At 47.0% G+C, this 50,933-nt stretch carries 38 protein-coding genes and 2 pseudogenes; 18 read left to right on the top strand and 22 right to left on the bottom strand.

Annotated features, from left to right (window positions below; genetic code table 11):
* Together AC5JLB_RS25515 and AC5JLB_RS25520 are read right to left on the bottom strand one after the other, a co-directional pair.
* Nucleotides 1–490 (bottom strand): hypothetical protein (locus AC5JLB_RS25515; RefSeq protein ID WP_495876639.1); only part of this gene is annotated, 490 nt, incomplete at its 3' end.
* Complete coding sequence (locus tag AC5JLB_RS25520) at nucleotides 490–1,281, bottom strand: DUF4058 family protein (RefSeq protein ID WP_495876640.1); 792 nt, start codon at nucleotides 1,279–1,281, stop codon at nucleotides 490–492. The genes AC5JLB_RS25515 and AC5JLB_RS25520, both read right to left, overlap by 1 nt.
* 126 nt (nucleotides 1,282–1,407) lie before the next feature.
* Between AC5JLB_RS25520 and AC5JLB_RS25525 the strand changes: the two genes are divergently transcribed.
* From AC5JLB_RS25525 to AC5JLB_RS25535, 3 genes are all read left to right on the top strand, one after another.
* Complete coding sequence (locus tag AC5JLB_RS25525; RefSeq protein WP_495876641.1) at nucleotides 1,408–2,451, top strand: tyrosine-type recombinase/integrase; 1,044 nt, start codon at nucleotides 1,408–1,410, stop codon at nucleotides 2,449–2,451.
* 11 nt (nucleotides 2,452–2,462) lie between these two features.
* Complete coding sequence (locus AC5JLB_RS25530) at nucleotides 2,463–2,597, top strand: hypothetical protein (RefSeq protein ID WP_495876642.1); 135 nt, start codon at nucleotides 2,463–2,465, stop codon at nucleotides 2,595–2,597.
* Nucleotides 2,598–2,975: 378 nt separating this feature from the next.
* Entirely contained in the window at nucleotides 2,976–3,122 is a 147-nt protein-coding gene (locus AC5JLB_RS25535; protein ID WP_495876643.1) for a hypothetical protein, read from the top strand.
* Here AC5JLB_RS25535 and AC5JLB_RS25540 read toward each other — a convergent pair.
* From AC5JLB_RS25540 to AC5JLB_RS25550, 3 genes are all read right to left on the bottom strand, one after another.
* Nucleotides 3,114–5,912, bottom strand: coding sequence for a pentapeptide repeat-containing protein (locus tag AC5JLB_RS25540; RefSeq protein ID WP_495876644.1), 2,799 nt, complete (start codon nucleotides 5,910–5,912; stop codon nucleotides 3,114–3,116). The two genes, AC5JLB_RS25535 and AC5JLB_RS25540, sit on opposite strands and share 9 nt — an antisense overlap.
* A 19-nt stretch (nucleotides 5,913–5,931) precedes the next feature.
* Nucleotides 5,932–7,326 (bottom strand): DUF1822 family protein, encoded by a 1,395-nt coding sequence (locus tag AC5JLB_RS25545; protein ID WP_495876645.1) that lies wholly within the window; start codon nucleotides 7,324–7,326, stop codon nucleotides 5,932–5,934.
* A gap of 94 nt (nucleotides 7,327–7,420) precedes the next feature.
* Complete coding sequence (locus AC5JLB_RS25550) at nucleotides 7,421–8,068, bottom strand: sigma-70 family RNA polymerase sigma factor (RefSeq protein ID WP_495876646.1); 648 nt, start codon at nucleotides 8,066–8,068, stop codon at nucleotides 7,421–7,423.
* A 391-nt stretch (nucleotides 8,069–8,459) separates the two neighbouring features.
* On the opposite strand from AC5JLB_RS25550, the gene AC5JLB_RS25555 reads away from it, so the two are divergent.
* The 6 genes from AC5JLB_RS25555 to AC5JLB_RS25580 all read left to right on the top strand — a co-directional run bounded on the left by AC5JLB_RS25555 (nucleotide 8,460) and on the right by AC5JLB_RS25580 (nucleotide 19,736).
* Entirely contained in the window at nucleotides 8,460–9,362 is a 903-nt protein-coding gene (locus AC5JLB_RS25555) for a helix-turn-helix domain-containing protein (protein WP_495876647.1), read from the top strand.
* A 249-nt stretch (nucleotides 9,363–9,611) separates the two neighbouring features.
* The gene (locus AC5JLB_RS25560) at nucleotides 9,612–10,463 is read left to right on the top strand and encodes a helix-turn-helix domain-containing protein (protein ID WP_495876648.1); all 852 of its coding nucleotides are present in this window, start codon (nucleotides 9,612–9,614) and stop codon (nucleotides 10,461–10,463) included.
* Nucleotides 10,464–10,736: 273 nt separating this feature from the next.
* A complete protein-coding gene (locus tag AC5JLB_RS25565) occupies nucleotides 10,737–11,561 on the top strand; it encodes a hypothetical protein (RefSeq protein WP_495876649.1) in 825 nt (274 codons plus the stop codon).
* A gap of 63 nt (nucleotides 11,562–11,624) precedes the next feature.
* Nucleotides 11,625–16,301 carry an SdrD B-like domain-containing protein gene (locus tag AC5JLB_RS25570; protein ID WP_495876650.1) on the top strand — a complete coding sequence of 1,559 codons (4,677 nt, stop codon included), beginning with the start codon at nucleotides 11,625–11,627 and terminating at the stop codon, nucleotides 16,299–16,301.
* Between the two features lie 105 nt (nucleotides 16,302–16,406).
* Entirely contained in the window at nucleotides 16,407–17,936 is a 1,530-nt protein-coding gene (locus tag AC5JLB_RS25575; RefSeq protein ID WP_495876651.1) for a choice-of-anchor L domain-containing protein, read from the top strand.
* Between the two features lie 33 nt (nucleotides 17,937–17,969).
* A complete protein-coding gene (locus tag AC5JLB_RS25580) occupies nucleotides 17,970–19,736 on the top strand; it encodes an iron uptake porin (protein ID WP_495876652.1) in 1,767 nt (588 codons plus the stop codon).
* A gap of 426 nt (nucleotides 19,737–20,162) precedes the next feature.
* Here the strand turns inward: AC5JLB_RS25580 and AC5JLB_RS25585 are convergent, their stop codons facing one another.
* Together AC5JLB_RS25585 and AC5JLB_RS25590 are read right to left on the bottom strand one after the other, a co-directional pair.
* Nucleotides 20,163–21,149: a ParB/RepB/Spo0J family partition protein gene (locus tag AC5JLB_RS25585; protein ID WP_495876653.1), complete on the bottom strand. Its 987-nt coding sequence runs from the start codon at nucleotides 21,147–21,149 to the stop codon at nucleotides 20,163–20,165.
* The gene (locus tag AC5JLB_RS25590) at nucleotides 21,142–21,834 is read right to left on the bottom strand and encodes a ParA family protein (RefSeq protein WP_495876654.1); all 693 of its coding nucleotides are present in this window, start codon (nucleotides 21,832–21,834) and stop codon (nucleotides 21,142–21,144) included. The genes AC5JLB_RS25585 and AC5JLB_RS25590 overlap by 8 nt, the downstream gene beginning before the upstream one ends.
* Before the next feature lie 298 nt (nucleotides 21,835–22,132).
* Between AC5JLB_RS25590 and AC5JLB_RS25595 the strand changes: the two genes are divergently transcribed.
* From AC5JLB_RS25595 to AC5JLB_RS25610, 4 genes and pseudogenes are all read left to right on the top strand, one after another.
* Complete coding sequence (locus tag AC5JLB_RS25595) at nucleotides 22,133–22,327, top strand: hypothetical protein (RefSeq protein ID WP_495876655.1); 195 nt, start codon at nucleotides 22,133–22,135, stop codon at nucleotides 22,325–22,327.
* Nucleotides 22,328–22,515: 188 nt separating this feature from the next.
* Nucleotides 22,516–23,409 (top strand): annotated as a pseudogene (locus tag AC5JLB_RS25600) (IS5 family transposase).
* Complete coding sequence (locus AC5JLB_RS25605) at nucleotides 23,406–24,026, top strand: IS6 family transposase (protein WP_495876656.1); 621 nt, start codon at nucleotides 23,406–23,408, stop codon at nucleotides 24,024–24,026. Before AC5JLB_RS25600 ends, AC5JLB_RS25605 begins: the two are co-directional and overlap by 4 nt.
* Before the next feature lie 334 nt (nucleotides 24,027–24,360).
* Nucleotides 24,361–25,599, top strand: coding sequence for an IS256 family transposase (locus AC5JLB_RS25610; RefSeq protein ID WP_495876657.1), 1,239 nt, complete (start codon nucleotides 24,361–24,363; stop codon nucleotides 25,597–25,599).
* A gap of 125 nt (nucleotides 25,600–25,724) precedes the next feature.
* Here the strand turns inward: AC5JLB_RS25610 and AC5JLB_RS25615 are convergent, their stop codons facing one another.
* The 6 genes from AC5JLB_RS25615 to AC5JLB_RS25640 form a co-directional block, all read right to left on the bottom strand.
* Entirely contained in the window at nucleotides 25,725–26,309 is a 585-nt protein-coding gene (locus tag AC5JLB_RS25615) for a hypothetical protein (protein ID WP_495876658.1), read from the bottom strand.
* 308 nt (nucleotides 26,310–26,617) lie between these two features.
* On the bottom strand, nucleotides 26,618–28,018 hold the full coding sequence (locus tag AC5JLB_RS25620; protein ID WP_495876659.1) for a glycosyltransferase: 1,401 nt from the start codon (nucleotides 28,016–28,018) through the stop codon (nucleotides 26,618–26,620).
* Between the two features lie 19 nt (nucleotides 28,019–28,037).
* Entirely contained in the window at nucleotides 28,038–29,114 is a 1,077-nt protein-coding gene (locus tag AC5JLB_RS25625; RefSeq protein WP_495876660.1) for a PEP-CTERM sorting domain-containing protein, read from the bottom strand.
* A gap of 75 nt (nucleotides 29,115–29,189) precedes the next feature.
* A complete protein-coding gene (locus AC5JLB_RS25630; protein ID WP_495876661.1) occupies nucleotides 29,190–29,765 on the bottom strand; it encodes a hypothetical protein in 576 nt (191 codons plus the stop codon).
* Nucleotides 29,766–29,947: 182 nt separating this feature from the next.
* Nucleotides 29,948–34,282, bottom strand: coding sequence for an ELWxxDGT repeat protein (locus AC5JLB_RS25635; protein WP_495876662.1), 4,335 nt, complete (start codon nucleotides 34,280–34,282; stop codon nucleotides 29,948–29,950).
* 793 nt (nucleotides 34,283–35,075) lie between these two features.
* A complete protein-coding gene (locus tag AC5JLB_RS25640) occupies nucleotides 35,076–35,438 on the bottom strand; it encodes a DUF6788 family protein (protein WP_495876663.1) in 363 nt (120 codons plus the stop codon).
* Nucleotides 35,439–35,749: 311 nt separating this feature from the next.
* Between AC5JLB_RS25640 and AC5JLB_RS25645 the strand changes: the two genes are divergently transcribed.
* A complete protein-coding gene (locus AC5JLB_RS25645; RefSeq protein ID WP_495692626.1) occupies nucleotides 35,750–35,974 on the top strand; it encodes a helix-turn-helix transcriptional regulator in 225 nt (74 codons plus the stop codon).
* Here the strand turns inward: AC5JLB_RS25645 and AC5JLB_RS25650 are convergent.
* Together AC5JLB_RS25650 and AC5JLB_RS25655 are read right to left on the bottom strand one after the other, a co-directional pair.
* The gene (locus tag AC5JLB_RS25650) at nucleotides 35,952–39,722 is read right to left on the bottom strand and encodes a PriCT-2 domain-containing protein (RefSeq protein ID WP_495876664.1); all 3,771 of its coding nucleotides are present in this window, start codon (nucleotides 39,720–39,722) and stop codon (nucleotides 35,952–35,954) included. The genes AC5JLB_RS25645 and AC5JLB_RS25650 overlap by 23 nt on opposite strands.
* A 356-nt stretch (nucleotides 39,723–40,078) precedes the next feature.
* Nucleotides 40,079–41,656, bottom strand: a complete 1,578-nt coding sequence (locus tag AC5JLB_RS25655; protein ID WP_495876665.1) for a helix-turn-helix domain-containing protein — start codon at nucleotides 41,654–41,656, stop codon at nucleotides 40,079–40,081.
* 373 nt (nucleotides 41,657–42,029) lie between these two features.
* On the opposite strand from AC5JLB_RS25655, the gene AC5JLB_RS25660 reads away from it, so the two are divergent.
* The gene (locus tag AC5JLB_RS25660) at nucleotides 42,030–42,104 is read left to right on the top strand and encodes a hypothetical protein (RefSeq protein ID WP_495876674.1); all 75 of its coding nucleotides are present in this window, start codon (nucleotides 42,030–42,032) and stop codon (nucleotides 42,102–42,104) included.
* 267 nt (nucleotides 42,105–42,371) lie between these two features.
* Here the strand turns inward: AC5JLB_RS25660 and AC5JLB_RS25665 are convergent, their stop codons facing one another.
* From AC5JLB_RS25665 to AC5JLB_RS25675, 3 genes and pseudogenes are all read right to left on the bottom strand, one after another.
* Complete coding sequence (locus tag AC5JLB_RS25665) at nucleotides 42,372–42,584, bottom strand: hypothetical protein (protein WP_495876666.1); 213 nt, start codon at nucleotides 42,582–42,584, stop codon at nucleotides 42,372–42,374.
* A gap of 274 nt (nucleotides 42,585–42,858) precedes the next feature.
* Nucleotides 42,859–43,155: a DDE-type integrase/transposase/recombinase gene (locus AC5JLB_RS25670; protein ID WP_495876675.1), complete on the bottom strand. Its 297-nt coding sequence runs from the start codon at nucleotides 43,153–43,155 to the stop codon at nucleotides 42,859–42,861.
* Between the two features lie 167 nt (nucleotides 43,156–43,322).
* Nucleotides 43,323–43,460: pseudogene (locus AC5JLB_RS25675) on the bottom strand (IS6 family transposase); the annotation flags it as partial.
* Nucleotides 43,461–43,781: 321 nt separating this feature from the next.
* On the opposite strand from AC5JLB_RS25675, the gene AC5JLB_RS25680 reads away from it, so the two are divergent.
* Both AC5JLB_RS25680 and AC5JLB_RS25685 read left to right on the top strand, forming a co-directional pair.
* The gene (locus AC5JLB_RS25680) at nucleotides 43,782–45,254 is read left to right on the top strand and encodes a recombinase family protein (protein WP_495876667.1); all 1,473 of its coding nucleotides are present in this window, start codon (nucleotides 43,782–43,784) and stop codon (nucleotides 45,252–45,254) included.
* Between the two features lie 33 nt (nucleotides 45,255–45,287).
* The gene (locus AC5JLB_RS25685; protein ID WP_495876668.1) at nucleotides 45,288–46,790 is read left to right on the top strand and encodes a transposase; all 1,503 of its coding nucleotides are present in this window, start codon (nucleotides 45,288–45,290) and stop codon (nucleotides 46,788–46,790) included.
* Between the two features lie 644 nt (nucleotides 46,791–47,434).
* Here AC5JLB_RS25685 and AC5JLB_RS25690 read toward each other — a convergent pair.
* Nucleotides 47,435–48,142 (bottom strand): hypothetical protein, encoded by a 708-nt coding sequence (locus AC5JLB_RS25690; RefSeq protein WP_495876669.1) that lies wholly within the window; start codon nucleotides 48,140–48,142, stop codon nucleotides 47,435–47,437.
* Between the two features lie 376 nt (nucleotides 48,143–48,518).
* Between AC5JLB_RS25690 and AC5JLB_RS25695 the strand changes: the two genes are divergently transcribed.
* Nucleotides 48,519–48,707 (top strand): hypothetical protein, encoded by a 189-nt coding sequence (locus AC5JLB_RS25695; protein WP_495876670.1) that lies wholly within the window; start codon nucleotides 48,519–48,521, stop codon nucleotides 48,705–48,707.
* A gap of 21 nt (nucleotides 48,708–48,728) precedes the next feature.
* Here the strand turns inward: AC5JLB_RS25695 and AC5JLB_RS25700 are convergent, their stop codons facing one another.
* The 3 genes from AC5JLB_RS25700 to AC5JLB_RS25710 all read right to left on the bottom strand — a co-directional run.
* Nucleotides 48,729–49,115, bottom strand: a complete 387-nt coding sequence (locus AC5JLB_RS25700; RefSeq protein WP_495876671.1) for a hypothetical protein — start codon at nucleotides 49,113–49,115, stop codon at nucleotides 48,729–48,731.
* A gap of 257 nt (nucleotides 49,116–49,372) precedes the next feature.
* Nucleotides 49,373–49,624 carry a hypothetical protein gene (locus tag AC5JLB_RS25705; RefSeq protein WP_495876672.1) on the bottom strand — a complete coding sequence of 84 codons (252 nt, stop codon included), beginning with the start codon at nucleotides 49,622–49,624 and terminating at the stop codon, nucleotides 49,373–49,375.
* 297 nt (nucleotides 49,625–49,921) lie between these two features.
* The coding region (locus AC5JLB_RS25710) for a WD40 repeat domain-containing protein (protein WP_495876673.1) at nucleotides 49,922–50,933 on the bottom strand (1,012 nt) is incomplete at its 5' end.

Genomic DNA, 50,933 nt, shown 5'->3' on the forward strand with positions numbered 1-50,933 from the left:
TTCCGTATACTTCGCTCAGTTTCTTTAGCAATCGCTCAACGTAGATTTCGACTTGACGAGGCGTTAACGTGGCACAAGCAATGGGTGCAATCTCGGCTTCCTTGGTTCGTCCGCACCACACTTCACCGGAGATCGCCACGAGGGGTGCATCCACCGCTCGACGATACACCTGCAAGACGGCAGAATAGCCTGCATGGGGCAACTCGGTTTCAAACTGAATCTGCTTCCTGCCTTCGTGCTGGCGAATCTGGGCAATTGTGTCTGCGGCTAAGGGGTCATCATCCATCTGAACCGTAATCCGTCCTTGTTCTGCCCAGCGTTTCTGATTGCGTTGTTGATTGCGCCGATCGCGGTGCCGCGCATAGGAGCGGCGATTCGGACAGACTCGTGAATCCCAGCAACCGTCGCCCTCCTCGCCGTGCCGTTGTTTCGCCTCCGTTGCAGGCAGTTTGGCACACAGGCGACACTTTTCCGGCAGGGCTTTCGGCATTACGGACTCCGCAGCGGGGCAAGTAACTCATCCACCCACTGTTGCTCCTCTGGCAAGAGTTTGGGCGGCGGAACAGGCTGATGGTAATCAATCCGCAGTTCATAGCTGGCTCGTTCGTAGACTCCGCCCAACACCGCTTGTAAATCCACCGCTAACTCTTCGTCATCTGATTTCAGGGGAAGGAGGAACTGGGGAATCGGTTCTTGTAAGGTGAAGCCGTACAAATCGGCAATCGGGCGACTCGATTCCCGGCTGACTAAAATTCGATAATCTGATTTCCCAACCGCACCTGTCATCGGCATCGGAGAGTTTCCTCGCAGTAGGTCAATTTCAACCAGATTAGAGAGACTTTTCAGCACCTTTTGTCGCTTTTTCTGGTACAGCGTTCGTCCTGCACCCGTGCGTTTGTTCTTGGGAGATAACACTTCGATGACAGTAATCACCGCATCCGTTCCTACTTCCCGGACTTCCAGATACCGTTCTCTGACTTCTTCAGGCATCGGCAAACGAACTTGCAGGGGACGAGTTTGAACTGCACTATGAGTGGGGTTGCGACCAGGAGTCAAGGGTGAAGTTTGAGTAGGAGAAAGCACCAGCGCATCTGGAATCCCTACCAGGAGTTCTTCATCGGTTTCATCAACATAAGTGCGCGTTTCGACATCCACATAGTATTTTGGACGCAGGTTAGGCGTAATCGCATCGGCGATCGCTACCATGAATCGGGTATGAAACGACGACCAAAACACAGGCTGTTCTAGATAGGGATTCATTCCCGGAAACGGCGACGGCATAGATGACTCTTAGCGCTGGAGGTGTTTTGATTTTACCGTACTTTTCATTTTGCTTCTTGGTGGATGTCGTATGCTAGTCATATTCCAGCTAATGATGATTATCTGTAATTAAAATCGGAGGCAATTTTGGAACCGAAGCTCAGAGTGATTCCAGAAATCCAAATTCTTCCCGTCCGTCGGGAGCCCCTCCACACTGAAAAATCGGTTTCAGAACCGAGTGATTTGCGGGAATTGCGGATTGAAGAGTTTTTGCAGGCGCGATCGCTAGCTCCCAGAACCCAAAACGCCTATCGCCAAGATTTGCAGCAGTTTCTCAATTGGAGCGATCGAAGCTGGGCAAGCGTAACGCCTCGCCAGGTCGCCCAATTCAAAGCGCATTTAATGCGAACGGATGGGGAGACAAATCAACGGGTCTTGTCAGATGCCACGGTGCGGCGGGTGTTGGGAACGGTCAAGAACTTTTTCGGTTGGATGATGCGATCTCGCTACCTTCCGTTTGATCCGACGACCGAAGTAGAGTTACCTAAACTGAGCGAACCTGAAGCTCAAAATCTGAATGAGACGGAAGTTGAACAAATCTATGGGGCGATCCGGCAAAGCTCGATGCCGGAGCGAAACCTAGCCTTGATTTCTATTTTGCTGCATGGCTTACGCGCCAACGAGGTTTCTGCTCTCAATTGCGAAGACTTCGATGGACGGCGGCTGAGAATTCGTCAAGCCAAAGCAGACAGCAAAGGATTCGTGCCTTTAACGGCAGCGGCGATCGAGAGACTAGAAACCTATTTGGCATGGCGACAACAGCAGGGAGAAGTGATTCAACCCGTCAGTCCCTTGTTCGTGTCACACTCGCGGCGCAATCGGGGACAGCGACTCAGTTATGAAGGCATTCGCAAAGTGGTGGATGCGCTTTCTGAGAAAACCGAAATCGATTTTTATGCTCATCGCTGCCGTCATACCTTCGCGACAAATTTGGTGCTGAAGGGCATGAATCCCTATCATGTGATGACGCTAACGCGCCACCGCTCGGTGCAAAGTTTTCGACGCTACACGAAAGCGGCAGACCAAGCGGCGGCGGAAGCGGCATTCTACGAAACAACAGGCACTTCGGCCCCGGAATGTGGGGAGAACGCTGGATTGAAAGGCAATATCTTGAACACCAACAACCGCTAAGAATAGCTTCATTGATTCGGAGGCTCCAAGTTCACCTGATCACCTCATGGCTGAATCCGACCACACCTATGCTGAAGCAGACGGTCATTGTGCGGCTGATTCCCACCCGTGACCTTGACCTCCGGGAACGATCGCGGCTGGGTTAGCCTGTGATAGACAGCCATCAAAGGGCGATGCGCCACTGCAATCATCGCTGGCGACCTCGACGAGCCGCTCATCGAGATCAACGGTTGATATATTCGAGGTTTTGCATCAAGCGGTGGCGGTGGCTGCCTGAACAGGAGTGTCCTAACCGACTCGAAGAGCACATTCATGTAAATCAGCGCTCGATGACCGTTGCTTAGATGCAGCAGCAACTTCATAAAGCATTGCTGTTCAACGATTCCTTGGTGCGATTGCTTAGTTCAATTTTCTTCAATTGTTGGGCAGGTGTTGCAGCCCTTCATACAAGCAGAGCAATTGTAAAAACCTGCCCTCGCAGAAAGATTCTTTTCTGGAAGCCGAAGGCAACGACGTTGTAGAAGTTGAGAGAAGCTTCCCATGACTCGCGATCGCAACCGGCTGATTCCGGTCTTCTAGCCAAGCAGTGTACTCGTCAGCGCGATCAACTTGAAACGGTGACGCTCAATCCCCTCAGCAAGCGGCTGCATTATCTCGTCGATTTAGTCTGAGCCCTTGACTTGGCTGATTTTGCCCTGATGCTTCAGATGCTGCCAAGTCGGGGGAATCTCAGCCGGATTTTGAACAATCATCGGTAGCCAAGCTGCACACGGATGCTGGTCTTCCAAATCCTGTAATTGCTCTCGTGCTTCGCGAACCGATTGATAAAAGGTTTGTCCTCGTGAAAATCGCTTTAAGAAGTGCATCAAAAACAGGTGAGCCACCGAATCAGGAACCGGTTCGCGCATAATGATCATCTGCGGAATTTGCAAGTCAGCGATCGCATTAGCAAGTCCTAAGCCATCGCACGAATTAAAGATTGCCAACTTTAATCCACGCGCGATCGCTTGGGTCAGTGCGGATTTGAGGTCAGCAATTTGTAGCCGCTGCTCTGAATTGATGCAGATATCCCCTGTTAATCGATCGGCTTGACTGCTACTGTGTCCTGCAAAAAACAAAATATCCCAGGACTGGTTCCAAAGGGTTTGACTCAACTCGTGTCGTCCGCGTTCTACTAGAAACGTCACGTCTGCCTCTAAAGTCGCTAGCGCCAATTGGTCTTGTTGCAAATCAATGCCACGACCGTCCCCGAAAATTGCCAGGATTCTCACTTGAGGATTGACATCGGTCTCTCTTGTGATCGGAACCGGTGACCGATAGACTATCTTGCTTAATGCAACCTCGGCTTGAGTATAGCGCTCGAAAAATTGCCAAGTCTGCCAAGGGAGTTGACGCAGTTGGGGCTGATCGGTTTGTAAAATGACCCGAATTGGTTGATGGCAGCTCAGCCGCATATGGAGTTCCTGCTCGATCGGGCGAAAGGAGTCAGAGGCAAGCCAGCGGTTCATTTCTCTAGTCAGACAATTTGCGGCTTCAAAACACTCTTCAAAGAACTCATCGCGGCTCACGTTTGTAACTTGGCTTGGAACTTCTAGGCGAGCGGCTTTCAAACTTCTGCGGTAGGCAGATTGCCACTCTCGATAGGAGTGGTCGATTCGTATGTTTGGAGGTAACTCACCAATACATTGCACCGATGGCAAAGCGGTTCCTTCTTGTAGAATTTGAAGTGTAACTGGAAATCCAGTCTCAAAATTTCCCTTGCCAATGTTAAGGATGACGACCATGCTGTGGTCAGTAGAGCGTGGAGCAAGGTCGTCGAGGACCGAGCGGATGGATTGAAGTTCCTGTTCATGTTGCTTCAATTCTTTGGCTTGCTGATTAAGCTGCGCGATCGCATCCCCGTAGAACTGAAGAAATTGACTGTGAATAGCGCTTTTGTCAATCTCTGGGTGCGCTCTTATTCTCACAACGACAATGCCATCACCTTTGTTTTCAATGCTCTGAATGTCTAGTTGGGACGATGGATGTTCAACTTGAACTCGTTGCAGGGATTGTGTCAAAGCTCTCCAGTCGATTCCGTTGCGAAAAATCAGATCAACAGTATCTAAAACTTCTCGAAATAGGTGAGTAAATTCTCCAGTTGCAAACTCGCCACTGCTGGGACGACGTTCGCGATCGTCCGTTCCAGGTTTTGGATGCTCTAGCAAGTAAACCCAACGACAATCCACCTGCTCAAGCTGAGTCGAACCATCAATATTCCAGGTTCCAAGACCACAAGCTCCAGTCATCTGAGCATAGCTAAAATCCGTTGCAATTGCCTGCGTTTGAGTGAGGTTTGCCCAGTCGAGACGGGCTGAGTGCAGGGTTGCATGGCTCAAATCTGCCTGTTGAAAATTGGCACAGCTTAAATCTGCTCCGATTAGGTTGGCACCACGCAAGGTTGCTTCAGCAAACGACTGACCGCGTCCATCACCACTTGTTAACAGATGACGCACCGCTGGCTGGCGCAAAATTGAGTTGCCCAGTCGCGCCAAGTCCAATTTTGCGTTTCGCCAGTGCGTGTGAGTCATCGTTGCCTGTCTAAAATCGCTGTTTTTTAGCGTCGCCCGACTGAAATTAGCGCGGGTAAGCGTGGTTGATCGAAAGCTCGTTCCACCCACAGCAGCAAGGGCAACTGCCGCATTAGTGATGCCGAGAAAGCGGGGATCTCTTGTCCAGCTTTTTGCCGCGATGTAGACACCCAGCAGGGCGACAGTCGCAGCAACAATTTCTGCCATCTTTGCCCCGACTAACGTTTGACTGATCACGCTCTGTGGGTTTGGATTGATGCCCAAGCTTATCAGCCCATCTCTGTGTCCAGACTGCTCTGCCACAATTGCTCCCGCGATCGACGCCGCGATGATGACTCCAGCGGGTGTATATCCGGCAATCATCTTGGCGCTGGTCGCTGCCAATGCCACCATCACAGCTCCGATTACGGCAACAGCGGCAATACCTGCGCCTGCGCTGCCTGCGGTTGGGTAGCCCGATCCAGGGGTCAGCACGATACCTGCAAGGGGGATGACAGCGGCAACCGTGATTGGAACGATAGCAGTGGCGCTGAACAAGCCTTTGTAGTGGTTAACGATGCCAAAAATCAGCAGCATCGCGACGTAGAACACGATCGAGACCCATAGCTTGGGAACGTCGAGCGTCAACTGATAGGCGATCCAAAATCCAGCTAAACTTGATAGAAATCCGGCAGCGCCTGTAAATCCTGACAGTCCCATGAGGAATAACAGCGCAGTCCTAAAGGGCAGTCCCGCTGTCGCGTTTGTGAAATCCGCGTCAGTTAAGTTTGCGCCTGTAAAATCGGCTCCTCGGATATCAGCATTCTGGAAATCTGCGCCTGTAAGATCCTGTCCTTTAAAGGATCGCCCTGAATACCGTTTGCTGCTCAAATGCCAATCGCTGGGTTGCATGGTTTGATCCTGAGATTGGCTAAAGCACAAAACTTTCCGTCACATTAGCTTCTTCAAGTGCGACGCGCACCCGGAAGCCTTCCCCGGCATCGGCACTAAATTTCCGTTGAATATATAAATCCTTGTGCCTTGCCGTGACTTCATAGCTTTGGTTGGCATCATCGATCAAAATCAACTTCAAGTCAGGAGGAAGATAGGGTTCATCACCTGTGGGATAAACTCGCAGCATCACGCCCATGCGCTGATCCGACTTTCGCACCAGCGCGATCGCAAGTGCCACAGTTTTCCCACTCACTTGCAGCCCTAAATCAATCAGCTTGACCCGTCGTGTGGATATAGCATTCCCTGGATCGATTTGCCAGAGGCTTTCTACAGCTGTCCAAAGTGTTTCATCATCCGTCGTCGATCGCAGCACCTCTAGTAGGGCTTGAATGGCAGCCTCATGCCCCTTAGCAATCGTGCCTAACTGCTTTGCGGCTCTGCGTTGTTCAATTGCATCGGGTGCAGAGGACACTTGCTTAATCAAGGCTGTAATCTCTGTTTCGCTCGTTCCGTCATTAGACTCTACAGATGCTCGCAACGGAATCGGATCTAAACGCAGCAATCTGGCTTGAGCTAAAGAGTTGATCGCCACCCATCCAGGTTCAAACTGATGCCGCAGCCAGTTCATCAAGGACACTCGTTGCAGAAGTGGCGTTACGGTCAACGCTTGCAATTCTTGTTCAATGTACAGTGCTTTCGCAATGCCTACATCAACTCGTCTGAGGGCATCTAAATAGGTGTGGTAGGTAGCAACCGGAACACTCAGGACATCACTCCATGCTTTTTCCTGTTGATGATAAGCTTGAATGTCTGCTCGCTGATGCGTCAGAGGTGGTGCGATCGCAAGTCCTAATGATCGAACCTCCTGCAACGGAGCCGTTTCAATTAGCCCCTCGTTGGCATCTCCTACACTCATCAAAGTGTCATAAATAGCTCTGGACAGGCGTTGACCTATCGGTTGCCGAAGATTGCACACCAACATCGGTAAAACGTGCCACGTCTCCGCCAGCAAATCTTGTTTAATGCCAGAAATTGTAGACGGAATTAACACATCGATATCACTCAAGAAATCTGTTTCTGGAGACAACACCATGACCGAAATTAGTTGCCACGGCTTTTCAGTCAGAAGATCGGGTTCTGACGATCGCACAATCATGACGTAACGGGGCGATGATGCTCCAGCTATAAATTGTTGGGCTGGCTCTGAATATAACCGTTGTTTGTCGAGTTCTGATAACGTTAGAGGACTTCGCACCATTCGTTGGAGTTGCCAGATTTCGCCCGCTTTGGGAGAGTCTAATGGAGGGGAAGCTGGATGCAGATTGCTAAAGTCGCTCACGATCAGGTACTTGCTTTGCGTGATGCTAAACATATTGCCTCTTTAGCGGATGGAGCGTCTACTTTACTTAAACGAATCAAGGGCTGAAAATTATAGAGATTCACCGAAACATATCCAGCCCACTTTTCTACCATTCTTCTGTGGAACGGCGACGAGTTCGCGGGCGTTGACCGTCTTGCTGCTGTTGTTGGGCAATGGTTTCACCCTCAAACTGACTGTAAGCAGTCACAATATGCTGCCGGACTTGTTTCCAGCGTCTACAAATCTCGGGTTGCTCGACTCCCAATTCACAGGCAATTTCAGATTGAGTTTTGCCCTGAACAAGTCCTTGCCAAATCTTTAGATAGCCACGTTTTGGATAGCGTTGATTCAGGTCAGTGATTATTTCCACGAATTTGAGAATCCAATCCGCCCGGTCGATCGCATCTAGTCCGTCGAACTCATCGATTAAAGTCTCTAATAGCGGAATATCTGTCCCTGGAAGCACTTGGTCTAAACTGTCATATCGGGAGTGGCTGTGCTGCTGACGGCAATAGTCAATGATGGCAAAGCAAGCGACCCGCATTGCCCAATGATAGAACTCGGTTTCACCTCCAGACCGAAAGCAGCCTTGCTGCGTGACGCGCCACAGTTTTTCATGGGCAGCTTGGACTGCATCTTCCCAAGCGATCGCGGTATTTCGAGTTTGCCTGCGAGCAATTGGATCGACACTCTTGCGCTCGATGAAGGTTTCGAGCCATTGCAGCACAGAAGCAGGCAAATCAGAGGAAATCATGGAGAATGCATCCTTACTGAGTAAAAACCACGCTATGTGTCGGTCAGAAAAATTGGCACAATCTGTTTTTGACTTTACTAGAAGTCTTTGCCGAGAGCATCCGTAGTCTAAAATCTTTAAACTCAGGGATGGCGTTACGGTTCAACGGACTGAGATGCGCTCGTCATCATTTAATTATCTACGCCAGACGTTCTTGAATCTGAACAACAGCGTGTTGGTGATGCTCAGTAGAATTTTTGGGAAAATGCAATATTTTGCGATCGCGGTTTCGTTAAAGAAAGCAGAGAGAAAAATTCCTCTCATTTGAAATGGCAGAGATCTCAGATTGCTTTCGATTGCGGCTATGAGTGAACAAAACCACCTTCTGATCCTCCCCTGAGAGATGAAAGTAATGTCAAATCTTCCTTTAAGCATCGACCAACTCAAAAAAGATGGAACGCTGCCAGCCATTCCAAATCCACCGATCTTAACCAGTCAAAAGTCAGGATGGAGTGACATTCATCTCGCCCATTTCCGTCAGCCTGCTTGGGAATTACCTGAGTTCTTCGTTTTGCAGCACTGCATTACGCTTGTCAGTTCAAGCCAACCTGTCGAGGTCGAGTTTGAGGTAGAAGGTCGGGCACGCAAGGCGCGGTATTGCCCAAGTGATCATAGTTGTATTGAATTATTTCCTGCTAATTTACCCTATAAAATTCGCTTGCTCAATGAGGTTACGTTCACGCATTTCTATCTCGACCCGACGTTTGTTTCTCAAGTGGCTTACGAGAAAATCGACCCTGATCGAGTGCACATCTTGTTTGAGCCGAAGAGAGCAGACCCTGTAATTTACAGTATTTGTCAAGCCCTCAGAGCGAACTTGGACTCAGACGGAGTCGGCGATGGTTTCTATGGCGACTCAATGGCGATCGCGCTGTCAGCCCATTTATTACGGCATTACGCAACTCGCAATCACCAACTTCGAGAGTATGAGGATGGCTTGTCTGCTTACAAGCTGAACCAAGCGATCGAGTACTTCCATGAGCATTTAGGCGAAAAACTATCGCTAAAAGCGATCTCGCGTGAGTTGAGAATGAGTCAATACTATTTCTGTCGTCTGTTCAAGCAGTCTACCGGAGTCAGTCCCCATCAATATCTGATTCAACAACGGGTAGAACGGGCAAAGCAGTTATTGAGACAACCGGAGCTAACAGTGACTCATATCGCAATCGAGTGTGGATTTGCAAACCAGAGTCACTTTGCCAAATACTTTCGCCAACACACAGGGCTTACACCTCAGCAGTTTCGCAAGATTTAGCAGGCAATCGAGAAAGTGCAATATTTTGCGGTTCCTGCGGAGTTGCGCTTTGTGCTAATCGCGGTTTCGCTAAAAAAGGCAGAGGAAGAAATTTCTCTTATCTGAAATGGCGGAAATCTCAGATTGATTTCGATCGCGGCTATGAGTGAACAAAACTAGCTTCTGATCATCCACCGAGAGACGAAAATAATGTCAAATCTTCAGCTTTTGAGCGTCGATCATTTCCAACAAAATGCGACATCATTAATCATGCCGAATCCACCTCTCATGACGAGTGAGCGGTCAGGGTGGAGCAGCATTCAGCTAGCGAATTTTATCCAGCCAGCTTGGGAGTTACCTGCATTTTATAGTCTTCAGCATATCATCATCATCGCAAAAAACCGTCAACCCGTTAATGCAGAACTTGTGATGGAAGGTCAGTTATGCAGAGTGCAATATCACCCAAATGACTATATAGACGGATATATTGAAGTGTTTCCGGCAGGTTTATGTTCTCAGATTTGTTGGGATCAAGAGATTGATTTTACTCACTTCTATCTTGACCCTGCGTTTGTTGCTCAAGTTGCTCATGAGACGGTTGACCCTGATCGAGTTGAAATCCAATTTGAACCGAAGAGATCGGACGCACTCGTTTATCAAATTTGCCAAGCACTGAGATCTGATCTAGATACTGGCGGGAGTGGAAATGGTTTCTATGGAGATTCGATGGCAACAGCCTTGGCAGCTCATCTACTGCGACGCTACTCAACTCGCAGACTCACCTTTCGAGAGTATGAAGACGGACTATCTAAATTCAAATTGAAGCAAGCGATCGAGTATATCCACGCTCATTTGGGTGAGAATTTGTCGCTGGCAGCGATCGCTGACGAGTTAGATATGAGTCAATACTATTTCTGCCGTTTGTTTAAGCGATCGACTGGAATATCTCCTCATCAGTATCTGATTCAACAACGGGTAGAACGGGCAAAGCAGTTGTTGAGGCAACCGGAGCGAACTATTACTGCAATCGCCCTAGAGTGCGGGTTCTCTAACCAGAGCCATTTTGCAAAACACTTTGGCAAGCTTGTGGAAATATCACCGAAACAATTTCGTAAGCAGTAGCAAGATCTTGTTCAAATTCGCAAGATCATGTCTGACTGTTGCGATCGCGTCTGGTAGGATTTGCCTAGAAATCTACATCCCTATTGTAAGAAAACTGCTCGTTAGCAACAAACATCTTTGAAGAACAGCCCAATCGCAATTAGTAACTCAGGTTGACCATTCGATAACTCTCTTCAATAAGCATCTACAGCCAACGCTGAGGGATGCGATTGCGCTTAGTTAGCTTGGTCTGACAATGAACTTTTCGATCATTACATTCCCAGAAAAGAAGCTATGAACTTTAGAGTACAGAAACTTGCCTTTAAACACGGTAGAAATACTTTCAAAAACTTTGTAGTTACTTTTACTATTACTATAGTTCTACTGTTACTTGGTTACCTGTTCACAGCCAAGTTGGTCCTGGCATTCAAACCCGACGAAGCAGGACATCTCGGTATTACGTCAGCAGCAATGCTCAGTATTGCAGAACCTGTAGGAGGTGTGAAGTTAAAATTTTCTCGTCAAGCTCGCGCAGAAATTCGCGATGCTAATATTTCTACCGACTCTCTAACTGGTGATGCCTGGGTCGCGGAGAAGCACTTTGATAATGAAGAATTTCCTGCTGCGACAACACGCTTACTGAATCTCAAAAGCTATATCATTGGTCAAATCACAAGTCCTTCACCCAACGGCAGAAATGCACGAATTGCTTTGGGAGGAACGCTACATACCATCCAAGATTTTTATACTCATACTAATTGGGTAGAGATGGGAAATACAGGGATTGACATTCGGCTTGGTCGCACCACAATTCCAAAACCACCTGTATCCCTGCAATCCTCCCCGATAAATGACCCAGGTGTGCTGCTCGCTAGAGTGCCTCATCTAACTTCTGGATACTTTCTTCCACCAACTTTTTGCAGTGCTCCTCCTGGTAAAACTCGGCATGGTTGGGATATTTGTCCCAATGGTCTAAATAAAGATGACTCCAGCAGACCTAGATATATGCAAGCGCGAACTCTTGCCGTCTATGCAAGTCAAGATTTTATCAATCAAATTCTCAAAGCTCCCGGTGTAGCTGGTAATGCCAGAGCAATCAGAGCTTTGATGGGACTTTGATTCAGTTCACAAGCAATTTGCCGACTTAGCTCTTTCCACTTCTAATTCACCTGTGTATTACTTATGGCAACTCCAACTGAGAAGAATTTGGGTCTGATTCCGCAGTCGATTAAGCCCATCCTAGAAGCAATCAAATCCACTATTAGCACTCAGGTTTTAGATAACTTGCCCTTGTTAGGTGGATTGAGTCTCAAGCCGTATGCAGAGCAATTAATTACGGAACAAGTTGCGGAACAAGTTGAGCAACGCATTCTTGATGAACTCAACAAAACTCAAGATAAAAGCACCGCAGTAATTCAAGAGGCTCTCTATAATGCGCTTGGACCTGGGGGCTTAAATTTACTCGTTAAGCTCAACGGAGATGCCCAGCCTGAAGCAGGTAATGGAGATGCCCAGTCTGAAGCAGGTAATTATGTTTCAGTCCCGTTTCCACCTGACAGCAGTAAAATCGAGTTCACATTTAAGCTGGGTAAAATTTTTAATAATAGTGTCCCCCTCGGAGCTAGTTCGGGCTTGCCTAGCGTAGGGCTGTCGCTCAATGGTAGTGTCACTCCGACGTTGGACTTGGGCGTGAAGGTTATTTTAGGTGTAGATGCAAGTGGAGTGTTTATTGATGTTGGAAATCAAAATGAAATCGAAGCTACACTTACAACAACCTTAAAAGATGCCAACAACAAACCCTTGGAACTAGGGGGAAGTTTAGGTCTGTTTAAAGTGACGGCAAAGGACAATGACAGTAAGATAACCAGTAAATTTGCTGCGGACATTACAGGTAGCACAAAACAAGTCAGAGTCACTGACATCAAGAATGATATTAAGGTCGCGAGTGATCCAACGCTAACTGCAAGTGGAGACTTAAAGCTAACAATTGAGGCAAAAGCCGTTGATTTTCTTCCCTCCTTAACGACTGATTTCAGTATCTCTGGATTGCAATTCGATCGTAAGACCGGACTTACACCCCCCACAACTGAATTGAAGAATGTTTCAGTTAATTGGAGAACATTTGCTGATGAAACCCTTGGAGAGCTACGAAATTATACCAAGGTGTTTACAGATGGTCCCTTAAAACAGATCAAAGACACTGAACTGCCAATACCACCCAAAACTAAGCTTATTGATCTTGCTAGAGAATTCGATCTAACCAAAGGCTCAACGATCACACCTTTTCTTGACGCGATCGATATCCTCGATCAAACTACTAGCTTCATTAATGCCCTAGGTAAGCCGCTAGATCTCGGAGATTTTAAGATTAATGGTCTAACCCCTGAACAGACGCGCTCCCCATCCATCCTCGACCAAATCAAAGCCCCTAGTCCGGCTGCTCTGGCATTTGCAGACCCGAATCAAAGACTTGCGGCTGCGATCGCTCCAGATGAAGCAATCAGTAAAATCTTAAAGTTTTTCCCAGTTCTTGAAAACCCATCGCCTTTTGTTCAATTATTACTGGCAGAACAACCAAAAGAGCCGATTAACTTACTTGATTATCAGACTCCACTTCTATCACTTGATGCAGGGTTAGCCCTTCCACCAATTTCAATCTTTGGACCGATAGTTCTTCTAATCGGTGGGAATGTCGGAGTAGGTGCTCAACTTAGATTCGGTTACGATAGTAAAGGGTTGCAAGAATACAAAGCAAATGACTTCAAAGATCCAACACGACTGCTTGACGGATTCTTTCTAGGTAAACCGAACACTGATTTAGACAAAAAAAAGGATAAAGAGTTCGCGCCAAACTTTCTCTTATCAGGAGAAGTCGATGTCTCTGCTGGCGTGAGTGTTGGGATCGTGACGGTTGCCGCAGGAGGTGGTGTTTTTCTAAATGCTGGAGTCGGACTGAAGGAGCCAAAGACATATTTAGAACAGGTTGCAGATCCGTTATGTGCTTTAGAAGCTTCTGGCGAACTTGGAGTTATCGCTTTTGCCTCTTTTAAGCTAGGTTTCGGCTTCTTTAGCGTCACTAAGCGCGTTGATTTAGCAAGAGTGCGTCTGATTGACTACTCATCAGGCAATTCATTATGCGATGGAAAGTATAACTTCCAGAATCCGCCCTTGAGCAAAGAAGCGCGAGATAAATTAGCTGGACAAGGAGTGATCGAGCGAGATGGTACTAACGGTGTCGATATCATCAAACTGACAGCAACAGAGCCATATTCTGTTGATGACCCTGTTAAGGACGAAGGAGGTACACCCCTCAATAGAGAAGTGCTTCTATCAGGTTTAGACCCTGCGGATAAACCCTATAAAGATGTCAAATTAATTGTAATCAACGCGGGGGCAGCAGACGATCTCGTTGAGTTCGTTGATCAACCTGAGCTATCACTGTTAGGTGTTTTGACTAGTAGTAAAGATATTGTCGCCAGCGGTCAACTCAACGGAGATAGTGGAAACGATACTCTAATTGGCGGTTCTGGATTCGACTTCTTCAATGGTGGTCAAGGAAACGATATTCTAGATGGTAGAGGCGGAATTAACACAGCAGTTTATGCGGAAGACCCCAGTCTTAAAAATGATACCCAAACAGGCGTTGAAGTCAATCTAGAAACTGGCTTTGCTAGAGATGGTTATGGCACTCAAGATACTCTAATCAACATCCAGAATGTCGAAGGCTCTCGATATAATGACATCCTGACCGCTAAATCCTCTGGCAGCGTTCTAGATGCTGGTGCTGGAAAAGATGTACTTCAAGGCGGAATCGGAAATGATGTATTGCTGGGTGGAGAGGGAGCCGACACTATTGACGGCAAAGAAGGCATAGATGCAGTTAGCTATCTCTATTCCAACGCCTCAGTTTACATCAATCTATCCAATCAAAATACTGCACCTCGTTCTCCTAGCTTTGGAGTTGTGATTCCTCCTTTACTGGCGAATCGTGGGTCAGGTGGTGAGGCAGAGGGTGATAGCATCTTTAATGTTGAAAATGTTCAAGGTTCCGTTTTTAACGATGTATTAGTTTCTGGGGAGCAGGGTGGGAACGTCGATGGCTACTTGGGCGATGACGTAATCTATGCTGGGCGTGGAGCCGATATCTTGGATGGCGGTATGGATGATTTGAGCAATGGAGTCGATAAAAATTGGTTGTCTTATCAGCTAGCTGATGATGGAGCAGGAGTTCAAGTTAACTTAATGACTGGCGGATCGGGTGGGTTTGCCAAAGGCGATCAGATTAAGAGAAAGCAAGACCCTAGCAAGAGCAAGCCAGACCCCGACAATCCGACGGAAGTAATTCGGTTGGATTACAGTTCATTCCTCAATCTAGAAGGTTCTAAATATAGCGATCAGTTAGATGGAGACAAACAAGATAATATCTTGCGCGGATTAGCTGAAGATGACGTTCTCAATGGGCAGGATGGCGATGATCTGCTCATTGGAGGAGAAGGAGCAGACAAGTTAGATGGAGGAAACAATAGCAGCAGAGAATTGCAATCACTCACAAATGATCTAACAGGCGGAGGCGATACTGTTAGTTATGCTGAGGCAACTAGCGGTGTCACTGTTAATTTGAGCAATGTTGGTAGCCGGGGAGAAGCAACGGACGATACCTTTAACAACATTGAAAATATACTGGGTTCTGCCTATGGCGACGTGTTAATTGGCGATAGCAAGGGTAATGATATCAATCCTGGTTTCAGTAATGGCGAAATTGACTATGTGTCTGGTGGTGATGGAACCGATCGACTGACGGTTAACTACTCGCTCAATGATTATGGCACTGCTGGTGTATCTGGCGGATTTAATACTGGTATCCTGCTCCGAAATGATCCAAACCAAACCCTACGCTCTCAAATCAATTTCAACACTGCCGACATCGAACGGCTTTTGATTATTGGTACGAGTCAAGACGATAACTTGTTTGGTGGCGACTTTAACCAAAAAGGCTTAGGTGATGTCTTTTTTACTGGAGCCGGAAATGACACGATCAACAGCGGTTTAGGGGATGACATCATCGATGCTGATGATGGCAACGATACTCTCATTGGTACCAGTCAGATTCCATTCAAAATTGACCTAGCCATGCGACCATCTCAATTTATTTTCAACGATAGAAATGGGAATGGTGAGGCTGAACCCAATGAACCAGGCATTCCAGGAATTACTATTACACTCCAGAAAGATGGGCAACCCATTCAAGTCGTCACATCAGATGAATTCGGTGCTTTCTCTTTCGGTTCACTGCAAGACGGGAACTATAGCATCACTGCAACCTTACCCAAAGAATTTAACTTCACTACTAAACCGCTTCGGTTTAAGGTTCCCGCTGAGGGAATTAGAAGCAGTTTTTCAATTGGATTGCGAGAGATTTCAGGTGATAAGGACAGCCTAACGGGTGGTCGAGATGCAGATACGTTTGTGCTTGGAGATGAGAATAGTACCTTTTACGTCAATTCAGGCAATAGTGATTATGCTTGGATTAAAGATTTCAATTCCACTGAGGGAGATAAAATTCAATTGCACCGCTGCATTGACGATTTAGTAGAGGGCAGAAATTATTATCTCAGGGAAGCGCCAGAAGAATTCTCAGCGAAAGTTAGAAATAGTGGAAATCCTGAAATAGTTGCTCTCTACGCTGGAAATCCCGATGTCTTAGCAGGCGCAGGCACTCTACCTGCCGATCTGATCGCGGTTATCCAGGGTCAAGGATTGGAACGGCTCGGTTCTTATGGTTTCATCGATCCCTCAAAGAATTCACTGTTTACGCTTGTGGGATTGCCCTGCCCTACTCCTCCTCCTGTTCCACGTTGATTAACTTCAAACTATAGAGCAGACTAATCAGCAATGTGCTGTCAATAGATCGTCTACTTTTTCATCAGATCTAACGTTCACCTCATTCGTGTTGTAGAGAGCTTCATGGTTTTTCAAGTCACGCAAAACAGCGATCGCACTCAACTCCTAAGTGCTATCCAAAACGACACAACTGGTCTAGAAGGACTGAGCCGATTCAATGTCAGCCTGATCGGTGATGGTCGCGCCTTTGGCTCCTTCAGCAGCGATCCTTTTAAACTCGGCACTGGAATTGCTCTTAGTACTGGGCGGGTCAGTGATCTACCCGGTATTAATACTGCCGATGGTAGAAACATTTACGCAGGTGGTCCAGTTGCAGACTTCATGAAAGACTTAAGTACAGACTTTCCTCCGATTGCTCCAGAAGGAGATCCACGAGGAGAGGAGGGAGACAAGATTCAACTCAAAATTGATTTTTTCGCGGATGACCGTAAAGATACTTTATATTTTCAATATGTTTTCGGATCTGAAGAATTCAAAGAATTTGCGGGAAGGTCATTCAACGATCAATTCTCACTCTCATTGAATGGAACTAACTTTGCTACTCTTCCGGGTGGTGACCCAAATGACAAATTAGTCACTATCAACAATCTCCTCAATTCTCCTGCCGCCAGTGGCAAGCCCTATTACATTGATAATCCCGTCAATACTGGACCTGCTAGCGACCAAACCCGTTTAGATGGTTATACCGTTCCTCTTACTTTTCAAGCTCCCCTACAGAAAAACAAAATGAACACTCTGATCATTGAGGTCAAGGATGTAGGTGATGGGCGGTATGATTCTGCTGTATTTATCAAAGCAGGCACTTTGGGAACTCGTCGCCCTCCGGATATTGACGGTTCAGGAGTACTCGTCGTTGCTAAGGAAGATATTTACAGCACAGTCCAAAGTACGCCTCTTGTCATTGATGCAAGTAGAGGAGTCTTAGCAAATGACGCGAATCCAACTTCTGCTACTCTCAATGCAACCTTAGTTACTTCCCCACAAAATGGCTCTTTAGCTTTGAACACAGACGGTTCCTTTCGCTATACTCCAACACCCAATTTTATTGGCACTGATCGCTTTACATATAAAGACACTACCTCACTTGGAGAATCCCTACCCGCAACAGTCACAATTGAGGTGATTCCAACTCCCACTCCAACCCCAACCCCCACTCCAATCCCAACTCCCACTCCAACCCCAACCCCCACTCCAATAACAGACATCATTGGCACACCGGGGCGGGATGTCTTGGTTGGAACAAACCTTGCCGAGCGAATCATTGGACTTCAAGCTGGTGACATTCTTACAGGTGGCGGTGGCAAAGACCAGTTCATTTACCAAAACATCAACGAGGCGGGCGATCGCATTACTGATTTCACCATTGGTGAAGACAAAATTGTTCTCTCTGGTGTCTTTCAAAGCATCAACTATTACGGCTCAAATCCGATTACTGATGGCATTATCAGCTTCCGTCAAGCCAACGTCAACTTAGCCATACTTCAGATCGACCCAGACGGTCCTAACAATGCTGCATTTAGACCCGTCCCCTTCATTTTGTTTGACAACATCTCTGTGGATGATTTGAGCAATCCTAGCAACTTCATCGTTTGAATCCGACAGCAACCTTTAAGGAGTGATGAGAAAATGAACAAAGTTCATTTATGCATTGTTGGCAGTTTGTGTACATTGAGCATTGTCACTCAGCATCGTCAGGCTTCAGCAGGAGAACTTGGACCCATTCTGGATAATAGTTCTGAGAGCGAACCTCAAGTCACATCGGTTTCTCAACTCTCAGACGTACAGCCAACAGATTGGGCATTTCAGGCACTGCAATCTTTGGTCGAACGCTACGGCACGATCGCAGGCTATCCTGACAAAACCTTTCGCGGCAATCGCGCCATGACCCGCTACGAGTTCGCGGCAGGACTTAATGCAGCCCTCGATCGCGTAAACGAACTGATTCAAGCAGGGTTAGCCGATAAAGTTCGTCAAGAAGATTTAGCCACACTGCAACGCTTACAGGAAGAATTCAAGACAGAATTAGCCGCGCTGAAAGGTCGAGTAGACGCTTTAGAATCTGGAACCGCGAAACTAGAATCTCAGCAGTTTTCCACCACGACGAAGTTGCGCGGACAAGTGATCTTTTCAGTCAATGGCGGAACTCAAGCAGGTGACTCTGCAAACCCAGTTTTCTTACAGCGATCGCGCCTCAATCTAGAAACCAGCTTCAGTGGCAAAGATTTGCTCCTCACTCAACTGCAAGCAGGCACACCGAACGCCGACGCCGCAGGATTTCTACAGCAAGAAAATCGGGCCTTTAACGATCGCTTTGTGCAACTTAGAGAAGCTGAGATTCAACGACGATTTGAGCGCATTTTTTTTCCTCTAAGTTCTTTAGGCGTGACATTGGATGATTTAGGAATTGGACTCGCGAGATTCCAGACCGTCGATGAAGTTCGAGATGCCTATGCTGGAATTATTGCAACGCTTAGTCTCGAAGAAGGGGCCTCCCCATCAGAAGCCTTGAGCCTTCGTCAGACTTTGCTCCAAGGCATCGAATCGAGTCGAAGGGTCAGCCGCTTTTTGCAAACCAATAGCGCCCTCGATTACTCGAATAACGTAACTTCTGGCTTAAGCGTCAATCGCCTCAGTTACACCGTTCCCATCTCTCAAGATTTACAAGTCTCATTCTTTCCTCAAGGTTACATTTCCGATTATGTAGATTTCAATCGGTACGCCAACAACCGCGCCACCAATTTCTCAACCTACGGACTGGTCAACAATCAACTTCTCCTTGCCAATGATGCACCAGGTGCAGGAGCCGCACTTCACTGGAATCCTGGTCAAAGCTGGTTCACCTTCAATGCCGCTTACCGAGCAGAGCAGTCAACCCTGACAACGTCCACTTCGGTATTTGATAGTAACACTGAGCGGGGCGGCATTTTTGATGCTCCAAATCTGGGTATCGTTGAATTAGGATTTGCACCCTCTAAAGCCGTTGCCATTCGGCTTCAATATAGTGGTGGCACTCAAGCAGGCAGCCGATATGAGGTTTTAGGAGCCAACCTGGAACTGGCGTTAGGCAAACATTTAGGATTATTTGGTCGATTTGGGTATGCGTTTAACTTTCCTGGCGATGTTCAAGCGATCGCTTGGTCAGCAGGACTTGCGTTCCCAGATACTTTTAGAACAGGCGATTTAGCTGGAATTTCTGTCGGTCAGCCCCTCAGTTTACAAGATGACTTACTTGGCTTCTTTAACGCAAAGCAGACAAACTACGAAGCGTTTTACCGCTTTCGAGTGAATGACAGTGTATCTATTTCTCCAGCCTTTCAAGTCATCACCAATCCTAGCAACCTCAAGGGTGACACCATTTTTACAGCAACTCTCCGAACCGTCTTTTCCTTCTAGCGTTTTCTGACGTGTCTCTACCAAAAAACTCCCTTTGCGAGAATCTGGATGGAGAGATCGCTCTGTCACGAAAGAATTGGCACTCCAGACTTTAGGGAGCGACAACGGGGCTATGATGCTTGCTGAAGAGGTATATTGCTCTGGAAAGTGTCAGAATTAAGACTTGAATGTTGAGCGAGTGCAGCCGTTAGAAGTCATGTTTCAATCTGCTGAGTCGAAATGATTCAGAAAGCTTTCTTATTCTTGTCATTCAAGCCTTGTTTCTCAGGTTGTTAAGGATTCAATTTTGACACTTTCTCTGGAAGATGCATTGTTCGCCCTGAAGATCGAGCTCAGTGAAGAGGAGTGCAAACAGCTAGAGGAACCGTATCAGCCGCATTCGGTATTAGGACATAGTAGCTAGCCTCAGGATTTTAATCCACCATCCTAAGCGTCCAGCAAGGCCTCTAACTCCTTCAGCAATCGTTCTGCTTTTGTGCGCGATCGCCCGGTTAAAGAGGCTTTAGAAAGACGCTGCATCACGGATTTAACGCGGCTCGAAAACGGCTCAGCTTGATCCGCGGATTCTGGACTTTGTTCTTCACGCCAAGTCTTAACCGCTTCTGTGATTTGATCACGGGACCAACCTCCTGCGATCGCTTGCTCGAGCAACGCCTCGCGGGCTTCCTCATCTGTGATTCGAGCGAGCAAACGCGCTTTTGATCCTTCTAAGTGGCCTTGCATAATCGCAGTTTGAATGGACTGCGGAAGATTGAGCAGTGGCAAAAAGTTGACCCGAAATCCTTCAGGCCGGTAGCGTCCGAGTCGTTCAAATTTACGCTCGACAATGGCCCAATACGCTTCAAGCTGTTCGAGGGGAATCGTCGCTAGGAGGCTATCTTTGCGGGGAGGGCGGTGCGTTCCATCGGACTGACGATTGCGGGAGTTCCAGCTAAAGAGGGCGATGACTTGCTCACGAGACAGCGATAATTCAAGCTCTAGCGATCGGAGAATGCCGTGAACGGTTTCTAAATCGTTAAAGTCCCGTCGCTTCAGGTTTTCTTCAAGCTCAAGATCAAGCGCTTCAGCCGCATCGACCTCAAACACGAGTGCATCTACCCATTCAATCTTTGCTTGTTGACACGCAAGATAGCGAGTTCCGCCGGCAATCAGCTTATATTTTCCTGATGCGGTAGGGCGGACCCAGAGAACCCCTCGAAATCCAGAGGAGCGAAATGTTTCTACAAAAGAACGGACTAATACTTCATCATGGGACTGTCGGACTCGATCGCTAATTTCAATGTCTGATAAGCGTAATCGGATGACGGCTTCACTGCCGTTTTTCTCAGTCTTTGGCGCGGGCAGGTTATCGAGATCTGCGGTGGGCATCATGGACCCAATGTTTTGCAAAGCTGCTGCAAGCCGATTAGCCATTGAGAATCTCCTCAAGTAATTGCTGAATATCTGACCATGCTTTTTCGACTGTCTTACCCCGCAGTTGTCCAATCGAGATTCCTCGACCAAAGGCTTCATCGTAAGCAGCATAATCACGGATTACGGATTCAAAAACGGGAATGCCTTGTGCTCTTAATCCGGCTTTGAAGGTGGTCAGGGTTTCTTCTCGGGTGTTTGGATGGACGCGATTGAGCACGATTCGGTGCTTTTGACTGCCAACAGAATCTAAGAGTTTCACTGTGGAACCTGTGACGCGCAGTTCATCTTGCTTGGTTGAACTGGGAATCAGAATTAATGTCGAGCGCTGCACAATTTCTTCGAGGTCAAGTGGTTCGGGTCGAGCTTTGGTATCGACGAAAAAGTGGCGGCAGTTTCCAGTTTGTCCGACTGAGGCGGTTTCGCTCATGACCCGCAGCGGAACACTTTCGCTGTAAACAATCGATCGCGCTCCCACTAGCGTGCTGCGGTTTGGGTCGCCATCGATCAGAATGGTTTCGATGCCACGTTGTGCTAGGGCATAAGAGAGATTGACGGCGATCGTGGTTTTTCCGACTCCGCCTTTTTGATTCAGGATTGAAACCAAAAGAGGCTGGATGATGGGTTGCGAAGTGGAAGATTTGGCTGAGGGTTTGGCTTTCTTTTTAGAGGTCGATAGGGCAGGCATAGCAGTATTGAAGGAACGTGAATTCTAAACTTTTGTGGTTTTGGTGCTGGGATAAATCCGATGATTTCTGTCGCTGACTTAGAGGGCAAATGATCTTAGAAGGCTCTCTCAAAAGTCGATGAAATGATAATACTGGTAAATCGCAAGGTTTGAGTGCTTTCTTTAGCTAATTCAAATCCAAAAGCGTGAATACCGGTATTCGCACTTCATATTTCTCAAATTCAGAAGCGTGAATACCGGTATTCACGCTTTGTAATGGGAGTGCTTGAGCCAGACCTGCTGAATCGAGGTAAAGTCTGTGACTGATGCTCGAGGAATTTCTGATTCGCGATCGCACTTCTTTAGACTGAAACTGTCAGAACTGAATACTCAACTTGAGGGCAGAAGCCCCTACTTGATAAATTGGCTACACCCTCAATCTCCCGCCCAGCTAACTCATGGATTGCCCGCATTGCTGCTCGGCTCACACCGCTCGATTGCAACGCACCGCTGACTTGGGCTATGCAACGTTTCACTGCAAGAATTGTTGTCGTACCTTTAATGAACGCACAGCTATACCTTTCAACTTGATCGAGGTGCCTACCGATATTAGACCTCTTGCAGATTGGCTTGAGACAGGTTGGACGAAGCACCGACAATGAGAAGAACATCAGGACATTGCAATTGATAAGCGTCCTGATGATGAACTATACAATAGCTCAAACTTTCTCTGCTGCCCACTTCAAGCGTCGCTTTGGTATCTATCGAGATACCTTCAAAGAGATGGTCAAAGCCCTTAAACTAACCTGGAGAACAAGTCCTAAACCTGGTGCTAAACCCAAATTAGGACTGGAAGATCGGGTGTTGGTGGCGTTGGAATACTGGCGAGAGTATCGCACCTACTTTCACATTGGCAGTAGCTGGGGGATTAGCGAGTCCACGGTCTGCCGAATCGTCCACTCGATAGAAGACGCCCTGATGCGCTCACGCCGGTTTCGCTTACCTGGCAAGCGTCAGCTAGTCTGAGGCTTTGGCACGCCAAGCGTGGTCGTTGTAGATGTGACTGAAACTCCGATTGAGCGTCCCAAGCACCATCAACGCTGGTTTTACACTGGCAAGAAGAAACATACCCTCAAGTGCCAATTAGTAATTGAGCAAACCACCGGACAGATTATCTGCACTTTCTTTGGCAAAGGACGACGGCATGACTTCAAGCTGTTCCAGGCCTCCGGTGTCCACTTTCATCCTGAGTGCGAAAGCTTGCAGGATAAGGGCTATCAGGGGATACAAAAGCTCCATACCAATAGTCGTTTGCCCAAGAAGAAACCCCGTAGGGGACAGCTCACAGCAGCAGAGAGAGTGTATAACCGTCAGCTTGCTCGGGAGTGGGTGGTGATTGAGCAGGTCAATCGCTGCTTGAAGATCTTCCGAATTTTGGCAGAACGTTACCGCAATCGCCGCAGATGCTTCGGGTTGCGCTGCAATCTGACTGCGGCTTTGTATAACTTTGAGCGGTCGCAGTTCGCTTCAGTAGGTCAATTTGTAAGAGGTCTGTTGTCTTTCAAGTCTTGCTGTGTCGATTCCGCTACAAGATGAGCTTTCGCGATATTGCCGAATTCTTTCTGTTGCGTGGGTTTGAGTTTACCCATGAAACGGTTCGGGATTGGGAAGAACGCTTTGCTTCCATTTTTGCCCAGCAGTTGCGTGCCAAACGCAAGGGAAAGGTGGGCAAGATCTGGTTTGTGGATGAGACGTACATCCGAGTCAAGGCAAGATGGTGTTATTTGTATCGAGGCATCGATGAGGATGGGAATCTAGTCGATGTGCAGTTGAGCGAGAAACGAGACATGGCAGCGGCAAAGACCTTCTTTGCTGAGGCACATGAGGTCGCACAACAACCGCCTCAACGAGTAGTGACATATAGTCTGGCTTCGTACCCAAGAGCAATTGACGAGGAATTGGGAATGAATGTTGAGCATGAAGTGAGGGGATGTCTGGGAAATTCGATCGAACCGAGCCATCGAGAGGTCAAGCAACGTTACTATTCAATGCTTGGTTTTGGAGCGATTGAGAGTGCGAAACGATTTTGTCAAGTGTTTGATGAAGTGAAGCAATTTTTGCGACCCAGAGCAAGAATGACAGAATTAGTGTCTCTATCGAGGCAGCGAGAAGGCTTTATTGAACGAGTGCATGAATTGCAGAGGTTATTTTAAGCTACCTGATTGAAGATAGAAAAGAGAAAGTTTGCAATGATGAAAGACGTCAAAGGAAACCGCGACTTGAGTACTCAGATCTGACAGTTTCCATTTGAGTTCGAGGTTGAATACCCTCGAACCAACGTGAATTTTTATAGAGGCGCGGTCGTGACCGATAGGGTAGTTAGTCGGGTTGTCGCAAAAGTTTTGAGGTATGGTACTTCCAGTAGAAGAATCTCAAGCTTTAAGGTTTATCTTTTATTAGTGGAACAACTATAGGGTTTGTACACTATTTTGTGTCAAAGGTTCAAAAGTTTGATCTAATAACCACTGAACCAAAAACACAACGATTATGACCTTTCGACCTGAATTACTCGATGAATTGCTCAAGAACTATCAAAGTCCTGAAGATTTAGTGGGAGAGGGCGGCATTTTGAAGCAATTGACGGCGGCGTTAGTCGAGCGCTGTCTGAATGCGGAAATCGAACATCACTTGGAGGAAGAACGGCAAGAGCCAGTCACAGATGACACGCCGCGCAATCGCCGCAATGGGCACAGCAAAAAGACGATTAAGGGCGAGTTTGGCGAAGCGGAAATTGCGGTTCCACGCGACCGGAACGGAGCATTTGAGCCAATCATCGTTGCTAAAGGACAAACACGCTTTGACGGATTTGATGGCAAGATTCTGTCGCTGTATTCGAGAGGCATGAGTGTGCGCGATATTCAAGCGCAACTGCAAGACTTGTATGGAGTCGAAGTGTCGGCTGGCTTAATTTCTAAAGTCACTGATGCCGTTGAGGAAGAACGTAAACTGTGGCAAAGTCGCGGACTTGACCGAGTTTACCCAATTGTCTATTTTGATGCGATTGTGGTCAAAGTGCGGCACGAGGGGCGTGTGATGAATAAAGCCATTCACCTTGCCCTGGGTGTGACTCTCTCTGGCAACAAAGAGCTTTTAGGGATGTGGATGACGCAGAATGAATCCGCAAAATTCTGGCTTTCGATTCTAACTGAACTCCAGAATCGCGGCTTGAAGGATATTTTCATTGCCTGCTGTGATGGACTGACCGGATTTGCTGATGCCATCGAAGCGGTGTTTCCTAAAACTCAAGTTCAACTGTGCATCGTTCACATGGTACGAAACTCGCTCTCGTATGTGTCGTACAAAGACCGTAAAGCGGTTGCAGCTGACTTGCGGCTGATTTACACCTCAGCTACCGAAGCTGAGGCAGAACAGCAATTAGTCGCCTTTGCCGAAAAGTGGGACAAACAATACCCGATTATCAGTCGCTCCTGGATGAACCACTGGGCAAGAGTGATTCCGTTCTTTGCTTTTCCCGATGACATTCGACGCGCCATCTACACCACCAATGCGATTGAATCACTCAACATGACGTTGAGAAAAGTGATCAAAAATCATCGAGCTTTTCCGACTGATGAATCAGCACTCAAAGTCATTTATCTAGCGATGCAGAACGTAGCAAAAAAGTGGACAATGCCGATTACAAACTGGAAGCCTGCTTTAAACCGATTTGCAATTGAATTTGGCGCGCTCTTCGAGATACCCGCAAGGGGTCGTATGCCAGTGTAATTTTGATCCTTGACACAAAGCTATTGACATACCCCAACTATAGTTTTCTGCGACATAACTCAACTAATTACACCAATCAGGGACACTTGCTCACCATTTCAAAGCCGATGAAAAGAAAAAGAGGATTATTTCTCTTCTTCTAAACCTAACTCCTCCTTGTAGTTAAAATCACGCTTAATTCTTCTGTTGGTAATAGGCGTGAGGTCATATTTGGCGTTGTGCTCATTGATTTCTAGTTCATGTTGAGCAAACCACACCTTCACCTCAGCGGCAGACTGACCGCTAATCTTCTGGAGAATGCCTTGCGAGATATAAATCGGCGGTTCTTGCTTCGATTTGTTGTACGCGACGATTGCTGCAAAGACCTTCTCAATCGTGATGCCATCCGCTTCTTCTAATTCTGATTCTAGCTCCTCTTGCTGCACTTCGCTTGTCGGAGAAGAGCTAAGAAGCATGTTCAACGCCTGATCGAGCGTCTGATCGTTAACGGAAGTGGCACTGGTGGAAGCAGCGGGTGTAGAGGGATTAAAGCCCTGTTGCAGGATGTCCAAGGCTTGATGCTTCAGAGTTGTCACAGCGCGAGTCGAAAGGTCATATTTTTGAGCGACCGTCTTACTTGCATTAGTATCACCGAGCAGTTCACGATGTAAACAATCTAAAGCAACTTTAACTTTTTCGGTCGAAGATAAGGTGTTCGAGTTTCGCGGCATAAGAGAACCAATTAAGATTGGCAGGTAGACTAACGCTCAGTCAGAATACAGCAAAAGAGAATAACCCGATCATAGAATTCTCAACTCATCCCATTAGAAGTTTTAGCCATTGGAGCTTATTTAAGAACGCCCGCTTTGAAACTACTGTTAATCGACAGGTCATGTAAAACCTTAAATGGTTTATCGCTTCAATACCTGTTGATTGAATCATAGCCAGAGTATAAACAGTTCAATGATCTTGCCCGGACAAATCAAAGTCGTTAAAATGACAGAGACTCGTTATTTGAAGATCGCTATCAGCCTCAACCTTAGCTGAACTGAAGAATGGCTAATCCGGTGTTGATCGCCATCACTTCAACCAGCCGAAGCGTTGGAAAGTCAGTCAACCATCGTTTCACCGTTTCTCGCTCTGCGTCGCGGTGATAGTCATCCAAAATCAACCAAGTGCCAGGGCGAATAAAGCTGTGAAGCAAATGCGGAGCCGGATACCTAGCAAATGGCTGGATCGTATGGGGAGGACCATCCACCAAAATTAAATCAGCTGCAAGGGGTGTAATTTCAGAAAGGTTGTACCACAAGCTTGGGTCGCCGTTAATTGATTGAACGTGTAAAGGACAATGCACGACCTCGGCACGGTCGAGTAAGTTCTTTTGCTGCAAGCGCTGCACAGTATCTTGATACCAATAGGCATCATGTTCAAGGGTGATCGATCGATCGATCGTGCCCTCTTGCTTTAGTTCTGCCAGCACTACCGTTGAAGCTCCACTGCCTACTTCGACGACCGTGCGAAGCTGATGCGATTCAATAAACTGTGTGATGCACTTTAGCGCTTCAGCAGAAAGTGCCCACAGATTTAATTTACTTGAATGAGTAGTCGCCGCGATCCTTTGGATCTTGGCAGAGTCGATTTCAACAGGTTGAGCAAAATCGAGAGAGGGAGCGCCAGCTCCTGATTGAGGCAGCAAATTAAAATGTGCCTGAACTCGCATTTGTAGCTCGTACTGTTGGGCTAATCCTCGCCGCTGCATCGCATTCTCGATCGCCTGCTTGGAACACAGAATCTGTTCAATACTCTTTTGCGAAGACACGCAGTCATCATGCACTCGGTAGTAATAGAGGGGGCGCTGTAGATGTGAGACTTCGGTGATTTCTGATAGTTTTAGGCATAAGTCATAATCTTGCGCCAATGGAAAGCGATCGTCGAATCCACCCACTTGCTTGTAAACACTGCGTCGCATCAAGCGAAAATGAAAGACCATGAACGACAGTAGCAAGGCTTCTTTTGAGTAGGGGATTTGACAACGTTTGCCATAACCTAAAATTTGATTTCGCTCATTGATAGTTTGGTAGTCGGTATACACTAAGCCAATGCGAACATTCGTCTCTAGTACGGCAACGGTTTCTTCGAGTGCGGTGATCGCGAGGAGATCATCGCTATCGACTAATCCGATGTATTGCCCTGTGGTTTGTAAGATTCCACCAATTAACGCGCGCACTCGCCCGTGATGAGTTGCTGCAACAACTCGGATGCGTTTATCCTGTGCCGCATAGTGGCGAGCAATTTCAATGGAGTCATCTGTTGAGCCATCATCCCAAATCAGCAACTCAAAATTACTATAGCTTTGACTAAGGACGCTTTCGATCGTCTCACTTAAGTACTGCTCCCGGTTGCGGACTGTGGTAATGATTGAGACAAGCGGCTGAGACATGGAAGGTTTGCTCCGGAATTTAGACACGAGATGTTGACTCAGAGTCCCTCTGCTTGCGTTTGCGCCAGGATACTCCCCCCCACACTCCTACTGCAAGTAGCGTTCCCATTGCGCTTGGCTCTGGCACTGAAGCCGCATTTCTAAAGTCTTTCGTGCTAACCGAATCACTGTCTGGTTCAGTCAAGCTCATCTGACTCATTCGAGCCGAGTTGTCGCTATAGCTGGGTCTCCAGTCACAGCCATAGCCAAATTGCCCCCACCATGAACTGTCATAAATCGGGTATTCTTTTTGGGTGGTTGAATGAATGCAGAACTCTCCCCAGCTAACTGGAGGGACACAGTCCTTCCCAACTAAAACGTAGTTAGCAGCACAAAGTTGCTGTTTTTTCACCCTTGTTACAGAGTTTTTCCATCCCCAGCTCATGCCATCATAAATTTCAACCCTTGTAGCAGTACGAGGAACCACTAAAAATAATTCAGCATTCCACCAGTGGGACTGATCGTTGTCCTCACGACCGGGTGTATCATTAAAATAACTTGGGTCATTAAAGTCGAGTGGCGCATAGAAGGGAAACTCAGGTCCTTCGCTGTCGATCCTGTCTTCTTCGACGCCATGCACGTCCAAGACGGAGCCGTGATTACTCCATACACGTTGAATCCAGTTCACCAAATTGGTTGAAGGCTCATCAGGACTAGCGGGTTGATACTTTACTTCAATAGTAGCACCAACATCAGAGTCATAAAAGTCAAACCCAGCACATTGTTTATCTGGAACGCAAGGGTAATAGTCGCCAATTGAAAACACTGCGTTTAGATACTGTCCAGGAATAAACGTCCATCCCCCAAGATTTCTATTGTCCTTGAGCAAACGTGTTAGATTTGGTGTCCCTCCTGGTGATAGCATCTGCAAGGGATTCACAGATACAGTACCAACAGCTACAGTCTTACCTCTGCTACTACGGGGGACAATATAGCCTGCATCGCCATACCTTATTCCACTGCCATAGTCAATGTATGCGGCATGCCCTGGGCGAGAAAACAAGATGTTGCAGAATGTGATCAATAGTGTCGCTAGGACAGATGATTGATGGCGCATTGAATATCTCCTAATTCCTTTATTCTTTGAAAGCATTGCTCGGCATCAGCAGAAGCTCACGCTTGAACAGTTTGACTAGGTTACATCGGTAACTATGCGGAACTGAATTGGGGAAGTCGTAACTTCTCCAGTCCACACAGCTGCGGCTTGACCAAGTGAAGTACGATCCTCTATTGAGAGAAATTTCCAAAACCACTCCTGTTGACGAAGAGTACTGTTGTAAACAAACTGAATTGAGTACAGGTCAGGATTAAGATCTGCATATGCCCAAATGTTTCCGCTCTTTTCGGTAAAAGCACATCTCACCAAGTTGTTCCACCATAGAAACGTGCACTGGCAGATAAATAAAGCAGATTCTCCAGACTGGAGAATTTTAAGATTAGATAAGTTAGGCTTTACTCTCCTATCTGCACCGACCATTCTCCCTGGTACAAGTTGATTAGTAGCATCTCGAAACTCAGGGTGCATTGAATAGAGCCATACGGATTGAGCCGTTTCTGCCATGTTGGTCAGTCGGATACCACAGCCGACTTGGACTTCAGCCCTCGGTTCATATGGAGGCATGACAACAGTACGATCGTTGATCACCGTTTCAAACCGAATTCCATTCACTTCGATTGCATTGCTTTCGTTCGAGTGCGAAGACATCATGATGATTTTCCACTACTAGAAGGATGGACAACTGGTTTTTCGTGCTTGTCGCAAGTCAAGTCGAACTTCTTCGTTAATGTTTGAACATAAAAACCCTATGCACTCTTCTGTCTTAAATGGTTCAGGCTAAGAATGTGAGTTGACTGGTATTTTTGCGTCTAGCGTGAGACGCTACTTGAATGTTACAAGACCCACAACCCCTCACCATGGACGGGATCATAAGCCGTAAAGTAGAGCTTCGAGCCAAACACGCTTAAGTTGACGGGCATTGAATCTTCAATACCTGGGTTAATATCCATTACAAGCGTAGTACCAGTCTCAGTTCCATCAGTCCGCCAGAGTTCACTACCAGAAAGGGGATCATAGGCTGTGAAGTAAATGTAATTTCCGAACTTCACCAATTGCAGAATGCTAGGCTCAGACTCCTTAAAGGCAAAGTTTCTAATTCTGACGGTTCCTGTAGCTGTTCCATCGCTTTTCCACAGTCCATAACCGTCAGACGTGATTGCAACGAACAGTAGATTTGAGTTTAGTGATGTGATGTAGTACGGTGCAGATCCAGATGTACCTAGAATAATGTCTTTTACTAGCACCGTGCCACTAGCTGTTCCATTACTTTTCCATAATTCATAACCACTCTCTGGCTGTTGAGCAGTGAAGTAAAGCGAGGAACCGTGTGCAGCTAAACTGAGTGGACCAGAACTATCAAAATCAGGAACAATGTCTTTTACCAGCATTGTTCCATTTGAAGTACCATCACTCTTCCACAACTCCACTCCAGTGGTTTCATTAGCTGCGACGAAGTAAAGCGTTTGCCCCACCACAGTCAATTGACGAGGACTAGAGTTACCGTAGCCATCATAGATGTCTTTCACTAGAACTGTACCGTTTGTCGTTCCATCAGTTCGCCATAGCTCTCTTCCCGATGTATTAGACAAGGCAGTGAAGTAAACAGCGTTATTCATTGCAACAAAATCAGCAGGATCAGAGCTAAATTGATCAGAAGAAGAGCCATCACTGAAGACACCGGAATTAATGTCTTTCACTAAGACTGTTCCAACTGCAGTACCATCACTCTTCCACAGTTCTCGCCCATAGGATGAATCTGTGGCAGTGAAGTACAAAGTGTTGCCAACCACAAATAGATTTGCTGGCTCAGAGCTTGCTGTACCAGGATTGATATCTTTGACTAGAGTAGTCCCTGCTTGTGTTCCATCAGTTCTCCACAGCTCAACACCCAAAGTGGCGTCAGCAACAGTGAAATACAAGTAATTTTGACTCGCTATTAACTGACTAATCGAGCCGCTCTCACTGCCCGGATTTATTGCCTTAACTAACGTAGTTCCTAGCTGTGTTCCATCCGTTTTATATAACTCATCTCCTGTTACCGGATTGTGCATTGTGAAGTAGACCGTATTGCCAACGTTCTGCATCTCAATGATTTGCGCTTCGTCAGATTGAGGATTGATGTCCCGCAGCATCGTTGTTCCGGATGCCGTACCATCACTCTTCCATAACTCAATTCCTAGATTCACATCGGCAGCAGCAAAGAATAGGTTGCCGTTCATGACAATCAGATTACTGGGATCAGAACTACCTGAGCCTAGATAGCTGTCTTTTACCATCACAGTCCCATTGGTGGTGCCGTCAGTTTTCCACAATTCATAACCAGTATCAGCGGTTTGAGCGCCGAAGTAGAGCGTACTGCCTATAGCTGCAAAACTCCAGGGATTTGAGTTTTTCTCGCCCATATAGATATCTTTGACCAAGATGGTTCCAGCACTGGTGCCATCCGTTTTCCACAATTCATAGCCAAGGCTAGGAATGTAGGATGTGAAATAGAGCGCATTGTTGAAGGTAAAGAAATCCGAAGGGTTAGAGTTTCCTGAACCCGAATTGATATCTTTAATTAGCACTGTTCCTCCAGCAGTGCCATCGCTTCTCCAAAGCTCTGTACCATCTTCTGGAGTGAATGCAGCAAAATACAGCGTGTTGTTCATGGCTGCAAAATTAAAGGGAAATGCAGCCTCAATCCCTTGTGCAATGTCTTTGACAAGTGCTGTTCCTTGGGCGGTCCCATCACTCTTCCATAACTCGTTCCCGTGTGCCTGAGTATAAGCAGTGAAATACAGCGTGTTATTCACAACTGTCAGTTGGTAGGGCTTTGAACCTGAACTCCCTGCATTGATATCAGATACGAGAACGGTACCTCCAGCAGTCCCATCACTTTTCCATAACTCAAGCCCTTGTACTCCATTGCTTGCAACAAAGTAAAGCAGATTGTTCATGACAACGAGATCAGACGGGAAAGAACTCGGAGTTCCCGGATTAATATCTTTCACAAGAACGGTGCCTAAGCCAGTCCCATCTGTTCTCCATAACTCTACCCCCCCAGACTCAGTGGACGCAGCAAAATAGAGAACTCCATTAAGAGCAGCAAAATGAGCAGGATTTGAGCTAGATGTTCCAGTATGAATGTCCGAAACTAATTCAGTTCCGGCAGTTGTATGTTTCCATACTTCCCGTCCATATTGAGCCGTTTCAGCAGTAAAGTAAAGGGTATTACCAACCACCATCAGATTCTTAGGATTGGAACTGGCGATTCCTGGATTGATATCTTTCGCTAACACTGTTCCTGCTGCGGTGCCATCGCTCTTCCATAATTCGATTCCACTACTAGATGTGGCAGTGAAATAGAGCATGTTGTTCAGCACGATAAAATCATTAGGAGCTGCGTCTTCACTTGTAGAATAAAGATTCCTTAGGTGATGTGGTAAGAATTCGGAGAAGTCAATACTGAAGCGGGTATTGATGCCTGTACCAGAGTACACTCGCACGAAATAAGTACCCGCAGATAAGGCAGATGTTATTCGCTCTTCTAAATTTCCCGAATTTGTGGAATTTGTGATAACGTTGCCATCGCTGTTTAGTAGTTGAAGATCAGCATTAGCAGTTAATCCAGTCAGAGAAATGCTGTAAGTTGCATTTCTATTCACTGTAATCCTGTAATAATCTTCTCGATCAGTGTTGCTTAAAGATCCTATGTAAATTCCAGTTCCATTTAATAAACCTACATCAAAGGCATTAGCGATCGTATTTCCTGCTTCATCGATCGCGTTCAAAACTTCCGTGCCATTGCGTCGCACTCCGCTCTGCCAACTCGTACCCACGGCCGCTGGAACTCCGGACGTAGCAATCGCCGTCCCATTCATCAGCCACACGGCAGTTTCGCCCGTATTAGTCTGCCGCCACACCAAATCCGATTTGCCATCGCCATTGAAGTCCTTGACGCCTTCAATTCGCCACTCGTTTGCCACAGTGTAGACTTGTCCAGTGGTGTAACTGATCTCATTCATCAGCCACACTGCCGTTTCGCCTGTATTAGTTTGCCGCCACACCAAATCCGATTTGCCATCGCCATTGAAGTCGCCCACGTCCTGAATCTGCCAAGCGAGAGAAACCCCAACTGCCCCGGTCGTCGTTGCTGTCATGCCATCCATGAGCCAGAATCCGACCTCACCAAGAGCCGTATTGCGCCAAATCAAGTCGATGCGGTTGTCGGCGTTCAAGTCCCCTAAGCGTTGAAGCTGCCACTCCAAGCCAATGGGTCCCGTTGCTCTTGCCTCAATCCGAGTCGTGCCGTTCATCAGCCAAAAGCCCACTTCTCCCGTGGTCGTTTTTCGCCATACTAAATCGGCTTTGCCATCCCCATTCAGATCTCCCACCCCTTGCACCTGCCAGGCTAACTCCACGGCAAACGAGCCGAACTGATTCGTCGTTTTGCCATTCATCAGCCACAGCCCCAGCTCGCCCGTCTGGCTATTGCGCCAAAGAACGTCGGTTTTGCCATCGCCGTTGAAATCCGCAAACTGCGTCGATTGCCACGCGTTGGCAACGCCCGCTACCACCATGCCGCTATCGGCGATCGTCGTGCCGTTCATCAGCCACACATGGGTATTGCCCGTGGTCGTCTCCCGCCAGAGGATGTCGCTGGTGCCGTTATTGTCGAAATCCCCTCGCCCCAAGATTTGCCATGTCATGGGCGTAGGCAGCGTGGCGGTGTCCGCAATCGTCGTGCCATTCATCAGCCATACCGAGAGATCACCTGTTGACGGGTTCCGCCAATCGATCGCGGCGGGAGCGGGTAGCGCAGGCTGAGCCGTGCTACTGAGGATATAGTTGACCGTCGTACCTGATTCAAATGACACTTCGAGGTAGTAGTCCCCAGCGGCAAGCGGTGTCCTATTAATCAGTTCTGCCAATGACCCCGTGTTTGTGGATTGTGCTATCACTTCCCCAGAGTCGATCGCACCATTGGCATTAGCGTCCCGTATGAGTGCGAGATTCGCATCCCCGTTAAGTCCGCTCAGCACAGCATTCAAACTACTACTGTGACCGAGCGTAAAGCGAAAATAGTCGAGGCGATCGCTTGTAGCATTCACGCTGTCATTGAGCGGTTGCGAATTAGCAAGACTGAATGGGGTTGCAGTGTTGAGGGTGTTTCCAGGATCAGGCATAGAATTAGCTAGGGGTGCTTCCGTAAGCAACGTAATTTTTTACACTTGTTCTGCTTAGCTAGAAATAAAATTTTTGTCAGCTAGAGTACTAGTGCAAGATAAATTTTCCCTAAACTTAAACAACACGCATCAGTAAATACCGAGGAAAATCAAGTGTTGCTCAATACAGTTGGCCTCGTTAATCTATTCAATTTGTGCTTCAAGTCGAGTAGAAATCGTGTAAGCCAAAGTGAGCAAAGCGGCACAAGAACCGCTCGAGTTTGTGGTATGAGCAACTGCGTAGGAGCGGCGGATCAGGGTAAAGCGACGTGAGCACTTTTTATCTTCCAGCCGCGAAATCGACCTCATTACTCCGTCCGTTTCTAAGTCACTCGCCTTCGTCCGTTTCTCCCGCTTAAAAGACTGATTCCTACCAGCCGCACTTGATGAAACAGATCGACCACTTCACGCAGCAATACGCGCTTGTTCCTCAGTCGCCGCAATGGATCTGCTTTGGATTCCTGAGCTGAGACAAATAGCCCTAATGTGCAACTCCTCGATAACCGTGTCCCCACTCGCTGGAGAAATCAGTTGAATAGAAATCTGCTGCCTGCGCTGATGGTTGTAGGCGCTTGGCCGATGGTTCATCAGTGAGCAGCTTTTATCACCGTTGCTAAATCGAATTCTAAAATCTAGCTATAATGCGAGTTTTCCATTCTTAGCTATAGCGTGAGTCTTTCATTCTGCCGAAGGCAAAATGTTGTTATCTTGTGTGACTTAATCTCTAAAGTTACACAAGATAAAATTGATTAACTTATTTTAGAGGGTCTGACCAAGGCGATTGTCTTCCTATATATCGACTCTTGAGTTTGCCTGACTCCTTCCAATAGGCGTACCAATAAGGTCCATGTCCTGTTTCCTGCAAATCCCCAATGGCACATTTACAGGAGCCTTTGCCACATCGCCGTTTCTCTAATTGGTATGTTTTTCCATCTTGTGTGCGGCTTTCAACGATCGCTGAGGCAGACCCTTCAGAATCAGCGGTTGAGCCATCCTCTAGCTGCGATCGCTCAACGTCAATTTGTGTGCCCAACCACTCATAAACAGCTTGTTTTTCTTGCAGGCTGAGTTTCGCTAGAGTGAGACGAAGACGAGCAGGGAAAGGCTTAGAAGACATTTCTAAAATCTTGTGTAACTTTATAGAATTGAAGCTCGGTTACACAAGAAAAAGGCTGTGTGAACGAGGGACAGAGTTCAGCCCCAAAGCCACCACCTTAAATTTCTTGTGTAACTTAACAGGAAGCTTTGGTCTCAGTACTTGTGATAGTGGATGAAAGTTTCAGAGATAAGACCGATAGTTTTCTGTAGAAAATTTTTGGGAAGGTTAAAATTGACATCGCGCGATCCTTTACCGCGACACCTTTGACGCGCTACTTTGTTTTCTGTAGCTTCTTACGATCCACCGCTAGATCTTATCGATAAATTATTATGACACAGGGAGCGGATCAAAACTGGGTGAGGAAATTGCGAATCAGAGCAAACCTGACGCAAGAAGAATTATCAGTTCGCCTGAAAATCTCTTCAGCAACCCTGCGAAAGTGGGAACACGGTGCCATTGAACCATCTATGACCTGGAAGCAGTGGACTGTTTTTTGCGAGGTGGTCGGCGTTCCGTTTGAGCAACTTCCGATCAACCTGTCTCGAACTGCTTAGGTTTTCCTGTTACCCCCAAGATCTCTCGGGACAAAGCAGCCGCGATCGCTAAACGAGTTGAATAGGCAGTTTGAGACATAATTTGTCGCCAGCCCGCCCAGCCAATCAATTTGATCAAGAGATTTAGGGCCTCCGCCACTGGTAATTCCGAAGACGGTTTTGAAAGTGTGGGCAAGGCGGCCTGTGCGATCGCTATCAATTCATCTGAAAGTGGAGTAAAAATATTCCACTCTCTAGGAGGATCAATTAGAGATAAGAATATTTCTTTAAGTCGCCTCCACCCACCCACAAACTGGTGGGCTAACTTGGAGACAGATGATTGTGAAATTCTACTTTCAACCGCAATTTCTTGCTGCGTCGGCAAAGTACCGTTTTCTGACCACCACCGCTTAAGAATCTCAGAGACTGCAATCCAAGCCAGTTCAGTGGGTGTCGCTGCATCGAGAGTGATTTCCCTTGCTTGTGTGATGATCGGTCTGAGAGCTGTAGGAAGCTGATAGCTTGCACTTCTTGAATGCTCCGTGTCGCCGATTAGGAAAAAGGTGAGCTTTTCACTGGGTCGCCGGACTGCTCTCAACCGCCCGATCGCTTGAATAATTTCAGTATCAATTTGGTAATGGTAAAACTCCTCAAAAGAAAGGCTCTCTAATTCAGAGTATTTTGTGAGAGTGAACCAGAGATCGTGAAAAACCCCTGCGTTTGGTAAGGGTAATCCGATCGCTATGATTGCCTTTCGGTCAGAAAACTCGTTTGTGCCTCTCGTAAAGTCGCTAAACCAGTGCCCATCCGCATTTGTGTCATTCTTTTTGCGTTGCCAGTCAAACACTACGAGATCTGAAAACTGCCCTTTGAGTTCTGTGAGGATTGCATTGATTCGATCGTCGCAGTGCTGCGATCGATTCTTACCTGCAAGTCCAAGACCCTGTATCCAGATTAAAGTAAGGTTGTCGGGTGATGGTAGATCCTGTGCAATCCAAAGAATTTTGCTGACGGATATCTGACGATAGAGACTTAAAACTTCCGGTATAGCAGTGGCATCTAGATAAATTCGAGTTTTGAGACTGTTGAGAATCTCGTTGTGTCGATCGTCTTGAACTGTAACCACTAAGCCCCCAAATGCACCAATTCGCAGCGTTCCTGGCATCTCTTCGCTCCAAACTTCTAAAAATGGGATGAGCCATTGAGTTGGTAGGTTATCTAGCACTGAACCTACTCGTACTTTCGCATCTCGAAACTGTGAGCGGTTGAAGCTCTTGTACAGGCTCCGCTCCTGCAACAAGTTTTCTAGCGTCGTTTGAAAATTGTCCAGTTCGCTTTGAAGCATGGCAATGTCTTCAGGTAGTTTAGCCAGACGATCTAGTCTTGCTTGCCGCTCTTTTGCCGACCAACGATACCCATCAAATAAGCTCCCCTGCCCTTTGTTCAATTCTTCTTCGAGTGCCTGGAGGTTGCTCCACTCTGCTTGAAGGGTTTCTAGCTTCTGACTTCGGCGATAAATCTTGCCTTTGAGATGAGCGATCGCTTCAGTTTCTTCTTTAGTTTCAATCTGGTCGGGGTCTTGAGTCAAATCAGACGTTTTGAGGCCCATGATTTGTCGGATAGACTCTAGCGTTTGGACAAATTTTTCTGGTACTTCTGGCAGTTGAGAGCGCAACGCTTCATTGTCAAAGCCGTAGTGCTGTTTTGATTCGCCAGCCACAAGCGGTCTGAGCGCCTGACGTAATGGATTCAACCGTCTGTAAACTTCTGGTAGGTTGGCTTCCATCTCTGCCCATTGAGTGTCAAAGTCACCTAAGTTCGCGGAGATCGTCCGAACTGGCTTGAGTTGAATGAGCGCCTCATCTAGGATTGCTACGTCTCCGCTGTAGGCAGCATAGTTTTCCGAGTTGGGGAGGGAGTCGATCGAGGCGCGCACTTGAACCGAAGAACTAAAGACTTCTGCCCGCTCGAATCGAAATCCGAACCCGTTGCCGAGCGACTCCTTGCAATAGTCTTTGTGTCGGCACATGGCACAAACAGGGTTTAGTTCTGCTGTGTCGTTGGCGATCGATACGCTTTTGTTTGCTGCCTTGTGAATCACGTCTGTAAGATGGCAGTTTCCTTCAGTGTCTGGCTGCTCTCCCGATTTTGCCCAGCGTAGGAGGTCTCTACCGAGAGGGGTTCGTCTAGTTGCATCTTTAACAAATCCAGCATTTCTGACGGGTAAGTCCGTATAATTCCGTTCTGCTGTCTCAGTGGAAGGATTTCGATGGCTCTGGCTCAACCACCAGACGCGATGCAGTTGCTTTTTTTGCTCGTCTTCGACTTGATGAACCCCCAGTTGAAGCGGAGAAAGTGAAGCGTAGTTGTACGATTTGCCTCCCCCAGTTTGAGTACTATCAAGGATATCCTGCCATCCCTTAGCGGCTGCTTCCCAGAGGAGTTGGGGTAGTTGCTCGTTTGTGTAGAGGAGCTTGGGTGGTTTCTCATAGCTTCCGATTCCAAACAGTTTGCCGGGAAGGTATTTGAGCGTTTCCACCTGCACTTTGGCCTCTGCTTTGTGGGGTTTGCCAAATCCTCTCGCTTTAAACCGTTGCTGAATCCCCTTCAACCAGGATTTAAGCCGGCTGTACTGGTGGTGTTCGATCTCAATGTGTTCGAGGCGCGATCGTTCTTCTTGCTTAGAGACAATCGCATCATAGGCGTTGCAGTCTAGTTCTTGAGGATCATTCCACTCTCGGTATGGAAACTTGAATCCGTAGTTTCGAGCGATATGGAATAATGTGCCGATCGTGATTCCCTTGCGGCGAAACGATCGAATCTTCTGGCGAATATTCCAGGTATTCCCTTTAATTGAAGGACTCCATTGTTCAGCGATTGCTTCTGCTTCAACCGCGCCATAATGATCAACCAACGCCATGAGAACTTTGCAAGATTCCTGATAATTGCTGCTTCCAGGCGTGCGCGGGGGGATGTGGCTCAGTGCCTGCTGAATTAATTTCTCGGTATCCCACCCTTGAGCTTGGGCCAGTCGATAGAACTGTTCACGTTTGAGTGATAAGACTTCTGCTTGTTTTGCTCGTTCTTGCTTAACTTGTTGAGCTCTAGCGTTCGCCTGGTTCACCCACTCCTTTGGCAAGCAAACGTCAGGATTAATGAGTGGAAATTCGGCTTTGGTATTACCGTAGAACACTCGAACTCCATCTTTACAGGCCGGATCGTGGGGAAGATGGTTCAGGAGAAACTGAACGATCGATTCGTAGGTATCAATATCAGAGATGAACTCTGGCAGACGAAAAATTACGCGGAAGCGGTGCCAATTATGGCTGTGGCTGGGAGTCGTGTAGATCAGGGTGCAGAATTGTTGGATGAATGGATGAACGATAGCCTCATCCAACGTCAGCTGATGCTCGTAAGTCTTGATCCCTTTGCCATCTGCATCCTTGATGAGATTGCCTTGACCATCTTTCAATAACCCTGCGTTATCGATTTCGGCTAAGACCCAGTTAGAACCTGCGAAGTTAGATTTGGAGCGCCACTGACTGTTGAGTAGTCCTGCACAAATAGCGTGTCCCTGCTTGATATGGGCGATCGCGTCGTCGATCGTTCCTTCGACATCTTGAAATTTGCCACTAAGTACCCTAAAGTTCCAATCCTTGTTACAGCCGTGTACATTGGTGGCGAACTTGAAGATTTGGGGCAGAGTGTGATGCTGGTCAGCAGAGTAAAGCTGTTCATACCCTACGGGGCTTGAGTTTGAAAGCTGCATCCAAGGTTTACCTTTTATGGCGAAATAGGGATGCTAGATTCTGTCAAACTCTCAAATTTGTGTTTTGCTAAGGATCAGTTTTATCAAACTAATCAGAGTGTAGTAAGAATGCTAAAAGCCTTAACCCATAGGGTATAGAGCGGTTCCAATGTGAGTCGATCCGGGTATTTTGTGAGTCGATCCGGGCATTCTGTGAGTGGATTCGGGTCTACATGTAGTAGGCTAAAATCCTTGCTCTGTATGACATAGAGGCAATTTTTAGCAAAAATTTTTTCTACTACAAGTTCAACATGTAGTAAATGCCAATTTTGAATGAATAGGCATTTACACCAGAAACTACTAATCTGCTTTAGAGCTTAGAGTTTGAGAAGCTTCCTTAAGCTCGCTTCAACCTCTGGAGTCGGCTCTCTGCGTCCCGATTCAATATGAGAGATTAGCTGCTGAGAAATGCCAAGAAATCCTGCTAACTTCACTTGACTCCATCCTCGCTGTTTTCGTGCTTCTCGAACCTGTTCGCCAGTGAGCGGAGCTAAAGTAACCTGAGCAATTTGTTTATCAGCCTGCGATGATTTTGATTTGGCTAATTTCTTCCGGGTTAGAAGTTCTGGAATCGGCTCAGGCGGATGAATTGTGATTTTACTCTCTAGCAAAAGATTGATATATCCCTTGGGTTTACGAATTGGGCTATCAGGTTTTAGAGAGTCTGGATAGCGATCGCTAAATTCAACACTCCACCCTAATCTGACCAGCGTCTTGAGCGCTTCATTCCACTGCTCCACTAAATCGCGGGCTTTGTACCGATTTGACTGTGCCTGAACGATTTTTTCAGAGCATCCTACTAGAACAGAGCCTAGCAGCGTTCTGACCCGGTATTCTCCAGAAGTGTGAATCCGACTTTCAAGGGTGAGATGCAAAGCAAGGCGCAGAGCAAGCTCGTTGTGGTAAGGATCAATTCTGAGTACGCTTTGAGCAAGATAGCCAAACTGGTACAGCGCTTCTCTAGCTTTTGCACCACCTCGGTTCAAAAAACCTTTTGTCCAGAGACCTGGCTGAACTTGAAGCTCCACTTTCTCAAGATTCTCAAGATTCTCAGACAGTAAATTCTTCTGCCCAGTTGCAGTAATCGCAATGTTCCACATCCGTGAGGTTTGAATGGTAACTTGCGTTTTGCGACGGCTGACTTTTCCGCCTTCTTTCCATTCCACTTTGACCAGCAAGCAATCTAGTGCAAAAGCACACCCTGCTAACTCCGCCAATTTTTGGCTCGTAGGAATATCTTTGCGGTTGTTCCAGCCCAAATTTCTAATCACATCCTCGCCGGATAATGTAAAGCTGCTACTCCACGGCTCCGGTTGGTTCATTGCATGTGCCGCGAAAATTAGCTGAAGCTTGACCGTATTAAAACCAAAGTTATTAATAATTTTTTCAGCCGCGTCCCATGGCAACATCGTCACATCACCAGGGCTAGAAATGTAGTGCTCAATGTAATTCTGTGGATTGCTTTTAGCAACCTTAGAAAAAACGGCAGTTCCGTCTCGATCAAACCACAAATCTGTTCTCAACTGCGATTCGAGCGAACTGATAAACGGCGCGCCGGTGGGAATTGGCTCGATCGTTTCATTTAAAAATAGTTCAGATTCTTTGGCTGCTATGACAGTGCCGGTATGCACCAATTCGTCAAATCGCTGATACAAGGATTGAATTCGAGTTTCAATAGCATCGAACTCGTCCTGAATGCGATCGCAACGGTCTTGATCTTCTGAGGATTGCCGCAATAGGGAGAACATCGTCGAAATTTCGTGATGAATCTGTTGTGCGGCCTGCAAACGAGTTCTGCTTAACTTGATCTGGTTGGCAAATTTGGGTAAGTTCTGACGATCGAGTGCTGCAAGGCAAGTCTCTGCTTGATCTATCCACTCAAGCACTCGGGTCACATCACTATTCCATAGGTCAGTGAATTTCTCCCTGCCTGGTTGCTCGTTGGGAGATTGCGTCGACTCAGTGGAAGATTTTGATTTCACAAAGTTTGCTTCTGAGAAACGAATTGATCCTAGATCAGACTCTACCTAAAATTAGCTCTCCGCACCACGTGCTGCGTTCAATTTTGAGACGAAACGGAGGAGAAAATTGATGCAATAAATCGGTCTGCACAATTGACACGAGACAAAATTGCGAACTCCACCTTAGAAGGTTATTTCTCAGAAGCTTCACCTTACAAGCTTTGCAGCCTTTCGTGTAGGAACGAATCGCAACGAGTGGAAATATTTGTATCGCGCCGTCGATTCGGAACGCAATACGCTGGATTCTATGCTGAGTGCGAAGCGCGATCGCAAGGCAGCGGAGCGATTTTTTCGCAGAGTGCTCAAAGCCGAACGCACCTAAACTCCGCGAGCCATCACCACAGCAGCAAATGCAAACGGCATCGCATCACCGCTGTAGAAGCATGACGCAGCGACCTGCAAACCGAGATTAACGAAGTCTGGACCGGCTCCGGACAAACCAACCACCTCTTAAAGACGATCGCCTGTTACGGCGTCGTCTTTAAGAGGTGGCAGGACGAGGGATTAGCTGAATTTGTCCAAACCACCGCGATCAACGCTCCCGGCTCCGAAACCTACTGCCGCCATCAACACGAGATTACCGGGCGATCTACACTATGGGCGAGAGCCGCCGAGAAACACTGGTGGGCATAGGGGGTGAGCCGCAGCGCAGCCCTAAGCGTTCCACACACGACGGAGGCGAGACCAGCAAATACCGATCAACTCTTGCGCTTTTTTGCCCGTATGTCGGCGTGCGATTCGTTTCTGCCCAAGTCAAGCCCCTCCACCAGGCTTGAAATAAAGCAGAGTCAGGGTGTTTCACCTTGATAACTCAACTTCTGTGTGGTGCGTCCAATCTGGACAATTCCATCTCCCCTAGTGTTGGGGTAACAGCTTATCCCTCAACAGTCACTGTTCAAACTAAAGCGAGTTCAAGGAAATGTGATCGAGCGGTTCGGATTCCGATGTAAGAAGGTTTCTCGAACTGGCAGAGAGTTAGAATAGAGGATCATAAAGATTTAGTCTTCACTGTGTAGGTGATGCAGTTGTGTGCAAACCCTTTAGAGTGACAAACAAACTATGTCAATCGTATTATCTTAAGCACTCATTCCGAAGATTTCTTCGACAAACTTTGCTTGAGATACACTGTCCCCTTTATTGACTTCTTTCACTTGCCCTTTCCTAATCACATTCATGGCTTCAATTCCGCTCAAGGTTCGTCTTGCGCTATTGAACGACTTAAACCTCATCATTGGTTTTATAATCCGTTTGATGTTCTGGTGATCCTGCTCAATCACGTTATTCAAGTATTTAATCCGCCGGAGTTTCGTCTCTTCGGCACGCTGCTTCGCAGGTACTGCAAGGGTCGTTTCATCGGCTTTTAACTTGTTCATTGCGACTGGATAGGCAGCATTCTTATCCACCGTGTGTCCTTCAGAGCTTCGCGAAGCGAACCAACTCTACGATTGTTTGCCCATAGCATGGGCAAACAATCGCTGGGTGTTGAAGTTCTCGCCAGAACTCGACAAACGACTTCGGACACGTATCCGTGAAGCGAGGAGTCGAAGTCGTGTCCTCGCTCCGCCATCATTGCTTCCAAGTCCCGGTAGCTCGAGGGATAGCGACAGTACCGTCGCACCTTCAGGAAGATGATGTCGGGCAGAACGTGGCACCATTTGAACAGGGATGGGGCAGCCATTTAGGACGAGGTGAGAGAAAATTGTGCCTCCTTACCCTATCATTTTTGCGACACAACCCCGCTTCTGGCTATCGAGGCGAAAGGCACCGTTTTCTTTACTCATAAAAACTTTCAAACTTAAATCACCTACACACTTTGCTCATGCTCTACGATGCGACGCAAGGCGAAATTCGTATTCTTAGAAAAATAATTCCATAAGCTAAATGTAGCGTTTTGATGAGAAAACAAACAGCTCTGATTTCCCGTTTGTAACAACGTTACTTTAATGACATTGCTACAAGTATATGGTATCTTTGTATCATTATATCAGAATTAATATTTATGCCAACTCCAAATGGTCGAAAAGCGGTTGCTTACTTGCGTCTTTCTACGTTGGAGCAGGCTAAAGGTGCTGCCCTAGAGCAGCAAGAAGCCCGACTGATAACTGCAGGTGTAGATGAGATTTACTCTGATATCGACTCTGGAGACAATTCGGCTCGACCGGATTTGAACCGCCTGATAGATGATATTTGTGCTGGGAAAATAGGTTTAGTTAGAGCAACTCGGTGGGATCGACTCTACCGAAACAAATTGGACTACGAGTACTTCAAAATACTGCTTCGTAACTGTGACGTAGAAATTGATCTCCTTGATCAAGGTAAGCAAGACTTAAAAACAGCTTCGGGTGAAATGAGTGCCGACATGATGGTCTTATTAGCCGCTTTTGAGCGAAATATGTTGCGTGAGCGGATAAAGCATGGGTTCGCTTACCGTAGAAGTAAGAAGGGAGCATGGTCTCGTCCTCCCTTATTCTATGAAATAGTTAACAACCAATATACTATCGACCGTCGACCATTCATTTGCTCTCTTCAAGACTGTCCAGATAATTACAGTCACTTTAATGCAAAAACTCCATTGGAGTTTTTGCAGCGAGGACAAAGTAAAGCTGATATTGCCCAAGAGTTAGTCGATTGCTTCCTGCGTATTAGAAAATATAGAACTGTTTTAAGCCATCTTCATCATCGCTATACTATGGAGCAGCATAAAAACCCTGCAATTGTACCTGGATTAGCAATTTTCAGCTCTTCTGAAGGCTTAAAATCATGGCTTATGAATCCGATTCTTCGCGGACATACGGCTTATTTAAAGTACACAAACAGACGCAGAAATAATAATCCTGAAGTATGGGAACTTCATCGAGATACCCATCCCGACCACAAAATTATTACCGATGAACTTTATGAAACTGAAATAAAGCCAATTTTAGAATTCAACTCTAAATGTTTTGGGCAACCAGGTGCAACATTTTATCTTACTAAACGTGTCTTCTGCAATGAATGTAAATCTCTGTGTCAACTTAAGGGAGGCTCAGGGGGACGTAAATATTATGCATGTATGCATTCAGGTATCAGCTGTAACAATCATCGTTGTACATCTCTTTCAAAAATAGACGAGGCTATCATTAGCGGCTTGGTTGAGAAAGCAGGAGAAATTACGCAGTATCAAATACAGAAAAAAGAGCTGACCTCAGAAAGGCTTAACAAACTCCGAAAGAAGCTTGAGTGGATTGATATTGCTCCTGACCTTGAATTTGACAAAGAGCTAATGGCTCAGCGACAGAAGATTCTGGCAGAAATTGACGCTGAAGGTGACAAAACTAATAATACTGCGTGGCAATTTTTACTGCATCCTGAAGCTCAAAAAATTAATTTTTGGTACTCCTTATCACAAGAGTATCGAGAAGTATTTTACATGAGATTAGTTGAGCGTGTTTTCATCTCAGATTCTATGATTTCTGTTGAATTAAAGGTTTGAGTCAAATTTATAGTTGAGTAAGAAAATTGGGAAATGTATAAACCTACTATAGATATTTTCCGTGAGGCAGCAGAGCAATTTTCTCAAATTGAATCAGCTGTCAAGCCGCAATGGCGTTCTGCCTGTGATTGTTCTACACCGGGCGTAGATACAAAGTGCCAAACATGTCCCTACTATAAAGAATTAGGATTGCTTGTTCAGCAACAGCTTGATCCATCATCAGAAAAGGATTTGGCAGAGATTCTTCCTATTCACCATACAGATCCCTACAATGACTCTGTTAAGGATCAGTGCATTGAAATGTACTCTGTTGGTTACTCTATTCAAGAAATTCAAAAGCTTAATGGTATTCCCTTAAGACGAGCTTTAAGAAAATGGCTCCGTGAATGTGGTTTATCAAACCGTTCAGCCAAACACTCAAAAGATGAAAAACAAGCTTGCATTCAGATGTACATTGATGGTTGGGAACCAAGAGATATTGAAAATGAAACAGGAGTACCTGCAGACACGATCACAGACTGGGTCTACAATGCTGGGGTTTCTAGACTCCGGAAATATTCTGATGAGCTTAAGCAGCAATGCTTAGAACTCTATAAAGCAGGGAAAACTAGTACGCAAATTGCTCAGGCAATGCAAGTAAATCTTGGTACACTTCGATCCTGGATTGCAAAAGCAACCATTGGAGGACGGCAAAAAAGATACTCTAAGGAGAAAATCGATAAGTGTTTAAGACTTTATAGAGAAGGAATGTCATCAAATGAAATCAGTCATCTTACAGGAGTTCTAGCAGTTACAATTCGCTCCTGGATCAGGAAAGCAGGTTTAAATGATGAGCGTTTAGTACAACTGGCTCAACAACATAGCTTAAGAAAAACCCATGAAAGAAAACCTTCAGGTTACTGGAAAGATTTTGACAACCTCAAACGTGAAATTATTTTACTCAATGAGAGACGTAAAAAAATCGGTTTAATGCCTACTGCTACCGAGCTTAAAGAGAGCGATCGACAAGATATTTTAAGAGCTATTTGCAAATATCACGGAGGATTTCAGACTGTCGCTGAGAAGCTCAAGCTGAATTTCAACAAAAGAAGCTCAGGATACTGGCATGATTTTTCAAACGTTGAGCATGAGCTACTTACTTTCATTGAACACCAAGGTACACGTGGAGTTATACCAACCAAAGAAGACTTAACTCAAGCAGGAGAGAGTTCTCTTGCTGCAGCGATGAATATGCATGGCGGTTTCCCAGCAGTCGCTCAAAAATTGAAGCTGCGTTTGTCCTACGGGAGAAAACCACGCGGATATTGGAAGAATCTGGACAATCTTAGAGCAGAAATTGATCGTGTAGCTGAACAACTAGGTAATTCTGGTGTACTACCAACTCATGAAGAACTAAAGCAGATTGGACGCACTGATTTAAACAGCGCTATTTCGGACAATGGTGGTTGGGCATCGGTAGCCCGAAAGTTGGGCTTCAGCTATTCCAGGCAGTACAATAACCCAAACGACTACTTCCCGAAGGATGCTAAAGAGTAGCAGGGAAGCAGACAGCCTAGAGCCGGGGGAAGCAAAACGAGCGAAGGAGCTGACTCACTCTTATTTCCCGAACATGCTGCCGCTAGAGCCTTGCATGAGCAGAGCTAGATGTGACGACCATCCTTCTCCCAAACGCATTAACTACGTGGATGCCCGAGTTTAGTTCGTGGTTTAACTGTAGGATTTCCCACGAACTCGCTAGCCTTCATCGCGACTGTTGTCTCGTGGTAGGTGCAAGAAGGTCTAGGACGAATCGCACACGGATTTGCTGGGGCTGTTGCGTCGCGCTCAGAATCAGCTGCTAACCTCACGCTGCCCCAACTAATAAGCCCTGAGCAATTGCCCAGGGCTCGTTTTAATAAAGGCCAACCTGATTGAGTGGCTAGCGACTTTGAATGTCCTTCCATCATGAACGACTCGGTGCTCTAGGAATAGCGGCAATTTACCCAATTGCTGCCCGACTTTACCTAGGTAGCTTGATCAATCTAATAACCTGCCCGTCGCAACGATGTCTGGGTTGTTGTTGGCATCACTTTGCATCATATCTCTCCATTCATTGACAGGATTAGCGACTGGCAAAGCTGCGACGGATCGGCACAGATTCCATCGAAAGAGATGAATTGCCGCGAGCGTATCTTTGTCGATCAACAGTCCTCGAGTGATCGGAAGAGTTGAATCGCCGCGATCGCGTCTTTGTAAGTTAGCGGGCCTCGAGCAATCGTGCGGCTCAGTTCGAGCCCCTGCTCGATCGTCGCTTGATCCGACTCTGTCAGCCCAAGCTTGTGGCGTTCGTTCATAAACTGGAGTAAATCTTTGATCGGCAGCAATCCCAGCAATAAGCCCAGATTGAACCGCTCTTCGAGCGAGAGGTGTTGTCCAATGCAGCGAGCCAGAAAATCACGCCATCGCCGCAGTCGATCAAGGTTTTGACCCCTTTGAGCCGCGTGAAGCCGACCCAGAAACTGAGGATCAGCGGCGAGGGTCTCATTTAGGAGTTGCTGTGCACCAATGTTAAGGAGTTGCGATCGCAACTCAGGTGGAAGCTCTGAGTCAAGCTGGGGGAAATGCGGTGAGAGTTCGGTGGTGATTTGGTCGAGGGAGCGGGCGTAGAAGCCATGCAATCCCTCTTTTAAGTCCGCTTCGTCCCGACTAGAGTCGATTAGGGTAGTGAAGTAATCACTCAAGATTGAATCAGCCGGTGAGGTGTAGCGAAGGTCAGTTTGGGCAGTGCGTCGCCAATGCTTGTGGTCTTGAAGCGCTTTTTTCAGTTGGCCATCGAGGTTGGCTTCTAGCGCGTCCAATAGTGGCGCATACTGATCTAGTCGCCCCCGCTCAGTTTGTGAAATAGACATGTGAAAATATTCAGTTGTTAATTAGTTATGTTTATATTATATCAAAAAATAATAATCTAGGCAAATCTTGCACCGCAAACCCATGCAGGGAAGTGGGGAAAAGCTTGCAGCCTTCGTTGTTGTCTAGTCAAACTCTAAAACGACCTCTCAACATCTTGGAAGGTGAAATATAGTACGCTAGAACTAACTTATCCCTACAGACAACCTAGGAGACGGTTGATGGTTGCCCACATCCAGTTTTCGATCGAGACCCAGGAGGGTTGCCCTCTGGGCGGATTAGACCTGCCGCATCATCAAGTCGCGGACTGGATCTGGATTCGACCAGATTGCTGAGGACGAAAGCAATATTACACTGCGCAACCAACTGTTTGTGGCCTTGACCCGAGCTCGCGGTTGGGTCTACTTGAGCGGGGTGATCGAAAACTCGCCCCTGTACCCAGAGATGCAGCACGTGATTGAGAGCGGGGACCGCTTCACGTTTACCTTCAAGCGACCTCCACACCGCGATGTCGGTGGAGAGAGTGAACCCCTACCGCTGCCGTCGCTGGCGATCGCAACCCCATAAGCCGGTCATCGCCGCCGTTCGCTACGGAAGCGGATCGGGCATCCAAAGTGGATGCGACTGCTGCCGCGCCATCAACTGCCGAATCAAACCCACCCGATAGTCGATCTCCGTCAGTGCGTCCCGCCGCTTCAGCCGTTGTTGCCAGTCCTGATGGTCAGGGCTGCCGGCTTTTCCCAGATGCAGGGTGCGGGCTTGGCCTCGCGCCCCGAATTGAGGTCGATCGCTATTCACCCGCTTGTAGTGGTATGGTCCGGTTTGGCGCGTGACTGTATAGTCCTCGATCCAACAGTTGACTGGTGCGACGGGACCCGAGTCTCGAATGCGCTGTGCTAAGTCTGTGAGCCGGGATACCTCGGCTTCGAGATGAAGGCTGGTCACCGTCTGAATCGAATTCGTGGGGCTACTCATTACTATCCCACGAACATACCCCCTGACGACCATAGGTCCTCTAGGTAAACTGCGAGGATGCCTTTGTTTAGTTCGTGGGTAATTTCATGATTTACCCACGAACTAAATTGTCTTTGTCGCGGCGCTTATGGGCTCTAGTGACAGCAGGGTCAAAACGGCTTGAAATAAACAACAGCGAGGCGGCAATGACCTAAACCAGAACCTGCGTACTATATTTCCTTAGGCATATGGAACTTGCTGACTTGCCCCACTATGGCTTAGATCGCGAAGAACGGTTGACGATTCGCGACTTGAAACTGTTGACGAACGAACACTCCGTGAAGCAAAGCTAACGAGACTACCTGTTCTTTGCCCTGCAAATCGACTTTCGGGGCAAGCGGAGCCCGAGGATCGAAGTGAACCGATTTTGCGATCGCTGGGGGTTGAGTATTGGCAATTTCTACAAAGCTCTGGAGGATTTGAAAAACAAAGGCATCGTGGTCGAGATTGCCAGTCAACTCGACCTGCAAACTGTTTCATCCTAGCGTTGACCGAGGAGAAATCAATTTGCCCCAATGGTAGCGAAGCTGTAGCTAAGTGCCCTGCAATCACCAAACCGTTCGAATCACCAGGAACTCAGACTATCTATTAAATCCCTGCCGAAAAGAGGCATTTTCAGTAATTTGTATTAAGTGTCAACACAATTTACGATCGCGATCGCTATAGGTAGCAGCGTTGCCTTCAGCTAAGCGGAGCCATTAAATCACTATGTCTATATTTGAGCAGGCGTTCTAGCTGTCGCAAAGCCCAAGAATAGACTAATTCATTTAGCCGGGACAAACCTTTCGTACGTCCTCCCGGTGCCTAAAGTTCTTCAATGCGGCGCAGCCTCGCGTGAGAAGGTCATCCAGTCCGCCATCTACGGCGAGCCCAGCATCGAGATCCCAGACGCGTAAGGTACCGTTACTGGTGAGAGTGAGGATTTGTTGCCCGTCTTTAGTGAAGCCAAGGGATAAGCCATAGTATTTGGAATTTTGTGAATCTGTAGAACCTGGATATTCGGCGAGTAGGTTGCCCTCCAAATCGTAGAGCCGGGTGATGTCTTCGTCTGGAGAGGTTGTGAGTATCCATTGCTGATCAGAACTAAAGCTGGGAGAGATGCCCTGAAATTGTGCAAGTTTATTACCTGACAGGTCATACAGCCGACTCGTGGTGTTATTCCAAGTCGCGACTTGCTGGCCATTGGGGCTGAAGCTGGGAGCGACGCCCTGGAATTCAGCAAGTTTATTACCTGACAGGTCATACAGCCGACTCGTGCTGTCATCCCCAGTCGCGACTTGCTTGCCATCGGGGCTGAAGCGGGGAAGGCTACCCTGAAATTGTGCAAGTTTATTACCCGACAGGTCATACAGCCGACTCGTAGTGTTGTTATTCCAAGTTGCGACTTGCTTGCCATCGGGACTGAAGCTGGAAATGCTGCCCTGAAATTGTGCAAGTTTATTACCCGACAGGTCATACAGCCGAATCGTGCTTGTGTTGTAATCTTGGGTGAGAACTCGCTTGCCATCGGGGCTGAAGCTGGAAATGGAAACGCTGGCCTGGAATTTAGCAAGTTTATTACCCGACAGGTCATACAGCCAACTCGTGCTGCCATCCCAAGTTGCGACTTGCTTGCCATCGGGACTAAAACTGGGAGCGACGCCCTGAAATTGTGCAAGTTTTTTACCCAACAGGTCATACAGCCGAATCGTGGTACTATCCCCAGTGACGACTTGCTTGCCATTGGGGCTGAAGCTGGGAGTGCTACCCTCAAATTCAGCAAGTTTTTTACCCGACAGG

The organism is Myxacorys chilensis, from assembly GCF_059505265.1.

Coding starts and splice junctions, on each gene's coding strand:
- AC5JLB_RS25520 (WP_495876640.1), bottom strand. CDS start 1,281: ATGCCGTCGCCGTTTCCGGGAATGAATCCCTATCTAGAACAGCCTGTG.
- AC5JLB_RS25540 (WP_495876644.1), bottom strand. CDS start 5,912: ATGCAACCCAGCGATTGGCATTTGAGCAGCAAACGGTATTCAGGGCGA.
- AC5JLB_RS25545 (WP_495876645.1), bottom strand. CDS start 7,326: ATGTTTAGCATCACGCAAAGCAAGTACCTGATCGTGAGCGACTTTAGC.
- AC5JLB_RS25550 (WP_495876646.1), bottom strand. CDS start 8,068: ATGATTTCCTCTGATTTGCCTGCTTCTGTGCTGCAATGGCTCGAAACC.
- AC5JLB_RS25555 (WP_495876647.1), top strand. CDS start 8,460: ATGTCAAATCTTCCTTTAAGCATCGACCAACTCAAAAAAGATGGAACG.
- AC5JLB_RS25560 (WP_495876648.1), top strand. CDS start 9,612: ATGCCGAATCCACCTCTCATGACGAGTGAGCGGTCAGGGTGGAGCAGC.
- AC5JLB_RS25565 (WP_495876649.1), top strand. CDS start 10,737: ATGAACTTTAGAGTACAGAAACTTGCCTTTAAACACGGTAGAAATACT.
- AC5JLB_RS25570 (WP_495876650.1), top strand. CDS start 11,625: ATGGCAACTCCAACTGAGAAGAATTTGGGTCTGATTCCGCAGTCGATT.
- AC5JLB_RS25575 (WP_495876651.1), top strand. CDS start 16,407: ATGGTTTTTCAAGTCACGCAAAACAGCGATCGCACTCAACTCCTAAGT.
- AC5JLB_RS25580 (WP_495876652.1), top strand. CDS start 17,970: ATGAACAAAGTTCATTTATGCATTGTTGGCAGTTTGTGTACATTGAGC.
- AC5JLB_RS25585 (WP_495876653.1), bottom strand. CDS start 21,149: ATGGCTAATCGGCTTGCAGCAGCTTTGCAAAACATTGGGTCCATGATG.
- AC5JLB_RS25590 (WP_495876654.1), bottom strand. CDS start 21,834: ATGCCTGCCCTATCGACCTCTAAAAAGAAAGCCAAACCCTCAGCCAAA.
- AC5JLB_RS25605 (WP_495876656.1), top strand. CDS start 23,406: ATGAGCTTTCGCGATATTGCCGAATTCTTTCTGTTGCGTGGGTTTGAG.
- AC5JLB_RS25610 (WP_495876657.1), top strand. CDS start 24,361: ATGACCTTTCGACCTGAATTACTCGATGAATTGCTCAAGAACTATCAA.
- AC5JLB_RS25615 (WP_495876658.1), bottom strand. CDS start 26,309: ATGCCGCGAAACTCGAACACCTTATCTTCGACCGAAAAAGTTAAAGTT.
- AC5JLB_RS25620 (WP_495876659.1), bottom strand. CDS start 28,018: ATGTCTCAGCCGCTTGTCTCAATCATTACCACAGTCCGCAACCGGGAG.
- AC5JLB_RS25625 (WP_495876660.1), bottom strand. CDS start 29,114: ATGCGCCATCAATCATCTGTCCTAGCGACACTATTGATCACATTCTGC.
- AC5JLB_RS25630 (WP_495876661.1), bottom strand. CDS start 29,765: ATGATGTCTTCGCACTCGAACGAAAGCAATGCAATCGAAGTGAATGGA.
- AC5JLB_RS25635 (WP_495876662.1), bottom strand. CDS start 34,282: ATGCCTGATCCTGGAAACACCCTCAACACTGCAACCCCATTCAGTCTT.
- AC5JLB_RS25640 (WP_495876663.1), bottom strand. CDS start 35,438: ATGTCTTCTAAGCCTTTCCCTGCTCGTCTTCGTCTCACTCTAGCGAAA.
- AC5JLB_RS25645 (WP_495692626.1), top strand. CDS start 35,750: ATGACACAGGGAGCGGATCAAAACTGGGTGAGGAAATTGCGAATCAGA.
- AC5JLB_RS25650 (WP_495876664.1), bottom strand. CDS start 39,722: ATGCAGCTTTCAAACTCAAGCCCCGTAGGGTATGAACAGCTTTACTCT.
- AC5JLB_RS25670 (WP_495876675.1), bottom strand. CDS start 43,155: ATGAACAAGTTAAAAGCCGATGAAACGACCCTTGCAGTACCTGCGAAG.
- AC5JLB_RS25680 (WP_495876667.1), top strand. CDS start 43,782: ATGCCAACTCCAAATGGTCGAAAAGCGGTTGCTTACTTGCGTCTTTCT.
- AC5JLB_RS25685 (WP_495876668.1), top strand. CDS start 45,288: ATGTATAAACCTACTATAGATATTTTCCGTGAGGCAGCAGAGCAATTT.
- AC5JLB_RS25690 (WP_495876669.1), bottom strand. CDS start 48,142: ATGTCTATTTCACAAACTGAGCGGGGGCGACTAGATCAGTATGCGCCA.
- AC5JLB_RS25700 (WP_495876671.1), bottom strand. CDS start 49,115: ATGAGTAGCCCCACGAATTCGATTCAGACGGTGACCAGCCTTCATCTC.